Genomic DNA, 53,585 nt, shown 5'->3' with positions numbered 1-53,585 from the left:
CCCGCGGACTTCAACGCCTCTACGGCGTCAGCCCCCGACATCGGCTCGTCAGTGCTCACATCCATCGATACTGCTCCATTCACTAGGAGCCACAGCTACACAAACCATCTGACACGCCCGCCAACCGATCACCGGGCCGGTGTTGCCGCCGGTGCTGCACGCCACCGCGGTCGCTGCGGCCCAAGGGTTGATCAACGCCGAGCACGTCAAAGTCATCAATAAAGCCGTCGCCAAGTTGCCCGGGTTTGTGGACACGGTGACGCGGGAGCAGTTCGAAGTGAAACTCGTGCGCACCGCGGTCGGCAACGGCCCCAAAGAGGTCAAAGAGTCCGCCGAGTTGATGCTGTTCCTGATGGATCAGGACGGCCCCGAACCCGACGACATCGAACGCGGCCGCAAACGCGGCGTCACCAAACACCAGCAGCGTGACGACGGCATGGTCGACGTATCAGCAACATTCACGCCCGAGGCGTGGGCGGTGTGGGAGCCGATCTTCGCCAAGTACGCCGCCCCCGGCATGTGCAACCCCGACGACCCCGAACCCTGCACCTCCGGCGTGCCGACACAGGAACAGATCGGCAACGATCACCGCAGCCTGGCGCAACGCCAACACGACGCGATGGTCGTGGTGGGGCGGATCGCGTTGATGTGCGGTGAACTCGGCCAGTTGAATGGCCTGCCGGTGACGGTCATCATCAGAACCACCCTCCAAGACCTGGAGTCCCGGGCCGGGGTCGGAGTCACCGGAGGCGGCACGAAACTACCTATCAAGGACGTCGTCCGGATGGCCGGCCATGCGCATTGTCATCTGGCGGTGTTCGACAAAGCGACCGGATCCGCGTTGGACCTGTTCCGGGCCAGACGGGTGGCGTCGCCGGCGCAGCGGATCATGCTGATCGCCCGCGACGGTGGCTGCACCAAACCCGGCTGCACGATCGGTGCGTACGGCTCCCAGGCCCATCATGTGGTGACCGATTGGATCAAGGGTGGCAACACCAACGTCGACGAACTCGGCCTCGCGTGCGGGCCGGATAATCGCAGTGTCACCGACGGCGGCTGGACTACCACCATGAACGACCACCATGAGGTCGAATGGATCCCACCCCAACCCTTGGACACCGGGCAGAACCGGATCAACAACTACCACGTTCCCGAACGCCTCCTGCGGACCGAAGACACTGAGCCTGAGCAAGATTCACTGTCGGTGAAGGACGCCGACGCCGAGTCACGCCCCGACACTGACACCGCGGGTGAGGGCCTATCCGCCACCGACGACCCCGGCGAACCCGGCGGCCCCGCACCACCCGACAACCAAGTCGCCTGAATCGTCACACCTCGACCGGCAACCTGGTCAAGGCGTCCATGAATGTCGACGGCATCCGCTCAGCACGCCCCGTCACCCGAAGACCGGGGCAGCTCTGCGCGAGTTCGGAGAGCATGCGGCTCAGCTGCAATCGGGCAAGCCGCGTCCCAAGACAGAAGTGGGCGCCGTAGCCGAAGGTCAGATGCGGGTTGTGGTCGCGCCCGAGGTCGATCCGATGCGGGTCGTCGAAGACTGCCGGATCGCGGTTCACCGCGTTCATCCACACCACGACCTTGTCCCCGGCACGGATGAGCTGTCCAGCGAGTTCCGTGTCCCGGGTTGCGGTGCGACGCATGTGCATGACCGGCGACACGAAGCGGAGCAGCTCGTCGACGGCGGTCGCCGTCACGGGACGCGGGCCGCCCACGACCTCGGCCCACTGCCCATGCGCGTCCAGCGACCTGACCGCGCCCGACAGCGAGTAACGCGTCGTCTCCGTGCCCGCCATGATCAACATCAGGTAGAACCAGCAGAACTCGTCCTCGCTGAACTCGACGCCGTCCACGGTCGCACTGGCCAGCATCGACATCAGATCCCCGGTCGGGTGGGCGCGGCGTTGTGTCCGAACACCTTTGGCGTACTCGAACAGGTCTGCCAGCAGCGCGATGACGGCGGCACCGTCGTCGCCGGCGTCCGGGTCCTCCACGTCGCTGATCCTGGCCCACTGCAGGACGCGGGACCGTTCATCGTGCGGGATGGCGAGCAGGTTGGCCAGCACCCGCACCGTCAGCTCGACGGCGACGTCGGACACGAAGTCACCGCCGCCCGCATCGGCGAATTCACGCGCGATGGTCCGGGCGTTGTTCTCGACGAAGCTGTTCATCGCCGCGATCAGCTTCGGAGCGAAATGCGGGGACAACAGCTTTCGTTGCATCGCGTGCCGGGCGCCGTCCATGTTGATCAGCATCATCCGCAGGCCCGCAAGGGTCACCTCGTCGACGTTGGTCATCAGGACGCCGCCGAGTTCCGACGAATAGGTGCTTTCGTCTCGCAGCATCGCCTGGGCTTCGGCGTGTGAGGTGACGACCCAGAACCCCGGTGACGGTGGTGTCGGCAGCCCGGTGCGCAGTTCAGCAACGCGCGATCGGTGCTGATGTTCGTCCTGCCACGCTACGGGGGCAACCGCTCGCAGCGTGTCGAACGCCGCGTGTGGTGGGCCGTCCAGAAAGCTCGCCGGAGAGGACAAGTCAATACTGCAGATGTCGGCGACGGTCGGCGCTCCCGGCGGCGCCGCGTCGGGCTGCTCGATGGCCAGGGTCACGCCGAGGACCCGTAGTAGTGCGCCATGTCCTCACCGTCCCGATAGCTCTTCATCCAGGTGTAGTACCAGGGCGGCACGGCGACATCCCTCGTGTGATGGTTGGGTAGTTGCGAACGCATCAGCCCGCCGACGAGTTTGAGCAGACGCCAGGTCGGGATGCCCGCGTAGATACTGGGTACCCTCTGCCCACGCAAAAACGGTGCCCTCGAACGGAATTCGTCCTTCCAGATCGTCTTCGTCGCGGCATCGACCTCGACACCGATCTCGTCGTCGGGAACATGGGCCCGGAAGCCGTCGGCAATGAGGTCTGCCAATCCCACGATGTGGCTCATCGACGTCCGCAACGTGCGCAGCCGGTAGAGGCGATCACCGACCACGCCATCGAAAATCAGCTCCGCGGAGCTGCGATGCTCGATCTCCTCGATGTAGTGCCAGAGGAACAGTGACGCGACACGAGAGTCCCCGTGGAACAGTCGTTCCCGCTGCTCGATCATGAAGGTGAACAACGGTGGGAACGTGGCCTCCAAACTCGCGACATAGGCGAGGTGAAACTTCAGCGGCTGAGCTGCGTACAGCTCCTCGTACGCCTTGTTGACGTCGTTGAGGACCTGACGCAACCCGGGATGCCGGGCGATCATCGCGTTGACATGCTTGCGGTGGGCGGCGGTGTGCTGAGCCTCCTGTGCGATGAACACCTCGGCCTCCTCGCGCAGGGCCGGGTCGGTCATGGTCTCCAACGCCTCCCGAACCGCCAAGACGAGATAGCGCTCGAATCCGACGGCGATGAACGAGATCATGTTCGCCTGCACACCTGATGCGGGGTTGGCGGGATTCCACTGGAACGGGATGGACTTGTCGATATCGAACCGCATCTTGCGGAAGGTCACGTCGGTCATGCGCGCACGTACTCCTCGATCAGCCGGTGCACCGTCTCGGGTCGATCCAGATGCATGAAATGCCCTGCGGAATCCAGCACCTCGTGCCGGCTTCCGCGAGGCAGAACATGCGTTCCCAGCGCACCGATACAAGGGTCGATCGCCCCGTCGATGCGTCCGTGCATCGCCAGCATCGGAACCAGCGGAGCCCGGCCCATGGCATACGCGTCGAGGTCGCGGTGGTTGCGGGTGCGGCGCAACGGCCGGAACTGTGCCCGGTAGTACGACAGGGCCGCCGTGCGGTGTTCCGCGGCGGCAAGGCTTTTCCGCAGTCGCGCCAGGTCGACGTCGGCGTCATACCCCGGCGGGCACCAGTCCCGCCACAGCTTGGGCAGCACGCGGTCCAGGCTCCGCTCGGAGAGTCCCGGGATCTGCTGGAAGCCGACGTACCAACTCATCCGGATCTGCCTCGGCAGTGTCCGCAGCAGTGCCCGGCCACGGCCTGACCCGGGCTTCAGACCGGCGACCATCGGGACGCCCATCGATACCACCTTCTCGAACGGATTGTCCGGATGGGCGGCAATACCGTTGGCGGCCAATCCACCCCAGTCATGTCCGACGAGGACGGCGTCGCCGCCTCCACCGTCGAGGACGCGGTGCAGCTCGAGCGCGTCGTGCATCAACGCTCCGATTCCGTAATCGCCGTCGCGAGCGATCTCGGTCGGGGCGTAGCCACGCATGAACGGCGCGACCACCCGGAAACCCCGGCCTGCGAAGTACGGGCCGACGTGCCGCCACGTCCACGCGGTGTCGGGATAGCCGTGCAGGCACAGCATCAGTCGGCCCTGCTCCGGGCCCCACGTCAGGGTTTCGAAACGCAGATGCGGAAGGTCGACGGTGACCTGCTCGGGTTCGTTCATACCGCGGCGACCCGGCCGGCGTTGACGCGAGGAGCGTTGCGGGGTCGCCCATCGGCGCGTAGGAAGCTCCCGCTGCGGCGCTGCCCCACCGAGTCGGTGGGCTCGCCGTCGACGACGACGGTATGACCCGAGACCATGACCCTCTTCACGGTCTCGGCGTTGCGATTGACCATCCGCTTGAGTCCGCCGAACACCTCGATCGGGGCTTCGTGGTAGTCGTCGAGCGTCGCGTCGAGTCGCTCGGGGTCGACGATCACCACGTCCGCCCAGTCGCCGACCCGCAGATGCCCGGCGTCGAGGTGGTACCAGTCGGCCAGCTCACCGGTCAGCCGGTGGACCGCGCGCTCCATCGTCATGAACTTCTGGCCGGTGCGCTGCGCGTCACGAACGTGACGCAGCAGACGCAGCCCACAGTTGTAGAACGCCATGTTGCGCAGGTGCGCACCGGCGTCGGAAAAGCCCATCTGGATGCCGCCCTTGACCGCGAGCTGGCGCAGCATCTTCGGTCGATGATTGGAAATCGTCGTGCGCCAACGTAATTGCGAGCCATGTTCGAGCACCAGATCGAGGAAGGCGTCGACCGGGTGTAATCCGCCACGTTCCACACCGACGTCTCCGAAAGACTTGCCCAGCAGGGATTCGTCAGGGCACCCCACAATCTCGGCATCGAAGAAGTCCCGGTGCCAGGCTCGTGGTCCGAACCTGCTGTCGTAGTCCTTGCGAAAGGCTCTGCGGTACGCCTCGTCTTTGATCAGCTCGTTGCGCTCCAGCTCAGTCTTGAGGTGCAACGCCGCTGCGCCGGAACCGAACTCCTCGAAGATGACGAGGTCGATGCCGTCTGCGTACACCTCGAACGGGACAGGCAGATGCTGGAACCGGAAGTCCCCACCGAGTCGGTTGGCGATGGCCGCCAGCACCACGGTGAGCCACATGCCGCCCGGTGCGGACTTCATGTCGGCTGCGGCGAGCAAGCTGGTCTTCAGCCGGGGGCGGCCGAACCCGATCGACTGCAGGGCTTGAGACACGATGTTGTGCGGATGGGTGATGTCTGGTCCCGACTGCAGCGCGCGGTCCCGGCGACGCAACAGCGACTTGAGCCGGCGCAGCTCCCTGGCCTTGGCGTACGTCGACGGCAGTGTCCGCGATCGGCAGACGTCGCCGTCGATGCGATCGAAAAGCAGCTGCTGTGAGGATAATCCGATCAGCCCGGCGTCCAGCGCCTCGGTGAGCATCTCCTCCATGCGAGCTTGCTCCGCACGCGTCGGCCGGACATCCTTTCGGGTGGCGCGTTCCAGTCCCATCACAGCGACCCGCATGTCCGAGTGGCCGATGAACGCGGTGACATTGGGGCCCAGCGGAAGCGCCTCCAATGCTTCGATGTATTCGTCGGCAGAGCTCCACGTCTTGTGTTCGCCGACGATGCGGACGACATGCTCGTGCGGGATGGCTTCGACGCGCCCGAACAGGTCGGCCGCCTCAGAGGCGTTGACATGCACCGTGGACAGCGAGCAGGACCCCATGACGATCGACGTCACACCGTGGCGCAGCGACTCCGACAGTGCGGGAGCAGCCAGCACCTCAGCGTCGTAGTGCGTGTGGATGTCGATGATGCCCGGCATCACCCAGTGCCCGGTCGCGTCGATCACCTCTACCCCGTCGAGCTCCTCTGTGGTGATCGTCGTGATACGACCGTCGCGAATACCGATGTTGCGTAATGCCGACGGTCCGCTGGTGCCGTCGAACCAGCGGCCGTTGCGTATCACCGTGTCGAACATGGTCGAGCGCTCCCTCGTGGGTCGGTGGCGTTCGAGTTGACAGTTTATCCGAAGCGTCAAGCCTTGTGCTAGCTTCTAGCGGGTGGGATTCCTGAAACCCAACATGCCGCGCATCAACGTCGACGAGTGGCGCGGCCGCGGCCGCGCCGACCGCATCAGACCGATGGCGCAGCACATCGCGGAGAACGGCATGGGCAACCCCGACATCTTCCCCGTGCTCTACACCGTCAAGATCGGGCTTTACATCCTCGGCGGACTTCTGTTCGCGCTATCGACGGGCGGTATCGACGGCTGGGGGAACATCGGCACATGGTGGAGCGAGCCCATCGTGTTCCAGAAGGTCGTGCTCTGGTCACTGCTGTTCGAAGTGCTGGGACTGGGGTGCGGCTTCGGCCCGCTGACCGGCAAGATCGCCCCGCCGATGGGCTCCCCTCTCTACTGGCTACGGCCTGGAACCATTCGACTTGCACCGTGGCCCAACAGGATTCCTTTCACCAGCGGTGACAGCCGGTCGATCGCTGACGTCGTGCTGTACGCCGGACTACTCGGTACGACGGTGTATGCGCTACTGGCCGACGGCGCAGGACCGGTCGCCGCGCTCGACACCTCGATCGGCCTGATACCCGCGGCGAAGATCATCCCGATCGTCGTGATCCTCGCCGTCCTCGGACTCCGCGACAAGGTGATCTTCCTGGCCACGCGGGGCGAGGTCTACGGCAGCCTGACGGTGACGTTCCTGTTCGCCGGGCCGGACATGATCGTCGCCGCCAAACTCGTCATGCTCGCGATCTGGATCGGCGCCGCGACATCAAAGCTGAACCGGCACTTCCCCTTTGTCGTCGCTACCATGATGGCCAACAATCCTCTGATCCGGGCGAAATGGATGAAGCGGCGGTTCTTCCGACGCTTTCCCGACGACCTGCGCCCAAGCAGGGTCGCGGTGTTCCTGGCGCACTTCGGGACCGTGATAGAGATGGGCGTGCCGCTGGTGCTCTTCTTCTCCGACGGCGGTGTGGTCACCTATGTGGCCGCGGCGATCATGATCGTGTTCCACCTGGTCATCCTGACCTCGATTCCGCTCGGGGTGCCGCTGGAGTGGAATGTGTTCATGCTCTTCGGTATTGGCGCGCTGTTCGTCGACAAGGCCACCGTCGGGTGGGGGCAGGTGACCCAGCCGTGGCCGATCGTGGCGCTGCTCGCCGTCATCGTCGGCGGTATCGTCGTCGGCAACGTCGCTCCGCCGAAGGTGTCATTCCTGCCGGGTATGCGCTACTACGCGGGTAATTGGGACACCTCGCAGTGGTTTTTCACCGAGGAAGCCAGCCGCAAACTCGCCGAGCACCGGATCGGACTCGGGCTGGTCCAGCACAAGCAGATCGCCAAGTTCTCCTCGCCGGAGGGCACAGAGGTCTCGCTGTCGCTCGGGCACGCCTTCCGCGCGATGTACGCCCACGGCCGCGGGCTTCTGACGTTGTGGGACCACGTCATTCCGCCCGGACGCGACGCCGACTACACCGTCGTCGACGGTGAACCCGTGGCCGGTTATGCGGTGGGCTGGAGTTTCGGCGACGGCCACCTTCACAACGAGCAACTGATCGAGGCGTTGCAGCGGCGCTGCCAGTTCGAGCCCGAGGAGCTACGCGTGCTGATCCTCGACGGGCAGCCTATCCATCGTCAGCGCCACGAGTACCGGATCGTCGACGCCGCCGCTGGCGAGATCGAACGCGGCACTTTCGAGGTCGCGGACCTTGTCTGTCGGCAGCCCTGGGAACTCGACGTGCCGATCACCGTTCGTGCCGGGCGATCTCCGCGGTGACGACGGGGCCCAGCCAGCGGCGCACGTAATTGCGCAGCGCCTTGCCTTTCCGGGGCGGGCGTCCGGGGTCGAGCATGAACGACTGCAGCATCCGAAGCATGTACTCGACAAGGTCGTCGATGCCTTTGTCGTCCAGCCCCAACGACTTCCAGTCGACATCGAGGCCCGCAAGGATGCCGTGGCCGAACTGTTTCGCCATGTCCGAGGTCACCTCGTGCGACGTCCGCCCCAGATCGTTGGCGAGCATCAGCTGGACGGACTTGTCTTTCGGCAACCACTCCAGGGTGTAGGAGAAGCTCTCGACCAGTGCGTCGACCGGATCGGTGATGCCGGCCAGATGCTTGGCGAGTCGTTCGATGTAGCGCAGACCCGACCGTGTCGCGACCGCCTCGAGCAATGAGTCGCCGGGGAAGTAGTTGTAGACGGTCTGACGCGAGATCTCCAGGCTCCTGGCCACGTCGACGACACGCATCGCGGCGCCGCGCTCGTCGATCGCTGCACTGGCGGCATCGAGAATCCGCTCGATGGCCTCTTCGTCACTCGCAGGCGTGGCTCCGCCCCACCCGTGGGTGCGCATGGATAGGCATCTTAAACGGCAGTCGCGAGCGACCGGCCGCCCTCGCTACGGAGCGCCGAAGTAGAAGCCGAGCAGGAGCGCGAACAGCGCTATCAGCCATCCGGTCGTCGTGACCTTGAGCCAGGCCGGTGCCTGCCGCACCTCCATGAAGTGCCAGATCACGAGCTGCGTCTTGACCGCCGCGATCAGAAGGACGGTGACCGTGACCGTGGCGTTGAGGTGATGGGCCGCGCCCCCGTCGCGAGCGATCAGCCACGAAGCGACGGTGACCGCCGTCAGCAGCGCCCACACGTACGTCAGCGGGTTGCGTACATACGTCGTCACATCCATCACCTCATCAGGTAGAGCAACGCGAACAGAACGAGCCACAGGATGTCGACCATGTGCCAGTACGTTGCGCCAGTTTCCATAAAGGAGATTCGGGGTTTCCCGGGACCGCGCAGGTTGCGGATGACGAAGGACAGTATGACCAGGCCGAGAAGAACATGGCACAGGTGCAGGCCCGTCATCACGTAGTAGTACATGAAGAACAGGTTGGTTCCGGGCGTCACGCCGGCGAGGACCTTCGGGATGTACTCGACGAGCTTGAGCAGCGGGAAGACTGCCCCGCTGACCAGTGCGAGGCCGAATAACCGCGTTGCATCCGCGGTCTTGCCTCCGCGCGCCGCTGCGGTTCCCAGCGCGACGAACAGTGAACTCGACAGCAGCACAACGGTATTCAGAGTACCGATGGTCAGGTTCAGCTGCGCCTGGCTCTGCAGGAACGTGTCGTGGTCTTGGCCGCGGTAGTACATGTAGACGACGAAGTAGACGCCGAAGATGACCAGGTCCCCGATGACGAAGAACCACATGCTCGGGTCGCCGGGGAGGTGGCCACGGGCCACTGGTGCACGTGCGGCGTCGGTGCTGGATTCTTCCGCGACTTCGGTCATGCGCCAGCCTTCGCCACGTTGCTGGGCGTCGCCGGTTCCGTCTCCAGCCAGGCATTTTCGAGCTCGTCGTCAGGCTGATTCTTGATGGCCCGGAAAATGCATACATAGACGATGATCTGCCACGACACATACATCGCCATCGCCAGCCAGAACGTCATCACCCCGTTCCACGCGAACGGGCCGGACTTGGCGATCCATACAGGTGCGGCGATGAGCTCGGTGACGTACTGCCATACGGTGTAGTAGCCGAGCCATTTCGGCAGGATGTTGTTCTCGTCGAGCAGGATGGCCAGCCCGAACGCCATCCACATGATGCAGAAGCAACCCAGGGAGCCGATGAAGGCGAGATATCCGAAGTCGTAGAGCATTGCCAGGATCTCCGGATCGTATCCGGGCCGAAATGCCCCGAGCCCGAAGCAGAACATCGGAAACAGCTGGCCGACAATGCCTCCGGTGGTTGCGCCCATGATGAGGCAGTACCGGAAGACCGGGCTGACCGACATCCGCTTCATCTGCGTCAGGTAGCACGCATTGGTCACCGGTGCGAGACCGAACGTCAAAGTCAAGATGACACAGGCGATCAGCAGGTTGTGCGACTGCATGAACTCGACGATCTCCGATTGCGGGGCGCTCGGTGACCGTGGCGGCATCATCCAGCTCAGCGGAACGAAGACGAGTCCGAACAGGTTGAAGAAGACCGGCACGATCCAGAAGGCGAGCCACTGGTCGAGTTTCTTGTTCTTCCGCCGCGGCCGCACCGCGATATCGGTCATGCCAGCGTCTCGTGCTCGTCGCCCTGCCGTTTGACCACTCCCAGCAGAACCACGAACATCACGAGGATGTAGCACGCGAAAACACCAAGCCGCAGCGTGAAGGACAGCGGACCGTTCCAGGCCAGTGGGCCCGATGTCTGCAGGATCGAGAATGCGCTGGGGATCAACAACACTGCGGTCGCGATGTTGAAATGCGCCACCCAGCGCGGAAAGACCGGATCCGGCCGGCCATCCAGGTAGATGCTGACAGCTAGGCAGAGGTTCTGCACGATGATCGGGCCGACCGGCGCGATGAAGAAGAACCACGCCATGTCGTTGAGCAGGCTGATCAGTTGGGGGTCGCGCTCGGGCCTGAAGGCGGCCATAGCCCAGCAGTAGTCGGCGAGGATGAATGCCGTCAGCCCCACCCCGACGCAGATGACGTAGGCGTAGGTGAAGGCGCTGCTCGACGTCGCGGTGCGCGAGATCTGCACAGCGGTCACCGCGAAGAGCGGAACCAGCGAGCACGCAATGAGATTGCACAGGATCGTGACGCCGAGGATTCCGGTCGTGTTGTCGGCGAAGAACGCCGCGACCTGTTCCGGTGTCAGTGTCGGCGACAGCGGCGGACTGAACACCGGGAACAGCAGGTAGGCCAAGGCGAACAGTGCCGCCGCGGCCGGCACCGTCCACAGCAGGATCCGCTGGCCCCTGGTGTTCATCGCCACGGATCTCATCGCTACAGATGTCGCCATCGCAGGCCCCCTGCCTTGGTCTGTCCCCCGACGTTTCGATCGGCCGCCTTCCTATGTCTAGCATTCTCGCTGACAGATGACAACGAAATCGTGACGCACATGCAGCTCGTGTGCACGCTCGCCTGGCGATTGAGTGACAACGTTCAGCGAACGGACCGGAGTGGGGCACAATGGTCGACGTGTCGATCGGTACGACCCAACGCGATGCCCAGCGTCTACAAACACGCGGCCGGATTTTGGACGCGGCCGTCGTCGAGTTCCAGCGTGCCGGCACCGGTTCGGCGGACATCAACGCCATCGTGAAAGCGGCGGGCGTGGCCCGCAGCACCTTCTACTTCCACTTCCCGACGAAGGAGCATGTGCTTCTCGAGTTGATCGGGCGCGACGAGATGCGTCTCGCCGAAGAGCTGGGCCGGTTTCTCGACACTCGCCCCGACCTGCCCGCGGTCCTGTCGTCGACCGTCGCGCTGGTACTGGATCTGGAAAGCCGTTGGGGCCAGGCCCTGTTCCGCGATGTCATCGCTCTCTACTTCTCGCCCAACCGGCCCGAGCCAGAACAGTGGACCAACCATCCACTGTTCCTGCTACTGGCCGCAGAGATCGAACGGTCGCGCCTCCGCGGCGACCTCTATGACGATGTAGACGCCCACCACAGTGCGGCGTTCTTCCTCATCGGTGTCCATGCGCTGCTCACCACCGTCGGGCGAACCCAGGCCGAACGCGATGTGTCGCTCACGAAGTTCGTGACGAGCACCCTGCGCAGCCTCCAACCACCCGCATCTACACCCCCAGTCGGCCCGACAACTTCGTCAGACGCTCCAGGCTCGCACCGTCCAACCCGGTGAGACGGACGGACTTGCCTCTCGCCTCGTACTTCTGCCGGATGGCATCCAGCGTCGCCACCGATGACGCGTCCCAGATGTCGGCGTCCGACAGGTCGATCACGACGTCGTCGGGATCGTTCGCATAGTCGAACTGGTGGATCAGGTCGTTGCTCGATGCGAAGAAGAGTTCGCCCCGTACCCGATATGTGCAGGGCTCCGAAGCCGGGTCGCATTCCACGACCGTCATGTGTGCGACGCGCCGCGCGAAACCGACCATCGCGGCGAGCACGCCTAGGGCGACGCCGATGGCGAGGTTTCCGGTGGTGACGGTGGCCGCCACCGTCACCACCATGACTGCAGTCTCGCTGCGCGGCATCACTTTCAGCGTGCGGGGCGCGATGCTGTGCCAGTCCAGCGTCGCCACCGACACCACGATCATCACTGCCACCAGCGCGGCCATCGGGATCATTCCGACGACCGGTCCGAGGGCGAGGACCAGCACCAGGATGAAGGCCCCCGAGAGGAACGTCGACAACCTCGTACGGGCGCCGGCGACCTTGACGTTCATCATCGTCTGCCCGATGACGGCGCAGCCACCCATGCCACCGAACATCGCCGTGACGATGTTGGCTGTGCCCTGCCCCCACGCCTCGCGGGTCTTGTTCGACGGTGTCTCGGTGATGTCGTCGACCAGCTTTGCCGTCATCAACGATTCCAGCAGCCCGACCAGGGCAGCGCCCAGTGCGTAGGGCGCGATGATCTGCAACGTCTGCCAGCTGAGAGGCACATCCGGAATACCGGGCAGCGGAATCGAATCCGGCAGCGCGCCCTGATCGCCGACGTCGGGCACGTCCCAGCCGAACAACGCCACCGCGGCCGTCAACATCACGACGACCACCAGTGGCGCCGGCACCACCGTCGTCACCTTCGGCAGCAGCACCATCAGCGCGATGCCGACGGCCGTGAGCGGATACACCAGCCACGACACCCCGAGCAGGTGCGGCACCTGCGAGACGAACACGAGGATCGCCAGCGCGTTGACGAAGCCGATCATCACGCTGCGAGGGATGAACCGCATCAGCTTCGCCACGCCGAGAACAGCCAGCAGCACCTGAAAGAGGCCGGCCAGCACGATCGTCGCCACCAGATAACCCACCCCGTGCTCGTGGGCCACCGGCGCGACGACGAGTGCCACCGCCGCAGTCGCCGCCGAGATCATCGCAGGCCGCCCGCCTGCGATCGCGATCGTGATCGCCATCGTCACCGACGAGAACAGGCCGATGCGCGGATCCACGCCTGCGATCACCGAGAACGCGATCGCCTCGGGGATGAGGGCCAAAGCCACCACGAGGCCGGCCAGCACTTCGGTCCGCAGCAGCGCCGGGGATCGAAACGCCTGCAGCACAGTCGCTCTCGCGGGCGTGTGTTCCCGCGGCACGGGAATGGTGACGCTCACGGATCTTCTCTCCTGGTGATCTGCCGGTTCAGGCGCTCTGCGCGGGGCTCTGCCCGAGGAATTCGAGGATGCTTCGCCGAAGCTGTTGGTACTCTTCGTGGAACTGCGCCTCAGGCGAGCGCGGCTTGTCGATCGTGATGATGTCGGCCACGGTTGCCGGGCGGTGGCTGAGCAGCACGATACGGTCGGCCAGCAGCAGCGCCTCGTCGACGTCGTGGGTGACGAACAGGATCGTCATCTTCTGCTGCTCCCAGACCGACATCAGCAGCTTCTGCATGTCCATCCGGGTCTGCGCGTCAAGCGCTCCGAACGGCTCGTCCATCAGCATCACGTGCGGTTCGCACGCCAGTGTGCGCGCGAGCTGCACGCGCTGACGCATACCGCCCGACAGCTGCGCGGGCAGGTGGTCGTGGTAGGCGCCGAGTCCCACCTGTTCCAATCGCGCGCTGGCCGCCTTCTTGAGCTCCCTGCCACGCACGCCACGCAACCGGATCGGGTACTGGACGTTCTTCAGCGCACTGCGCCACGGAAAGAGCGCGTCCTCCTGGAACACCATGGCGCACTGAGCCGCATTGCCCGCAACGGGTTCTCCGTCGACAGTGGCGATGCCGCCCATCGGAGTCAGCAGTCCAGCGAGCGCCCGCAGGATCGTCGACTTCCCGCACCCGGACGGTCCCAGGAAGACGATGACCTCACCGGGGTCGACCTTCATCGTGATGTCCGCGGCGAGAACGCCGTTGAAGCCGAGCTTCAGCTTGTCGAGGGTGACGGCTCCTGTGCTCATCGGGCGGCCCTCGGCAGCCAGCGGTTGACGCGACGCCCGACGTACTCGACGAGCCACGCGGTGGCCAGCCCGAGTGCCCCGATCGAGAGCATGCCGACGACCACGCCGGCGTAGTCGAGCAACCCGTAGGACTGCCATGTGTAGTAGCCGATGCCGAACTGGCCGGAGATCATCTCCGCACTGACGACACAGATCCACGCCACCCCCATGGCCACCGACAGTCCGGCGAAGATACCGGGCAGTGCTCCGGGCAGGATCACCTGGAACAGCAACGAGATTCGTCCCGCGCCCATGGTCTTGGCGGCCTCCTCCCACACCTTGGGCAGCGAATCCATCGCGTGGATCGTGCTGACCACCACGGGGAAGAACGCGGCGAAGAACGTGATGAAGACGATGCCCTGCTCGCTGGACGGAAACAGCAGGATCGTCAGCGGCACCAGTGCGATCGCAGGGATGGGTCGGATGATCTCGATGAACGGACGCAACGTCATTCGCGCGATCTCGGAACGACCGACGAGGACGCCAAGCGCGATTCCGACGACAGCGGCCAATCCGAAGCCCATCAGGATGCGCTGCAGGCTGGCGAGCAGGTCGTCGTAATAGGAGCCCGAGCCGATGCGGGCCACAAAGGCGTCGAGGACGGCTGTGGGTGTGGGCATCCGGTTGAATCTCAGCCACGCGACCACGCCGTAGGTCGTGAGCAGGTGCCAGATGACCAGGAATCCGGCGATCGGGATCAACGGCAGCACGAATGCTGCCGTGCGGGTGCGCATCCGGGCGGGCAGGAGGTCGGCGATCGTCTGCCGCAGCGGTGTTCGCGGCGGCGCGGCCGGTGCCCGGGTGGGCACCGATCCGATGTCGTTGAGGGTGAGCGTCATCTCGTGTCTCCTTGGTTGGGGTCGGTTGGCGGACGGGCGGTTCGGTTCAGCCGGGCGATTGCGATTGTGAGACTGCAGCCTCGTAGGCGATGGGTGTCGATTGCGGATGTTCGGCGCGGTAAGCGTCGGCTCCGGCGTCGGTCGCGAACGGTTTGTACCGCCGCATCGCCGGGGCGTCGGGGTCTTGCAGCCAGACGGCGTGATCGGCGAACAGCCGGATTCCCGTCAGCGTGTCCGGGACGTAGGCGGCCCGTACCTCCTCTGTGGCCGCGATGCGGCGCAGCACGCACGTCGGGGTGGCGGCGACCTCGGTGTCGTCGGCGCCTTTTGCCCATACTTCGGATGCCTGCGCCGGATCGTCGACAGGCAGGTTGCAGATGTCGTCGTTGCCGGTCAGCGCGGTCGGGTTGGCGACGTCGTGGCGACGCCTTTCGTAGTCGGGTCCGTAGAGCGCACGCAGATAGCTGTCGTCGATGAACTGCTGGACATCGAAATCGGCGGTGACGGAACCCCGGTTGACCAGGAATGCCTTGACCTGGTCGAAGGCGGCAGCGAACTGCGGTTTGATCGTCATGTCGAACGACACCAGGCCGTTGGGCCCGTTGTAGAGGTAGACCACCTCGGGCTCGATGCCCGTGAGCGAGCTGACACGCTGCGCGGCCTTCAGCGGATCGGCGATGATCGCCTCCGTGGTGGTCTTCACGGCCTGCATGAAGGCCGCCATCACGTCCGGGTTTCCGTCAGCGAACTGTTTGCGCACGACCACGCCGTGGAAGGTCGGCACCTCGTTGTCGCCGCCGTCGTAGAGCAGCCTGCCCTGGTCACGGAAGATCACCAGCTGCGGCCATGGAACGAACTGCGCCAGCCCGTCGACCTGACCGCCTTCGATCGCGGCCGCGCCGACGGCGGGATCCTGGTTGACGATGTTCACATCGGACTTGTCGATGTCATTGCGTTGCAGCGCTGTCGAGAACATGCCGTCACCGGCGGAGCCGAGGCTGGTCGACACTCGCTGACCCGTCAGGTCCTCGATGGTCCGTGCACTCGAATTTTGCGGCACGACAACCTGATTGAGCGAACCGCGCAAACTGTAGCCGGTGGTCGCGACCATCTCCGTCTCCGCGTCGTCGTACTTGCGGGTCTTGGACCCGTTCGTCAGCAACGGGTAGTCACCCATCGAACCGATGTCGACATGAGTGGCCATCATCTGCGCGGTCAGAGGTGCACCTGACGAGAAGTCCTGCCACACAACGCGGTACTTCTGACCGGTCTCGGCGCCCAGCTTCTCCAGCGCGTCTTCGAAAGCACGGCTGTCACGCAGCAGCGTGCCGGCGTTGACGGTGTTGATGGTCTTCGACTGGTAGCCGACGTTGACGGTGACCGTCGGATCGGTCAGCAGCCCGCAGCCAGTCAGCGCCTGGGCACCCACTGTGGCGAGTGCCACGAGAACAGCGACGGCACGGCGGTGCCGGGTCGCGGAGGTCTGAGTTCGGTCGTTCACCTGTACCAGGGTTTATGCCTTCTGTTACCTCACCGTCACTGAAGGTTGCACCGCAGTTACGCCATCAACGCAGGTCATTTGAGGGTTGAATGCCAAGGTGGCCGCGGGGCCGGGCCCTCGATCCGCCAGTGGACCCGCATCCGGGACGATCGCCGCGATGAACGCTCGGTTACGCCACCCCCCTGCCACTGGCGCAGCGCCGGGTACGCGCGAACACTGGTGCAGTGAGTACCGAAGCTGTTGCAGGCGAACATGACTCGGAGATCATCGAGCCGGACTACCGGTTCACGCTGGCCAACGAGCGCACATTCTTGGCATGGCAGCGCACAGCTCTCGGGCTACTGGCCGCCGCCGTCGCAGTGGCACATTTCCTGCCGGAGCTGGGACTGCCTGGCCTGCGGCACGCGCTGGGCGCGGCTGTGGGCGTGCTCGCCGTTCTGACGGCCGGCGTTGGCCTGCATCGATGGCATCAGGTTGACCACGCCATGCGCCGCGACCGGCCGCTGCCCCGCACGTCCACCCCGTTGTACCTGACGCTCGGCCTGGTGCTGATCGGCCTGGCGACGCTGACGCTCGTGGTCGCAACGGGTGGGCGATGACCCGCGAGGCGCTGGCGCAGGACCGCGGCCTACAGCTCGAACGAACGGACCTGGCGTGGGCCAGGACATCACTGGCGGCCCTGGTTGCCGGCGGACTACTGATGTTCAAGGAACCGGACATGGCCGCATTGGCTGACGGTCGCGAGCGCCTGTTCCTCGGCCTCGCCGCCGCAGTCGTGACCACCGTGGTGTTTCTGATCGGGGTCCGGCGCAGGCGCATGCTCAGGGCCCGACCACTGACCGCCCGACGTGAGGTGATGGGGGCCGGGTCGGCGGTGCTGGCGTTGGCCGCTCTGGTGGTGGCCTATCTGGTAATGCCGCTGTTGTGAGCCTCAGATATCAAGAAAGCGAACGTCTTTGGCGTTGCGCGTGATGAAGCTGCGGCGTGCTTCCACGTCTTCGCCCATCAGAATCGAGAACAGTTCATCAGCGGCCGCCGCGTCGTCGAGCGTGACCTGACGCAGCACCCGTACCGACGGATCCATTGTGGTCTCCCACAACTCCTTGGCATCCATCTCACCCAGACCCTTGTACCGCTGAATACCGTCCTCGGCGTTGATGCGCTTACCCGCCGCACGGCCCGCCTCGAGCAGGCCGTCGCGTTCGCGGTCGGAATACGCAAACTCTGGTTCCGTACGCTGCCACTTCAGCTTGTACAGCGGCGGCTGCGCCAAGAAGATATGACCGTTTTCCACAAGCGGCTTCATGAACCGGAACAACAACGTCAACAACAGAGTCGAGATGTGCTGCCCGTCGACATCAGCGTCGGCCATCAACACGATCTTCTGATAGCGCAGCTTGGCGAGGTCGAACTCATCGTGAATGCCGGTGCCCAGCGCGGTGATGATCGCCTGCACTTCGGTGTTCTTCAGCACCCGGTCGATGCGCGCCTTCTCGACGTTGATGATCTTGCCGCGCAACGGCAGGATCGCCTGGAACATCGAATCCCGGCCGCTCTTGGCCGAACCACCGGCCGAATCACCCTCCACCACATACAGTTCGCACTTCTGCGGATCCGTCGAACGGCAATCAGCCAACTTGCCCGGCAGACCCCCGATATCGGTGGCGCTCTTCCGCCGCACGAGGTCCCTGGCCTTGCGAGCGGCAAGGCGCGCGTGGGCGGAGGAGGTGACCTTGGTGATCACTGTCTTGGCCTCGGCCGGATTGGCTTCGAACCAGTGCGTCAGGTTCTCGTGGCAGATCTTCTGCACACACGATCGGACCTCGGCGTTTCCGAGCCGGGTCTTGGTCTGGCCTTCGAACTGCGGCTCTGCGACCTTCACGGCGATCACAGCGGCGAGACCTTCGCGGATGTCGTCGCCGGTGAGGTTGGCTTCCTTGTCCTTGAGGAACTTCTTGTCCCGTGCGTACTTGTTCACCACCGATGTCAGCGCGGCCCGGAACCCCTCTTCGTGTGTGCCGCCCTCGTGGGTGTTGATCGTGTTCGCGAAGGTGTGCACCGACTCGGTGTAACCGGCGTTCCACTGCATCGCCACCTCAACCTCGACGCCGGTTCCGGCACCGGAGAAGCCGACGATCGACGGCTGGATCGGATCCTTCGTCCGATTGATGTGCTTGACGAAGTCCATCAAGCCGTCTGAGTAATGAAACGTGCGTTTCTCGGAGTCGGCCGACCGCAGGTCGGTGAGCGTCAACGTCAGCCCGCGGTTCAGGAACGCCATCTCTTGGAGACGGCGGGCGACCGTCTCGGCGCTGTAGGTCGTGGTCTCGAAGATGTCGGTGTCAGCCCAGAATCGAACCGTAGTACCGGTTTTCGAGGTCACCGGGCCGCGCGAGAGAGTGCCGGGCAGGGATCGGTCATATGACTGCGACCACACGAAACCGTCGCGGCAGATGTCGACCTCGAGCCGCGTGGACAGAGCGTTCACGACGGACACACCGACGCCGTGCAGTCCGCCCGACACGCTGTAGGAGTCGGAGTCGAACTTGCCGCCCGCGTGCAGCTGCGTCATGACGACATCGATGGTGGGGATCCCGGTGGCGTGTTCGGCCACCGGGATCCCTCGACCGTCATCGATCACCTCGACACCGCCGTCGGCCATCAGGGTCACGTCGACGCGGCTCGCGCAGCCCGCCATCGCCTCGTCGACGCCGTTGTCGACGACCTCCCAGATCATGTGGTGCAGACCGCGTTCGCCCGTCGACCCGATGTACATTCCGGGTCGTTTGCGAACGACGTCCAGCCCCTCCAGAATCGTGATGGATTCGGCCCCGTAGCTTTTCGGCGAGGTCATCGACAGGACCTACTGCGTGCGCGCGGGCACGAAGTCGATGGGCGCTCCGGACGGGATCAGTTCCTCGACCTTGACGCTCTCGTCGAACTCCTGGATGAACCGGTAGGCGTGCTGCATGACCCACCACCGGACCCAGGTCTGGTTGACCGCCTCACGTTCCTTCGGATCCTCCAGCAGGTTGGTGATGCGGGCGAAGCCCAGGGGGATCTCCGGGTCGTGAAAATGCTGCTGTCGCTTGAAGTTGATCTTGAACTGCGACCACTTGACGGCGTGCAGTTCCTCGTTGAGCCACACCATGCAGCCCTCGCGTTTGGATTCGTCGGCGCCGGCGAAGAACTCACGCTGGTCGATACCGTCGATGATGCGATCCTCCGGGATGTCGGCGCCCGCCCAGCGCAGCAGCGTCGGGAACATGTCGGTGACGTGCACCATCTCGTTGCTCTCACGTGGCGTCACCTTTCCGGGCCAGCGGATCAGGCACGGCGTCCGGATGCCACCCTCAGCCGAGCTGAAGTACGAGCCGTCGAAGAATCCCGCGGTACCCCGACCGGCAAGGTGGTCCTCGGCGCCGTTGTCACCGGCGAACACGACGATGGTGTTGTCCTCGATGCCCAGCTCGGTCAGCGCGTCGAGGATGCTGCCGAAGTCGTGGTCGAGCATCAGCAGCGAGTCACCCCAGTTGCCGTTGGTGCTCTTGCCTTTGAACTCTTCACGCACCTCCATTGGGAAGTGCATCAGCGAGTGGTTGTGATACAGGTAGAACGGCTTGCCCGCCTCGACGCTGCGCTTCATGAAATCCTTGGCCCGGCGGTCGTATTCGCCGTCCATCTGGCCCTTGAGCTTGACGGTCAGCTGCTGGTCGGTTGTCGTCACACCGTCTGCCTTGGTGCCGTCGTACATGTAGGAGTAACCGTCACGGTCGGCGTCGTACCACGGATCGTCGGGCCACAGGCACTCGTCGTAGGTGCGGGCCGGCCCGTACCACTCGTCGAATCCGTGGTCAGTGGGCCAGCGGCCGTCCTCCGCCCCGATGTGCCACTTGCCGAAGCATGCTGTCGCGTAGCCTGATTCAGACAGGATGTCACCCATCGTGCGCTCCCAGGCGACGATGCCGCCACCGTTGCCGCCAAGGGCAATGGTGTGGTTTCCGGAGCGGATCGGGTACCGCCCGGTCATCAACGCCGAGCGGGTCGGGGTGCACTGCGGCTCGACGACGAAGTGCGAGAGCTTCAGCGACTCCGCGGCGAAGGCATCTGCACGTGCGGTGTCGGCGCCACGCAGGATTCCGCCGCCATAGCAGCCGAGCTCACCCATTCCGAGGTTGTCGACGTGGAAATACACGATGTTGGGTTGTTCGGGCATGACGAATACACCTTTCAATTCGGTTGCGAAATAACCCTTACGGGCTTGTGAGGTGGTGGCGCCCCGTTTTAGGGAGTCGGGGCGTCACCGCGTGCGGCGGTGGTCACCAATGAACACCGGTCCCCGCGATAGCGGACGGTCTCGAGGTCGAACGGGGTGCCGTCCTCAAGATGTGTGAGTCTGTGGAGCAGCAACAATGGCGCTCCCGAACGGATCTTGAGCAGTTCGGCAGTGCGGGAGTCGGCCGCGACCGATTCCACAGTGATCTCCGCCCACCCCAGACGCACACCGAGCTCCTGTTCGATGAGCGCGAAGACGTCTCGCTGTGCCAGCTCGGCGTCGACGGGGATCGCACCGAACCGCAATGATGTGGTGTCAAGAGACAGTGGCAGCCCACCCACCGACCGGAGCCGCTCGATGAACAGGATCGGGTCGTTCTCCGACAGTTGGAGTTTGGCCGCGACGAACGGTGTCGCGGTCGACTCGCGAATCGACAGGACCTCGTTGTCCACCGGAAGCTGATGCCCGGCAAGTGATTCCGCCAGTCCTTCCAACCGGTCGAGATGTTGGCGCAGCTTGGCGCCGGTGACGAACGTTCCGGAGCCCTGGACGCGGGTGATCAGGCCTTCGCCACGGAGCAGTTCCAGTGCCTCGCGGATCGCGTTGCGGCTCACGCCGAGCTCGGCAGCGAGCTCCGACTCCGGCGGCAGCGCGGGCCGGGCCGCCGCCAGGCCGCCGAAGGCGCCTTCGAGGATCTGGCTGCGCAGTGTGTCCCGGACCCACCGCGCCGCGTCGGCGCGGGTACCCGCATACTCCCGCACCGAAGGACGGGGAAAGTCCTTCGGAGGGATCTTGGGTCGCCGTGGCATGCGTTCACTGTGCCATTTCAAAGCCATCCCGAGCCTGGGTGGCGGATTACCGAATGTTACGCCACCTCGATATCCCGGAAAGGACGAGGCCAGCGCGTTTACTGCGGCGGAACGCCGTTTGTTTCGCCACCCGCGACCCCGGTCAAGCGATGCAGCGGAACCCGATGTGCGTCGTGGCGCTGTCCTGGGACTGCGACGAACGGGCGGCCGGGCGATACCGGTGGCAGTACTCGGGCGCGCACAGGTGCGACCCTCCCTTGAGTGCCTGGTTCACGGTCGGATCTCCCGACGGCGACGACGGCGGGCAGCAGCCGCCCTCGGCGGGCTGGTCGACGCGATGATGACGGCTGTACTGCGTGGTCGTCCATTCCCACACGTTGCCGATCATGTCGACGAGTCCAAAACCGTTGGGCGGGAAGCTTCCTACCGGACTGGTGCCGGACCAGCCGAGCGCACCATCGTTGAGGTACGGGAACTTGCCCTGCCAGGTGTTGGCCATCAGCTGTCCGTCCGGGCGTACCTCGTCCCCCCACGCGTAGGCGGACTGCGAGCCCGCTCGAGCGGCGTACTCCCACTGGGCCTCGCTGGGCAGCCGACGACCGGCCCACGCGGCGTAGGCCGCGGCGTCGGGATAGGCGACCTGCACGACGGGGTGATCGAGACGGTCCTCGATGGAGCTCTCGGGTCCGAACGGGTGCCTCCAGCAGGCGCCCGGGCCCCAGGTCCACCACTGGCGCCAGTCGCGCAGGTTGACCGGCCCGTCCGTCGCGTGAAACACCAAGGCGCCCGGGATCAGCTCCGCTGCGGGCACACCGGGGAAGTTGGCCGGGTCCAGCGGCTGCTCGGCGACGGTGACGTACCCGGTTGCGTCGACGAACTCGGCGAACTGCGCGTTGGTCACCGGATGACGCTCGATCGAGAACGGCTCCACCGTCACCGTGTGGACGGGGGCTTCCTCGGGGTAGAAGTCGATCGATCCCATGCGGAACGAGTCATCCGGCAGTTCAACGAGTTCCGTGAGCATGCCGACAGGCTAGGCGCTTGAGACACAACTCGTCGATATCACCGGCGGGTGCGGTCGGCCTCGTCGAGCAGCGTAGCGGCCAACCGCGCGGTCGCAGGTGACATCCGCGCCGTCGGCGGTGATGCGATATACACCTGCCACACCACCGGGTCCTGTAATGCCACTGCGGTCAGGTCGCTGAATCGACGGGCTTCGGAGCGGGGCATGAACGCTGTGCCGAGGCCGTTGGCCACCAGGTCGGCGACGACAGGGAAGCCCGCCGGCACTTCGTAGAGGGTGTTGGCTTGGACACCTGCGGCATGGAACGCGCCGTCCATCAGGCCCCGCAGCCCGAACTCCGGCGGAAAGCCGACGAGCTCTTCGGTGGCGAGCTCGGCGATGTCGACGCGTTTGCGCTGCGCGACCGGATGGTCGGCGCGACAGACGAACATCATGGGCTCCTCGAACATCAGCCGCAGCTGCAGCTGGGGCGGGAACCGGTTGGGTACCGAGACCAAAGCCAGATCCAGCGAGCCCTCGATGAGCGCGGCAAGGTACGCGGAGGCGCCCGACTGGCTCAGCCGGAGCCGGAGTCGCACGAACGGGTGCGCACGATGGAAGTCGCCGAGGGCGCGGGCGACATCCACCGGCCCGAAAGAAATCAGCGAGCCGAATTCAACTGTGCCCGAAACTGTCCCGCGAAAGTCATCGACGGACTCGGTGGCAGTCCGGGCAGCACGCAAGACGTCCTGGGCGTGCGTGCGAAAGCGCTCTCCCGCGGCAGTGAGGCTGATCTGCTGACGCGTGCGGTCGAACAGTTCGACTCCGAGCTCGCGCTCGAGCTTGGCCACGGAGGTGGACAGTGCCGATTGCACCACGTGGACCCGCCGAGCCGCCTGGGTGAAGCTCAGCTCGTCGGCGACCGCCACGAAGTGATCCAACTGACGCAGTTCCACGGCATCAGGCTATCTCTATCGGAGATGACAGCTATCGAAAACAATCGTTGGACTTGATGGCTTGTTGCGGCTGTGATGGAGGCATGAGTTCAGAAGCCGGCACCCCCGCGATGGGACGCTCCCTGTGAATGGCGTGAGCAGAAGGCATTTCGGCATGCTCGCCGCGCTCTCTGCCGGCGCGGCGACGTTGGCGGCATGCGCGCCTGCCATCGAAGATCCAGTGGCGTCGACACCCCCACCTGGTGCGACGCACCAGTTGGGTGCCGTCAGACACATCGACGCCGGCGACCTCAGCGTCGGCTACACCGAAGCCGGCCCCAGCGACGGAACTCCGGTGATTCTGCTTCACGGCTGGCCCTACGACATCCACAGTTACGCGGACGCGTCCGCCATTCTCGCCGCCCGCGGTTTCCGGGTGATCGTCCCCTACGCTCGCGGTTTCGGCTCCACGCGATTTCTGTCCGACAGCACCGTGCGCAACGGCCAGCAAGCGGCGCTCGCGCACGACGTGACGGCCCTGATGGATGCCCTCGACATTCCCTCGGCGATCCTGGCCGGCTACGACTGGGGTGGCCGTACCGCCAACGTCGTGGCCGCGCTCTGGCCCCAGCGATGCACCGGCCTGATCGCCGTCAGCGGATACATCGTGGTCGACCTCGTCGCCAATCTCGAGCCGTTACCCCCGCAGGCCGAGCACGGCTGGTGGTACCAGTATTACTTCGCCACGCCGCGCGGCGAGGCCGGCTACCGGGAGAACACCCGGGAGTTCAACAAGCTGATCTGGCAACTCGCCTCCCCCGCATGGCGATTCAGCGACGCCACCTACAACCTGAGCGCGGCGGCGTTCGACAACCCCGACCACGTCGACATCGTTGTCCACAACTACCGCTGGCGCCAGAGCCTGGCGCCAGGTGAACCTCGCTTCGACGCCGACGAACGCCGTCTCGCCGCCAGGCCACCCATCACTGTCCCCACCATCACGATCGGCAGCGACTTCGACGCCGCCGCCAAGGACGGCGCGACCTACCGATCCCACTACACCGGATGGCACCAACACCGGGTCCTCGACGGGATCGGTCACAACGTTCCGCAAGAGGCACCCGAGGCATTCGCCTCGGCTGTCATCGATCTCAACACCCAGAAAGGTCCACACCGATGAATCCTTCCGACACTCTCGCCGGCCGCACCGCGCTGGTCACCGGCTCCACCTCCGGGCTCGGCGCAGGTATCGCGGCCGCGCTCGCCGAAGCCGGCGCGCACGTGATCGTCACCGGTCGAACCCGCGTCCGCGGCGAGCACGTCGTGCAGCAGATCGAATCCCGCGGCGGGCGTGCGGAATTCATACCTGTCGATCTTGCCGCCGGTGCCGGCGCCATCGCCGAACTCGTGGCTTCGGCCACCGACGCTGCTGGAGGCGCCATCGACATCCTGGTCAACAATGCCGCCACGTTGCTGCAGCCGGAGCCGACCTCCCGGTTGACCGAGAATCAACTGGCGTCGGTCCTCGCGGTCAATGTCACGGCGCCCATCCTGATGACCGGACTGGTCGGACCGGCGATGGCGCGCCGCGGCACCGGCTCCATCGTGAACATCGGGTCGACCTCCGGGTTGCGCGGGTCCAGCGGCTCGGCCCTGTACGGGATGACCAAGGCTGCGATGCATTCGCTGACGATGTCGTGGGCCGATGAGTACGGCCCGTCCGGGGTACGGGTCAACGCCGTGGCACCTGGCCCGATCGCCACGGAGCGCAACGAGGAGTTCGCCGACGGCATCGCGCCGATCCTTGCGCGCATCCCCGCCCACCGGATGAGTAGCGTGCAGGAAGTGGCGGCGGCGGTGGTGTTCCTGGCAGGTCCGGGCGCGAGCAACGTCCACGGCGTCGTCCTGCCGGTCGACGGCGGCTTCGCCGCAGTATGACGCCATCCCGCTGATCACCAGCGCTCACGAGAGGACCCTCATGTCGATCCTGTCCAAGCCCCGGGTGGCCGACACTCTTGCACGCATCTTCGCCGCCACCGTCAACCCGACGCCGAAAGAGGGGGTCCGCTTTCCGGAAATCGTCTGTCGCACTGAGGCTGCCACTGTTCCCAGCCGATTCGGCAACGTCGCAGCCACGGTGTACCACCCACCCGAGACGGATTCCCGGCCCGCTGTCTACGTGAACGTGCACGGCGGTGGATTCGTGGTCGGCCACCCGGAGCAGGACGACCCGTGGTGTCGATACCTGGCCACCCGCGCCGGCATCGCGGTCATCAATCCCGACTACGTTCTCGCGCCGAGTCACCGGTTTCCCGCAGCGCCGCAACAGATCTATGACGTCGTGTGCTGGGCGGCCGGTGTCGATCACGAATGGGACGGCAGCCGGTTGTGCGTCGGGGGACAGAGTGCCGGCGGCAACCTCAGCGCGGCAGCAGCCCTGATGGCACTGCGGCACGGCACACCCCGCATCGCCCTACAGGTACTGCATTACGCGCCGTTGGACCTCGTGACACCGACCAGGGACAAGACCTCCACAATCGGTGGCCGGGCGGTCTTGAAACCGTGGATGGGTGAAGTTTTCGACACTGCGTACATTCCCGACCCTGCGCAGCGACGGGACCCACTGGCCTCCCCGGCCTGGAGCCAGGCCTCCGACCTCGCCGGAATAGCACCCGCCCTGATCGTGACCGCCGAGAAGGACCGGCTTCGTGACGAAGCACGCAGGTACGCCGACGAACTCGACGCAGCCGGTGCCCTGCGGGAGTACTACGAAGTGCCCGGCGTCGATCACGGCTACAACATCATGACGCACGCGACCGAAGTGACACGCACGGCCTACGATCACATCGTCGGGCATGTCATCGGCGCCACCGCGAAGTGATCGACCGACCGAAAGTCATTCCCGGCCAGTCGAAAGCGCCGCCGCAGCCGCCTCGTCGATGATCGCCCGCATCGCGCGCTCGGCTTGATCCTCCTCGCCCATCCTGATCGCGCGCGCGACATCGTCGTGCAACGCGATCGCCGCAATCTCCGGCCGGTCGGGCATCAGGCCGTGATGCGTTCGGCCGGCGAGCACTTCGGCCACCACACCGTTGAGTGCGCGGAACATCTCGTTGCCGCTGGCCTCCAGGAGCGTTTGATGGAAGATCTTGTCCGCCAACAGATATGCGTCGAGATCGCCGGTTCTCCCATGTACGGCCATATCGGAGACTGCAGCCGCCATGATCCGGCACTGGTGCGGGTTCGCCCGACGCGCAGCCAGTGCCGCCGCCGCAGGCTCGAATCCCCTTCGCAATTCCGACAGCGACAGAAGCTGCGCCGCCCGGTCACCGTCGTCGAGCCTCCACCGGATGATACGAGGGTCGAAAACGTTCCACTTCTCCGCAGGCTGCACGGTGATCCCGACACGGCGACGGGACTCGACCATGCCCATGGATTCGAGCACGCGAATCGCCTCACGGGCGACGCTACGCGACACACCGTGCTCGGCGCTCACGCCGTCGAGCGTGATGACCCGGCCTGCCGGATACCGGCCGGAGACGATCGCTGACCCCAACGCAGCCAACAGGCCGCCGTGCAGGGCGCCGGTTGTCAGCGGATCGGGCATGGATAAATCATGCCAGACGTGCAGGTTGCCGGTTAGAGAATATCTATTACGTCTGGATTCTTGCAATCGTATGACTATTGCGGCATGCTGTGTGACGCCACACACAACAGGGTAGGTGCAGCACATGTCATCACCGATCGTCGTCATGGGGGTCTCCGGCTCCGGTAAATCGACCGTTGGCGCCGCTCTGGGCCAGCGTCTGCGGGTCCCCTTCGCCGATGCCGACGACTTCCATCCGCCGGCCAACATCGCGAAGATGACGGCCGGCCATCCGCTGAATGACGACGACCGATACCCGTGGCTGGAGGCCATCGGAGAGTGGTTGGCGCGTCATCGCGACGGCGGAGTGATGGGTTGCTCGGCCCTCAAACGCAGCTACCGCGACCACATGCGCCGGCATTGTCCCGAGGTCGAATTCCTCTATCTGGCAGGATCACCCGAGATCATCGGCAGGCGGCAGGCCAGCCGGCCCGGACACTTCATGCCCGCATCGCTGCTGGCATCCCAATTCGAGACGCTCGAACCCCTCGAGTCCGATGAGCGCGGCATCGCCATCGATGTCGATCGCAACATCGACGCCATCATCGAAACCTACGTCACATCAACGAAAACCGACGCAGGAGAACAGGAGAACCGATGAGTCCGGCATTCACCACGTACTCAGCCGACGACCCTTCAGCGAACAGGAGCCATCGTGGAGGCAATTGATCCGGCCCACGGAACCGCCACGCTGCTGCTGATCGCCGCGGGCGCCGTCGCCGTCCTGCTGTTCCTCATCATCAAGGTGAAACTGCACGCCTTCCTCGCCTTGGTTCTGGTGAGTGCGCTGACAGCTCTGGCCGCCGGCATTCCGGTGGCTGATGTCCCCAGTGCCCTGACGTACGGGTTCTCCAACACCCTCGGGTCCGTGGCCCTTCTCGTGGGTTTCGGGGTCATGATCGGCCGTCTGCTCGAATTGACCGGCGGGGCACAGGTTCTCGCCGATACTCTGATCAGCCGATTCGGCGAGAAGCGGGCACCTCTCGCGCTCGGTGTCGCAGCGCTGCTGTTCGGCTTCCCGATCTTCTTCGACGCGGGCCTGGTCGTCTTCCTCCCGATCATCATGACCGTCGCGCGGCGCTTCGGCGGATCAATCCTGCTGTACGCGTTCCCCGCTGCCGGAGCCTTCGCCGCGATGCACGCCCTGGTACCGCCCCACCCCGGCCCGGTCGCAGCCGCCGAGGCCCTCGGCGCGAACATCGGCCTCACCCTGCTGATCGGTGTGCCGGTAGCCATCGTGTCGTGGTACGTCGGTGCGTATCTGGTGTCCCAGGTGATCGGGCGCCGCGTGTACGTCGATATTCCGGCATCGATCTTCGGCGAGATGAACGGTGGACGTGACGTCGCCGACAGTGAAGGGGACGTCGGCGCGGATGGCAAGCTGCGCACCGCGACTCGGACGGCGCCGTCGTTCGGGACGGTGCTCGGCGTGCTGATGTTGCCCTTCGTCCTCATCTCGTTCAACACGGTGCTCGACACCCTGATGACGGCCGGTGTGATCGAAGACGGCGCAACGTGGGCAGAGTATCTCAAGCTGCTCGGGAACACCTCGATCGCGCTGCTGATCACGGTGATCGTCGCGACGTTGGTGCTGGGATTGCGCGACCGCTCGATGGCCGACGTCACCGACATCCTCGACAAGGCTCTCGGCCCGATCTGCGCCATCATTCTGATCACCGGTGCGGGCGGCATGTTTGGAGGTGTGCTGCGCCTCAGCGGTATCGGCGATGCGCTGAGCAGCTCGCTGTCGAATCTAGGTATCTCGCTGATCCTTCAGGCGTTCGTCATTTCCACGTTGCTTCGTGTCGCCCAGGGCTCGGCGACCGTCGCCTTGACCACCACGGCCGGTCTCCTCAGCGCCGCAGTCGCCTCTGCAGACCTGAGCAGCGTGCAGCTCACGGCATTGGTGTTCGCGATTGCGGCAGGCGCCACCGTGCTGTCGCACGTCAACGATTCGGGTTTCTGGTTGGTCAGCCGGTTCTTCGGAATGGACGTCAAAACGACGCTGAAGACGTGGACGGTGCTGGAGACGACACTGGGCCTCAGCGCCTTCGCACTGAGCCTCCTGCTGTGGGCGGTCGCCTGACGCGCTCAGTCGTAGATGACGTCGAGTCCCTTGCGCCTGAGCTCGGCGAGACCATCCCTCATCGATTGCAGCTGTTCGTCGGAATGTCCTACCCAGTCGGTGATTTCGCCGACGATCCGTACCGGCTCCCGAGTCCGGTACGAACGGGTGGGATTTCCCGGCATCTTCTTGTCGGTGACGTTCGGATCGTCTTCGACCGCTCCGAGCGGCTCCACGATGAAGACGTGGCCCCGGCCGTCGCCTACCGCCATCTCGGCTCCCCAGACCGCGGCGTCCAGGGTCTGCGTCACGTAGACGTGGTTCATCACCCGTCCTTTCTCGTAGTTGGACTGGCGCCCCGGCACCAGGAGGTCACCGACCGACAGATCGGCTTTGGTCCCGTGAAGATAGGCACCTGACGGATGGACTTCGAACGGCTTAGGTGATTGCGGCACAACGGGATTGTGGCCTGCGACCGGGGTCTTGCCGCAAGACCCCCTGCATGCCATAAAGTGAGAGTGGGACGCGAACTGTTCCCATTCCCCCGAAACGAGAAAGGCGCCCGACTTCGCGGGCGCCCTTCCTCGTGGTGACTGTATTCAGTTGGGGACGTTCAGTTGCGCACGGACGTATCGACGTGCGGCACCCTCACCTGCGGGTACAACCTGTTCAGCCACGGATTGTTGCTGTCGCTGCCGTATCCGTAGTTGAAGCCGTATCCGGGTTGAACACCAGGGCTGCCGAACACCGGGCCGATGTCGGCCTGCGCCGATCCGGCGAACCCGATCAGGGCCGCGGTCATGGCTCCCGCGACGGCTCCCAGCAATCCGATCTTCTTCACGGCTCTCGCCTCTTTCCTCTTACCGATCCTGTCGCGGGCAGAACTGCCGCAACACCACGTGAAACCGGAGGAGGGGTCGATTGATTCCATCGACGCTCAGATGACCTCTGTGATCTGCCCGGTGACGTCGGCGCGTACCTGCTTGCTGCTGCGCTCACCGTCGACGTTGATGAGCATCAACACGCTGTCGTCGAAGGGCAGGTTGCGTTGGATGACCAGGCTCGAGACCTCCCCGTCGGGAATTCCGCTGGCGGTGACGGCTTCGTCGACGGCAGACGCGATGACGCCGGCGGGAACCTCGTCGATGGAGAACAGATTCTGGCGCAGCGCCTCGGTGTCGTCGTCGTAGTCGACCGGACGCGACGGGCCGACGGTGCCCGCGGTGAAGCTCCACTGGTTCAGTTCGGTGGGGGCGGCGGGATCGACGGCCTGCAGCGTCAGGGTCCCGGGGACGACGACCACCTCGACGACCTGCAGGGGCTTTCCGCCTGCCTGTTCCGCGATTGCCGAGTAGGCGGCGTCGATGCCTTCCGCGGTGAACGGGTCACCCGACGCGGCATCGGCGCTTTTCTCCATGACCATTTCGGCGACGTCGGTGGCTTGGCTCCTGAGATCGGCGACCTGCGAGCAGCCGCTCAGCACCCCGGCGGCGATGGCTGCAGCAATCAGGGCGATGCCGAAGCGGGTGGTGTTCATCTGGTCTCTCCTGGTATCCGGTCCCGCTGTGGTGGGGACGCCAGGAAAGAGTGCTGCGGCCTACCCGCTACCGATCACAACTTCGTCGCGCCCCGCCAGCCGGTCGTCCCACACCTGCAGCACCTCGGGCGACGTCCGCGGCGTCATCAGGCTGACCCCGACATAGACGAGCAGGCTCGCGCCGAGGCCGTAGTAGATCGGCTCGTTGGCCAACACGTCTCCGACGACGAACATCGTGCCGAGCGTCACGACGGTGCCGACGCCCATCGACCACAGCGCACCGGCGCCCGTCGCGCGCTTCCACAGGAAGCCGCCCAGAATCGCGACCAGCAGACCGCCGACCAGGATGTCGTACGCGATGGTCAGCGCGGCGACGACGTCGTTGAGCAGTGCCGCGATCACGATGACGACGATGCCGAGAACGACGACGTACATCCGGTCGGAATGCACGTCGCGTTCCGCGTCGTCAGCCTCCTCGGCAGGCCGGCCAACCAGCCTGAGCAGCAACGGCTTCACGTCGGTGCGTGCCACCGTCGCCGTGGCGATCAGTGCACCCGATGCAGTCGACATCATCGCCGCCACCGCCGCCGCGAGTACCAGGCCGCTGATACCGACCGGCAGGATCGTCTCGGCGATCTGGGCATAGACGTCGTCACTGACCTCGACGTCGGGCAGGAACGTCGACGCGGCCATACCGATCACCGCACCGGCGACGCCGTACAGCACGCAGTAGAGCGCCGCCGTCGTGCCACCCCACTTCGCCACACCTGGTGAGCGCGCCGTGAACACACGCTGCCAAATGTCCTGTCCGATCAGCATTCCGAAGCTGTACACGACGAAAAACGTGATGATCGTGGGCATCCCGATGGCACCCAGGTCGAACACCGCGTCACCGGCCCGTTCGCGGATTCCCGCGAAACCGCCGGCCTTGCTCAATGTGAACGGCAACAGCAACGCGAAGATGCCGATGGTCTTGAGGATGAACTGCACCATGTCGGTCAGCGTGATCGACCACATGCCGCCGATCGACGAGTACAGCATGACGATCGCTCCGCCGATGACCACCGACACCGTGCGGCTGGTGCCGAAGAGGACGTTGAACACCGTGGCGTACGCGATCGTCGACGTCACCGACAGCATCAATGTGTAGGCCACCATGACGATTCCGGACGCCGAGGTGGCGTCGACCCCGTACCTCAGGCGCAGCATCTGCGCGACGGTGTAGACCTTGAGCCGCTGAATGCGCCCCGCGAAGAACAGGCTCAGCGCCAGCAGGCCGACAGCGATCGCCACCACCAGCCACATACCGGAAATGCCGTACTTGTAGCCGAGGCCGACGCCGCCGACGGTGGACGCGCCGCCGAGGACGACCGCGGCCATGGTGCCGGTGTAGAGCGTCGGGCCAAGGCGGCGTCCTGCGACGAGGAAGTCTGCCGAATCTTTCGTTCGCGTCTTGCCCCAGAACCCGAAGGCGAGCATGGCGAGCAGGTAGACGACGATGATGACGATGTCGAGTGGCTTGCCCATGACGGGCCTCCTGTGTCAGGTGGGTGCGAACATCTTCAGTTGCGCGGGAAGCACGACGACGGCGGGGCCGCGCGTCGCGAACGTGCCGGCGATTGCTTCACCGACGCCATCGAGCGTCACCCGTTGCGCGGGTACGCCGAAACTTGTTGCCAGAGCGACGAAATCGGGGCGTGCAAGTTCGGTGGCTGTCGCCTGACCGAAAGCGCCCGTCATGTACTCGCGCAGGATTCCGTAGCCGCCGTCGTCGACGATCAGCCAGGTGACGTCCGCGTCGTGCTGACGTGCGGTCGCCAACTCGGCGATCGAGTACATCGCGCCACCGTCCCCGGACACGGCCAGCGTGCGCTGCCCTGATCCGATCGCGGCGGCGACGGCCGCGGGAAACGCGAAGCCGAGCCCGCCGGACCCCTGCGCTGAATGGAATCGGCCGTCCCGCGGATCCCATGCCGACCACGCCCAGTACCCGGCAATCGTCATGTCCCAGAATGTCTGTGCCGCAGCGGGAACCGCGACCCGCAGATCACGCATCAACTGGAGTTCAGTCGCGACGCCCTCCCCGGCCAGTCGCGTCTCGACAGCCGTTCGCAGATTACGGGCCACCGCGGCGCCGTTTCCCGAGCGCTGGGTGACGTGCTTCGCCAACGCAGTCAACGTGAGGGCGGCGTCGGCGTGGATCGCCAGCGCGGGGTGGTTGGCCTCCAGCACCCGCCGCTCGGCATCGACATGGATCAGCCGGCCCTTCGGGGCGAACGAGAAGTAGTTGGACGTCACCTCGCCCATCGCGGTGCCGACGACGAGCAGCACGTCGGCGTCCTCCAGCAGTGTGGTGGTGTGGCGGTCCTCGATCCACGACGCTGCCGACAGCGGGTGGGAGAACGGGATCGCACCCTTCCCGCCGACCGTTGAAATCACGGGTGCGTCAAGCAGTTCCGCCAACGTCACCAATGCCTCCGGCCCACCGGACGACCGGCGCACGCCGCCGCCCGCAAGAATGACCGGGCGTCCGGCGGACTCCAGCAGAGCGGCGGCGGTTGCGACGAGCTCGTCACGGGGAGGCCGAGTGGCCACGGTGGTCACTACCGACTCGACGGGGGGAACCGTGGTCGGCTCCTCCAGCACGTCCTGCGGGATCTCCACCCACACCGGGCCTGCGGGCGCGGACCGCGCCAGTGACCACGCATCGGCGAGAAGCGAGGGGATCTCTGCCGAATTACGCGCCGTCGCGGTACTTTTCGTGACGTTGATGGCACTGCGCTGCTGATCGTCGAGTTGGTGCAGCATGCCGCGTCGCAAACCGAGCCCGGACCGCGGCACCTGGCTGGCAATCACCAGGAGCGGCACCCCGGTGGCGTAGGCCTCCTGCAGCGCCCCGAGCGCCGTCAACGCGCCCGGGCCGGTGGACAGGAAGAGCACCCCGACCTCGCCGGTGGCGCGGGCATAGCCATCGGCCCCGAACGCCGAGTTGTTCTCGACGCGCGAGCTGATGAACGTCAGGTTGCTGCGCCGGATCGCGTCGAACAACGCGAGCGCGTTCTGGCCGGGGATGCCGAAGACATGCGAAACCCCGAGTGCAGTCAGGGTTTCGACCACGACGTCACCCCCGTTCCTGGCCATCAGGAAGACTCCTCGCACCGCATCGCCAGCAGCGACACCAGGTCGTAGGCGACATGTGAGGCCGCCACTCCGGTGATCTCGGCGTGGTCGTAGGCGGGCGCCACCTCGACGACGTCGGCGCCGACCAGATTCAGACCCCTGAAGCCGCGCAGGATTTCCAGCAGCTCGCGACTCGTCATGCCGCCCGCTTCGGGCGTTCCGGTGCCGGGAGCGTGCGCTGGGTCGAGCACGTCGATGTCGATGGAGACGTAGACGGGCCGGTCACCGAGACGGTCCCGCAGTTTGTCGACCACCTCGCGCACACCCTGGTAGTAGACGTCGGAGGACGTGACGATGCCGAACCCGAAGCGGCGGTCGTCCTCGAGGTCCTTCTTGCCGTACAGCGGCCCGCGAGTGCCGACGTGCGACAGAGCCTCGGTATCGAGGATGCCCTCTTCGACCGCCCGGCGAAACGGCGTGCCGTGGGTGTACTCGGCGCCGAAATACGTGTCCCAGGTATCCAAGTGGGCATCGAAATGCACGAGTGCGACGGGGCCGTGCTGGGCGGCGGCCGCGCGCAGCAGCGGCAGCGCGATGGTGTGGTCGCCGCCGATGGTGACGAGTTTCGTGCCGCCCTTGGTCAGGTCGGCGGCGGCGCCCTCGATCGTCTCGATTGCCTCGTGAATGTTGAACGGGTTGACCGCGATATCACCGGCATCGACCACCTGGGCGATCTCGAACGGCGACACGTCGAGAGCCGGGTTGTACGGCCGGATCAGTCGAGAGGACTCCCGCACGTGCGATGGGCCGAACCGGGCGCCGGGCCGGTAGGACACCCCGGAATCGAACGGCACGCCGACGATCGCGACATCGGCCCGCGGCACCTGATCGAGCCGCGGAAGCCGGGCGAACGTCGCCGGTCCGGCGAACCGTGGGGTCTTCGACGCATCAACCGGGCCGAGTGTCATGCGGGCACTCCTTCTGCGTTCTCGGGATCGACGGAGGTGATCGGGATGCCAGCCGGCGGTTTGGCGGGAACGAGCCGCGGCCCGTCGGGGCCGTAAGCGTCCTCGGGTTCGGGGAATGCGAAGAGCAGTGCGGGGTACAGGATGGCGGCGAGACCGAGCCCCACCGGGATGGAAAGGTCGATACCGTTCGCGAGATCGCCCAGCGGACCCACGAATTGGCCCGGCAGGTTGACAAAGCACAGCGACAACGCCGCCGACAGCAGCCAGGCACCCAGCCCGCGCCAGTTCCAGCCGTGTGCGAACCAGTACCGGCCGCCGCGTTGCCTGCGGTTGAACACCTGCAGGGAGTCCGAGTCATACCAACCGCGACGCACCACCCAGCCGATCATCATCACGACCATCCACGGTGCGGTGCAGGTGACGATCAGCACCGCGAACGTCGAAATGCTCTGCACGACATTGAAGGCGAACCGTCCGACGAAGATGAAGATGATGGCCAGCGCGCCGATGAAGACCGTCGCCTGCACCCGGCTGAAACGCGGGAAGACGCTGGAGAAGTCGAGGCCCGTGCCGTAGAGGGCGGTGGTGCCGGTGGACATGCCGCCGATCAGCGCGATCAAGCACACCGGCACGAAATACCAGCCGGGCGAGACGTCGAGCAGACCGCCGATGTAGTTGCCCTCGTCGATGAACTGCGGTGCATTCGTCGCCACCACCGCGGCGGTCACCAAGCCGAACAGGAACGGCACCAGCGTGGCGAGCTGTGCGCAGAACGCCGCGGCCATCGACTTCCACGCCGGTGTCTCCCGCGGGATGTAGCGAGCCCAATCACCCAGGAAGGCACCGAAACTCACGGGATTCGACATGACGATGAGCGCAGCCCCCACGAAGGACGGCCAGTACAGCGCGTTGGTCGCGGCGTCGGCGTCGGGCCCGAAGATGCCCGGGTACCCCGGATCGAACGTGCCGCCGAACGCGACGATGCCCAACAGGAACAGCACGGTGGCCGCGACGACCGCAATCTTGTTGACCAGCAACATGAAACGGAAACCGTAGATGCACACGACGAGCACCAGCAGCGCGAAGATGCCGTAGGCGACGGCCACTGCCGCGTTACTGTCCGGTAGTCCTAGCGCGCGATTGGCGCCACCGACCAGCACATCGCCCGACGTCCACACCGAGATGGAGAAGAACGCCACAGCGGTCAGCAGCGATAGGAATGATCCGACGACGCGGCCGTGCACGCCGAGGTGTGCCGACGAGGACACCGCATTGTTGGTGCCGTTGCGGGGACCGAACAGCGCCATCGGTGCCAGGATCGCCGCGCCGACCACGACGCCGAGCAGCGTCGCGAGCAGAGCGTCACGGAACGACAGCCCGAAGATGATCGGGAAGCTCCCCAGCACGACGGTGGCGATGGTGTTGGCACCGCCGAACGTCAACCGGAACAGATCCAGCGGACCCGCGGTCCGTTCGCTGTCAGGGATCGGTTCGACGCCGTGGACCTCGACTTCGGTGACCTTCGGCGGCGGCGCGAATCCCGGCGTCCCAGCGTCCATGACGTCCTCCGGCGGTTCGGGGTTGTGGTGCGCATCACCGTAAAACCGCACGGTGCTGCGTGCAAGCAGTTCGTTCGTTACGACCACGTTTCCGATCACGATGTGCCGATCACTGCTGGACAATCCGTTATTAATTGCGCTTTGATGGCGCTGAGGCGACTGATACGCCGCGTCGGCGCGACCGAAAAATCTTCCCGCCAATTTCCGGAGGACCCTGTGGACGAGCTCGACGAGGCCATCGTGGAGCTGCTCGAAGTCGACGGTCGTCTCACCCATCGCGAGATCGCGCGCTCTGTCGGGCTCTCCCGATCGGCCGCCGCCGCGCGGGTTCAGCGGCTCCTGGCCACCGGCCAGGTGATCATCCGCGGAGCGGTCCACCCCGCCGTCCTCGGCCGTCCCGTCCTCGCGCACGTCGGTGTCGTCGTCCACGGCCCGGCCACGCCCGTCGCCGCCCACCTCGCGCGCCGCGACGACGTCCCGTTCTTGTCGTTGACCAGCGGCCAGCACGGCCTTGTCGCAGAGATCCGGTCCGCGTCGCCGCGCGACATGGACCGCGCCGTGTCCGAACTCCGTGCGTTGCCCGGTGTGTCCGGAGTGGACACGCTCTCCTACGTCGAGGTGGTGCGCGACGTCATCGGCCCTGTCGGAGATGTCAGCACCGACCTCGACGACACCGATTGGGCGCTGCTGCTCGTATTGCAGGGCGACGGCCGGACTTCCTACGTGGACCTGGCCGGGAAGGTCGGGTTGTCCCCGGCCGGGGCGCGGCGACGGGTCGTCCGTCTGATCGAGACCAGGGTGATCCGCATCGGCGCCGTGGTTCGGCACTCCGGTCAGGATCGGCAGAGCGCCATGGGTTTCGGCATTCGCCTCGGCGGAGACCACCACGACGTGGTCACCGCACTCACCGCCATGCCGTCGGTCATCTTTGTCGCACGCACACTCGGACGGTTCGACGTCCTGGTTACGGTGCGGGCGTTCTCGGCCGCCCAGCTTGTCGGCGTGCTCGACACGGTGCGCGCATTACCGGGCGTGCGGGCGTTGGAGAGCTGGGCGCACCTCGACGTCGTGAAGGAGAGCTACGCGTCGGGTCTCAACATCGTCACGACTGCTTGACCGACAGCACCCGCTTCCGGAGGCCCTCGGTGGCCGTGTCCATCAAGCCTTTCGCACCCTTTTTCACCAGGAATCCGGGCAGCGGGACCATCAGGTCGACGGTGAGGTCGAACGTCACGCGCGTGCTGTCGCCCTCGGGCGTCAAGGTGTAGCGCGCCTGCTGCGCCTTCTGCTGACTCGACTTCACCAGCGTCCAGCCGACCCCGTCGTCGTAGACGTCGAAGTCCAGAATCTGTTCGTCACTCACACCGACGATCTTGACGACCTGGCGCGATCGCTTCGGACAGCCCTGTTCGTCGCGTTCCAGAATTTCGATCTCTTGATGCGCGGAGGACCATTCGGTCAGCGACTCGAGGTCGTAAAGCACGGCGAGGATCTCGTCGGGTGTCGCCTCGATGACGATTTCGCGCTTCTCAGTGACGGCCATGCCGCATATGTTGCCGCCACCAGCGAGTTCAAAACTGCTAAGCCATGGCCTCGATCCGGCGCAGGGCAATCGCGAGCACCGGAAGGTACGCGGGCGCCCAGAGCGGAGCGCTCATCCAGAGCCGGCAACCCGATTCGAGGGGTTCGACGCCGTGCCGGGTGGCGGGCACACCGGCGACGTTCCACGCCCACATCCGACCTGGGTCCAGCTCGGTGATGGCGAACGGCAGCGGCACCCCGACGGGTGTCCACACGGTGCCCGCGGCACCCACTTCGAATCCCGCACCGGCGAGTTCGGCCTTGGCTACCGTCGGACCCCACCGCGGCCACGCGTCGAGATCGGTGAGGATGTGCCACACCGTGTCCGCGGGCGCGTCGAGTTTTCTGTCCACCGTCCACATGGCCGGGCGTATACCCGCCGGCGCGTCATCCCAATTTGGCGTGAATCGCGGGCAGGAGCCCGGCCAGGTGGTTCATCTCCTGTGCGCAGTGCACCATCAGGTCCCGCGGGTCCGGCAGCTGACGGCCGGCGATCGGGCGAACGACCGTGTTCGCCAACAGGTTTCCGTGTCGCACCCTGACATACGGTCCACCCATCCAGAATCTCGACCGCATCTCGGCGCCGGCTGGCGTCGCGCGGACGTGGTGGACGAACCAGCCGATGTCGACAGGTACGTCCGACGATCCCAGCCGGGCGCACACCGCGACATCGCCACCGAGCCTGTCCTGCAGCAGGCCCATCTGCTCTGGCGGGATGAAGCGGATCGCGGCCTTCGCGTAGGCGGAGCCGAGGTACTCCTCGATCAGCGAGGTGCGGCCGACGTAGCTGCCGTCGCCGCCATCATCCTCCCATCGCGCCGATGCGTGGGCGCGGGGATGCCACAGCTTGTACCGGCGGGTGTCGCTGCCGTGCCAGCCGAACCACCAGTCCCACATCTGTGGGGTGACGCCGGGCATGTCGGTGCGGACCGAAACCTGGAAACCGCCACTGCGCAGATATCCGTAACCGTTCTCTGTCTGGTGGTATCCACCATCGAGAAGCTCTGCTGCACAGTCGAATCCGAGCAAGACCTGATCGGCTTGTGGCCCGTGGTGCAGGGCATCGACGACATGGCCTGGCAGAACGGCCATCGCGGGGTGGAAGAACTCGCCGAACTCGGTGTCCGCGTCGTCGCCGCGATATCCGAGATAGGACCGCCCGGCCATCAGACCCGCCCCATCCAGCTGTGGAAGCGGCCGTCCGGGTCGTACTCGGCCCGGACCCTGTCCAGTTTGTCCATCGCTGCGGGACTCGCGAACGGCGCGGGCCGGTTTCCGAGGTTCTCGTCGGCGAGCTGGATGCCGCTCTGCAGGTGCTCCATCGATGCCATGTTGGATCGAGCCCAGTCGCCGTACTTGTCGTCGTCCGCGGGGTCTTCCCAGACCCCGTAGAGCGCAAGGTAGATCTCGTCTTCCAGGCTGTAGGCCATGTCCTGACGCTGCGGGGACGGACCCCAGTTGAGCCACAGGAAGTGCGACGGATGCGGCGGCATCGTCTCAAGGATCCGGGTGATGCCCGGCATCAGCTCGTCGGCTGACGCATGCGTCCAGATGTTGTCGGCCGTATAGCGGTGTGCGTCAGGGTAGTTGCTCATGATGCCCGTGTACCAGGTCTCCATATCGGCGGGCGCGTACGGCACGGCGGCGATGGCCTTATCGCGCACCGGGCAGGTCTCCAGCAACGCCAGCGCGTCGACAGCTTCTTGCTCAGAATCGGCGAACACTGGTGAGGCGAAGACAATTCCGGGTGTTTCGAGGCCCATGGCCGGAACCGACTGCGACGCCGCGATCTGCAGCTCAACCTTCCGGTCCACCTCGGCGCTGATCGACCTCGCCCACGGGTAGATCTCGTCGGCCAGTTCCATCGGGTAGACGTAGAGGCTGCTGCCGCAGACCGCCGGCTGCTTGTAGAGCTTGAGATGGAACGCTGTGACGACCGCGAAGAAGCCCGGCCCCGATCCCCTTGCCGCCCAATAGAGATCAGCGTGGTGGTCGGCGTCGATGTGGAGCTTCTCTCCGTCGGCGGTGACGACGTCGAGGCCGATGACGCTTTCGCAGGCCGGGCCGAGGACGCGACTGTTCCAGCCGTATCCGCCCTGCAGCAGGTATCCGCCGATGCAGACGCCCTTGCAGTGCCCGGCCGGGAAGAACAGGCCGTGCTCCTCCAGGATGGCGGCGAGGACGCTGCCGCCCATACCGGGGCCCACGACCGCGGTGCCGGCATCGAGGTCGATGTCGCAGTCGTTGATGTCGTGCATGTCGAGCAGGACGCCCCCGTCGCGCACGTGGTTGCCCGCCCAGCTGTGCCCGCCGGATCGGATTCCGATCTTCAGATCTTCCTTCGCCGCGTACCGAACCGTGGCCACGACGTCGTCGACGTCGGTGGCCTGCACGACCAGATCGGGGTAGCGCTGTGGCGTCCGCGCGTTCCATACGGTCTTGCTGCGAGCCGATTCGTAGCCGTCGTCGTTGCGAAAGTAGTAGCGCTTCGGCAGATCCATCTCACCCTCCGAGAGATTCGCATATCGGATCTTGTTGGTCCGTCTAGCGGATCAATATAGTGACGGGGTGGCGGCGACGGACGAGAACGGACAAATTGACGGCAGCGACGGCCGAGACGACGGGCTGCAGGTCCTGCGCCGCGCGGCTGCCGCGCTCGACGAGATCGCCACGGCGCCGGGTCGCCTGCGCCTGGTCGACCTGGGAGCCAATCTCGGGCTCGCCAAATCGACAGCCCGCCGACTGCTCGTTGCCCTGGTTGACACCGGTTTCGCGGCAGTGGACGACGGCGGACGCTACCGGCTCGGCGATCGCCTACTCGGCCTGACGAGCGCGGACGGATCCCATCTCGCCGCGCTGCTGCGGCCGACCATCGAGCGGGTTGCGGCGGCCACCGACGAGACGGTCGATCTGTCGGTGCTGCGCGGCAGGCAGATGTGGTTCATCGACCAGATCGAATCCGCCCACCGGCTACGCGCAGTGTCGGCCGTCGGCGAACGTTTCCCCCTCGACGTCACGGCCAACGGCAAGGCCGCACTCGAGCTCCTCGATGACGCTTCGGCGACGATCTCGAACATCACGTACGACCGCGATGAACACACCGCCGGAATCTCCGCCGCCGGCATTGCCGCGCGCCTTGCGACCGGCCACATCGTTGCGATTTCGGTGCCCGCGCCCACGGAGCGGTTTCGGGCCAACGAATCGTCGATCGTCGATGCGTTGCGGGACGCTGCGACAGACCCGGTGTGGACTGCCGGATGACGATCAAGCGGCGAGGCACGAGCCGCGTTGAGGAATCCGGCGAGGTGGCTCAGTTGACCAGGGCTGTCACACGACCAGGGCGACGGCGAAGCCGTCCCAACCCTTCGTCCCGACGGTCTGGATCGCGGCGCTGTCCAGCCGAGGGTTGGCGCCCATCATGTCGAACATCGCGCGCACGGCCTGTGCCTGCTCGTCGCCGGGGCTCGGGTCGAGCACCCGCCCGTTGCGGGCGATGTTGTCGACGACGATGACGGTGCCGGGCCTGCCGAGCTTGATCGCCCACTCGACGTAGGCGACGTTGTTCTCCTTGTCGGCGTCGATGAACACGAAGTCGAACGGCTCGCCATCGGCCAGTCCGGGCAGCGAGTCCAGGGCCGCGCCGACGCGAATCTCCACGCGCTCAGCCACTTCGGCGCGCTCGAGGTTCTGCCGGGCGACCTCCGCGTGCGCGGGTTCGTATTCCAGGGTGACCACTGCGCCGTCGGGTCCGACCGCGCGCGCCAGCGAGATCGTGCTGTATCCGGCGAGCGTGCCGATCTCCAGCACGCGGCGAGACCCGGACATCCGCACCAGCAGCGACAGCAGCGTGGCGTGCTGGGCGGAGACCTCGATCGCCGGCATACCCGCGGCGTCGGCGGCTTGCCTGGCGGCCCGCAGCGCGTCGTCCTCGCTGTGCAGCACGTCGGTGAACAAGTTGTCGAGCGAAACCCAGTCAGGCGATGTCACGGTGCCGACGTTACGCCCGCCTCACCGCACGCCCTCTTTCGTCATATCGGTGTTCCGATGGACGTCGTTTTCCCTGTGTGCCACGGGCCTACGCCGGAGACGCGAGTGATGACGACGGTGATGAGGAGTTGTCCGCCGTCGTCGCCCTCGAAGCTGGTCCCGCCGGTGTATTTGTAGAAGAGTCGATCCAGAAACTCTTGGCCGTGGTGCGGGTCGTCATCGATCGTTGCGACCCCCTCGATGAGAAGGTGCCGCAGTAAACCGTTGTCTGCCTTCTGATCATCTTGTATCGACAGCACACAGGCGGGGTCCTTGCGGAGGTTCTTGCCCTTCACGCGCCATGGCGGTGTCGCGAATTGGATCTGCCCGTCATCGGTGATGTCGATCCAGATGAAAGACACGTGCGGACGACCGTCGGGTCGCATCGTCACCAGATGAGCACCCGGCCGGGCCTCGATGAGTGCGCGAGCATCTGGGTGCAGGTCAAATGCCATGGCTTCTCCAACGCACGTCGGCAGTGCCCGATGAACCGTTACTTTCGAGTGGTGTCGCCACTGGCTTGATCCATGAAGATGGCGACGTGAGCTGGGGGCATGGACGCCAGCGTTCCTCCGGCAGGCGTCGCGCGCTGCGCGCCGGCGACCATGGAGAGGGCGGCTTCCGGGGTAACCGGTGGGACCGCGGCTTGGAGGTAGTGGCGCTTCTGCTCGTCCTCGGTTAGTCCGTCCGGGACCTCGGGTGCGTATGGCCAGAAATAGATGGGGGTATTGGGCTCGATGCGCCAGCTCTCAGCCAAAGAACCTGCATCGATCACGTGGTAGCCGGCTCTCTCGATGAATGCGGTGACGATCTGCTTTGCGTCGGCGTCGTCACCGGCGATCGGAAGGGTCGTGCGGGCCGGATCGCCCTCGGCTCGGGCATTGGAGTACATGTGATTCCAATCCAGGTTGTGCAGCGCCTTGACGACGCGAGAGTGTTTGAGGTGGCGCTGAATCAGCTCACTGGAGGTGAGCGTGGCGGCGTCGAGTTCGGCATTGCGCCAGAACTCGGGGTAGTAGTTGGTCTGGTCGATGACCACCTTCCCGGCGAGCAAGTCGACCGGCAGAGTCGCATGATTCGCTAGCGGCAGTGCGATGCTGACGAAGTCTGCCGCAGCGATCGCGTCCTGGACGTTTCCCGCCCGCGCCGACGGGCCGAGGTCGCGAATGAGCCCGGCGATCGATTCCGGTCCGCGCGAATTGCTGAGCACGACAGCGTAGCCGGCGTCGATGGCCAGGCGTGCGGTTGCACTGCCGACCAGGCCGGAGCCGATGATTCCGATTGTTTGTGTCATTGCAGATGTTTCCTTGTTGGTAGGTGGCTGATGTTCTGGAGATCCGGTCAGAGCTTGTAACCGCCGCTGGCCTCGATCACCTGGCCCGTAACCCACTGGCCCTGGTCGGAAGCCAAAAAGGCAACTACAGAGGCGATTTCGCAGGCCTCGCCGAAGCGGCGCAGTGCAGTGTCGGCCTCGATGGCCGCCACCATGTCTGCGTTCTCGCGAACAGCGGCGTTCATGTCGGTCGTAGTCCAGCCCGGCGCCACCGCGTTCACGGTGATGCGACGCGGAGCGAGTTCTATTGCGAGCGAATGGGTCAGATTGTTGATCGCAGCTTTGGCCATGGAATAGACGGGCACCGCCTGCATGGGTCGGGTGGCCGCAGCAGAGGACACATTGATGATGCGGCCACTCCAGGACAGACGCGAGAGCGCCGACTGGACGACGAAGAACGGTGCACGGGCGTGGACCGCGAACATCGTGTCCCAACTCTGTGGCGTGGTATCGACGAGGCCGCCCCAGCCTGAATTCCCAGCGTTGTTGATCAGTAGATCGAGGTTGCTCGTGTTGGCGCGCCCCACCAGTTCGGTGTCGAGTCGTTCGAAGAGGTCTGGGATGGAGGCCGCGTCGGCGAGGTCCACCTGGAGTGCAACGGCCTGGCCACCGTACTGCTCGATCGCCGCGATCGTTTCGTCTGCACCACCTTTGCTTTCGTTGTAGGTGAGAGCAACCGTGGCGCCGTCACGAGCGAGGCGCTCGGCGATGGAGCGTCCGATACCCCGCGAACCTCCGGTCACCAAGGCGGTCTTTCCAGCGAGGGGCGCTCGCAGGATTTCTCCTTCGGGTCGATGTCGTGACGTACTCATTGCTTCTCGATGAGCGTCAGCGCCGGCACGCCCACAGCAGGCGCGAGACGGTTCTGCACTGCAACGATCGCCGGTAGAGGCCGCCACTGGACGGTCATGGAGTCGACCTTGCCTTCGTCGTTCAGGTGTACGACGTCGACGCCCTCGACCTCGGCGTCACCAACGCGCAGTTGTAGAAGTACAGCGAAGGACCTGTCGTTTCCGAGGATCTCGGTCGCCTGGAAGTCGTCGACGGCGTCAAGCAGATGAGCGATGACCGCTGCAGCTTTCTCGCGGCCATGGAACGGATCGGCGAAGATAGGGCTTCTGAGAACGATGTCGTCAGCGAGATATGTTGCTGCGCTACGCGCATCATGATGGTGTAAGGCGTCGAGCAGTGCAGTCAGCACGGCCGGGACAGCGTCGGTGGTCATTGAGTTTCCTTTCACAGTTGCAGTGGCGCTAGGTCGTGATGTCGGGCTCGGGTGCGACGAGAACGGCCGGTGCCAGTCGAGTCAGGTCGCCGTCGAAGGTGCTGTCTGCGATGAGATGCATGAGGATGCCCAGCTGTTCGATGCTGCGAGCGGACGTCGACGGGCCGGTGTCGACGGCCTCGAAGCCGGCGTCCTTCGCCAGTTCGGTCACGGTCGCCTTCGCTACGGGGTCGTCGCCAGCGAGGAAGACCGGGGGACGCGATTGCGTTTCGCGCCAACGGTTCTGATTGAGCAGATCGGACGCCATGGTGTTGAACGCCTTGACTACGGATGCAGCCGGACAGCGACGTTGGAGCTCCTCGGTGGTCGACGATTGCGCCATGAACGCCTTATCGTGGCTGTGTTCGAAGCCGCCGCCGACCTGAAGGGGATTCATGGTGTCGATCACCACTTTTCCGGCCAGCGACCCGATCTCGGCGAGTATTGCGTCAAGCCGTGGCCAATAGACCGAGAACAGGATGACTTCGCCGAATGCCGCTGCCTCACTGGGTGTTCCACGCCGAACACTGGGGTACGCCTCGGCAAAGGCGTCGAGCTTCGCTTGGCTCCCATCTTTGGCAAGTAATAGTTCGTGCCCGGCGTCCAGCCACGCCCGGGACAACGTCCGCCCAATATTTCCTGCGTTGACTACTCCGATGCGCATCGCGGCTTCCTGTCGGTAGATGGCGCTGTGTTCTGTGGCGGTACCCCGTGTCGGGCATTCACCGTACTTACAGTCTGATCAATCAACCGCAGGGATGATTAATTCCCGATGTCGCGGAACGCGCGTATATGGAGGCGCGTGGCCATCACCGAACGACGCGGCACCCAGGCGTCGGCACGGGTCTCAGGGATTCGGGATAATCGCAGTTCATCGAATCCATGGAGGATCCAGTGGCGCCGGATACTACGAAAAAGCATCCCTATCGGTCCGATCTGCGGACTCAGCAGGCAGCCGCCACTCGCGAACTGGTTCTCGATGCCGCAACCGCGCTGTTCGTTGAACGCGGCTACACAGCCACGTCAATCGACCTCATTGCCGAGTCCGCCGGCGTCGGCCGATCGACTGTCTTCGCTGCTGCCGGCGGCAAGCCGTGGCTGCTCAAAACGGCCTATGACCGGGCAATAGTCGGCGACGACGAACAGGTCCCCCTTGTCGAGCGCCCGCAGGTCCAGAGGCTCTTCGCGATGACCGATCCTGCAGCGATCGTCGAAGGCTATGTGGATGTACTCAGCGAAGCCGTTCAGCGGGTATCGCGCATCTATGAGGTGGTGCGTGCAGCGGCGGGGGTGGACACCGAGGTGCATCAGCTGTGGACCGCAATCTCCGATCAACGCCTTGAAGGCGCGACGATCATCGCCACCCTGTTGAAGAAGAAGGGCGGCCTGAAGAAAGGACTGACAACGGCCGGAGCCCGAGATCTCATTTGGATCTACAACGACTCTGGCCTGCACTATGCGCTGGTCGAAGTTCGTGGTTGGAGTCAACGGCGCTACCGCGCGTGGCTGCTGGAGACTTTCCGCCATCAGTTGCTGGGTGAGGGCTAGCGGTTCGCCGATGGGCTTCGGGACGACCCGCGCCTCACCGCACGCCCTCTTTCGCATAGACCACCCGCAACACGTGCGCGACCTCCGGGCCCATCACTGCCTCGGCGAGCTCACAGAATGTCGCCACGAACTGCGGGCCGTGCGGCGGAGCCCCGTCATCGAAGTGATGCGCGATCTCGTGCAGGACCACCAATTCCCGCAGCGCCCAGGCACTCCGGTCCTCGGGCACCGCCATCGTCGCCGCGTCCCCATCTCTTTCGTAATGCGCCGCTGTGGCACCCCGGCGTACCCTCACCCGCAGCGGGCGCACCTGCCAGCGCTCGCTGACGGCCGGATGCGCCAGGACCTCGTCGACGTAGGTCTGCACGGACTCCACGGAGCCGAACCGGGCCTCCGGCGGAAGTGTCAGCTGGGTTCCGAAGAAGTCCACCACCGGGTTGCCGCGCTCAGCAGCGCGATCGAACATCGTCCGCACGAATCCCTCTGCGGCATAGACTTTTGCGCGCTGTCCGTCCCGCGTCATCGCTCCAGTGCTGACCTCGCACCGGACAGCTCGGCCCCTCCGCCGAGCCGCGCCCGCTTGCCCGCGCGGTCACCGGCACGCCGCGCCTCCGACGAGTAGCCCGCGGTGGCGCTCGTCGCGCGCCACGTCCCGCGGGCCTTGGACGTCTGGCGGTAGTAGTCCTTCAGCTCAAGGTCCTTGTTGCGCAACGCGATCGCGGTTCCCGGGATACTGGCAGGTCCGCTCTTGGCCTCCTGCTGCGCCTGCTCGCGCGCCTCGGTCAGCCGCTGCCCCACCCGCGCCCCGAACGCCAGCTGGAAATTGATACGCGCCGTGATCGTGGGGGTCGGCTTGTGCGCCCCGGTCGCCAGGTAATCGTTCGACGCCCGCACCATCTGCATGACCAGGCTGGTGTACAGCGTGTGGCTGGAGTCGATGTCTTCGGCGAAGCCGTAGGCGTAGACGAAGGTCGAGTTCGACGCGATGTCGCATTTGACGTCGTTGGCTGCGGCGATGACCACGAACAGCTGAACGTAGGTACGGAGTCCCCGCGCACCGCGCTCGCCGATGGTGATGGTGCGCTGCACCGGTGTCTGTGCTTTCGTCCGTTTGTCGCCGTGGCTGCGGGCGACCGCCAGGTCGATCGACGTGGCGGTGGCCAGGCGCTGGGCGGCGGCCATGAACGCTTCGGCCTCGTGCGGATTGTCGGTGCCTTCGGCCTGGCGCAGCAGAGCGGCGATCCGGCCCAGCATCTTGTCGTCGGTACTCATGGCAGCGAGGCTAGGGATTGTCTACGACTTTTCACTGACGCCCAGTATCCGTCATCCCCACATCGGTTTTCATCCTCAGCGCACCGGATCACTTGTTGACGAAACCGTCCAGTGCGGTCACCAGCTGACCGGACAGCGGATCCTGCTTCGCGTAGTTGGCGATGTTGTCGGTCGGGTCGTCGCGCAGCACGTGGTTGACCCCCTTGAGCTCCACGAGCGTCAGATCCGTGTGCGCCAACGCGTCGACGAGCGGCGCCACCGTGTCGCAGCGCGCCTGACTGTCGGAGTCCGAGCAGGTGAGCAGTACCGGGGTGCCTGCGGGAATCGCGGCGGCAAGGGCGAGCGGATCGACCTTGTCGGCCTCGATGACGGCTTTGATGTTGCCGGCATTGACGATCGAGTTCAGCCCGTCGGGCAGTTTGTCGGAGACCGTGCCCTTCGTGCGGATCTCCTCCACCGCGGCCTTCCACGTCGCGATCGTCTCCGGCGACCCGTCGGCCGTCACCCGGTTGGTGATGATGTCCAGGTATCGGCCAGGCAGGGGCTGAAAGAGGCCCAGCGAATGCACCTTCGGTGCGCCCGCCGTGGTGTCGCCGGCGAGCGCCATCGCGTGGATGGTGCCCTCCCCCAGCGCGTACACGGAGATCTCTTCGGGATCGGTCGCCGGGCGTTCGGCGAGGAACTTCACGGCCGCCTTGGCGCCTGCGGTGTAGACGGAGCTGACGACGTCGGCCGGCTTGTCCTCGAATGGCCCGAGCCCGGTGCGGCCCGTCCCGACCTTGTCGTAGCGCAGGCTCGCAATGCCACGTTCGGACAACAGTTGGGCAAGCATGCGCATGTTCCCGATCGGCCCCGCGACGACGTTGTCGCCGTTGCGGTCGGTGCCGCCGCTCTCGGAGATCAGCAGCGCGGCCGGGGCCGGCTGACCCTCTTCGCGGTAGTGGTAGGTGCCGTACATCGTCAGGCCGTCGGCCTCGAACGTGACGTCCTCGTCGGTCCAGCCCGACGACTCTGCCGAGTCCGGGTCCGACGAGCAGCCCGCGACCAACAGCAGTAGCGAAAGAACAACGGCGGTCAAGGTTTTCACAGGTGCGACTCGATCCATGCGGTGACGTCGTCGAGCACGAGTTCCTTCTCCGGCTCGTTGAACACCTCGTGATAGAGGCCCGGATACACCTTCAGGTGCACGTCTTGAGAGCCGACGCACTCGACCAGTACCTTGCTGCCCTCCACAGGGATCAGCTTGTCCTGGTCGCCGTGGACGACGAGCAGCGGCGCCGTGATCGCGGCCGCCCGCTGCGGCATCGTCTCGCCGACACCGATCAGGGCGCGCCCGATCCCCGCTGGCAGCTTGCCGTGATAGACGAGCGGGTCGTTCTCGTAGGCCGCGACCACCTGGGGGTCCCGTGACACCGCGTCGGCGGGCAGGTCTTCGGCGGGCAGGCCGGGCGCGATCTTGCCCGCCACCTTGGCCAGCAGCAGCTTCAGCGGCGGCACGGAATCCTGGGCGGCGACCGCGGGCCCGGACAGCACCATCGCGTCATAGTCGTCGGGGTGCTCGACCCCGTAGGCGAACACGATGCCACCGCCCATGCTGTGGCCGAGCACGATCAGCTTCAGGCCGGGGTGGTCTGCGCGCGCGATGCCGACGAGGGTGCCGAAATCTCCGGTGTACTCGCTGATGTCTTTGAGGTAGACGCGCTTGCCGCCGGACCGGCCGTGCCCGCGATGGTCCAGCGCGTAGGTGACGACGCCGGCCTCGGCGAACCGCGCCACCACATGGTCGTAGCGACGGGCGTGCTCGGCGTAGCCGTGGGCCAGCACCACGACCCCTTTGGCTGGTGTCTCCGGCGTCCACACGTCGTAGACGATCCGGACGCCGCCGATGCCGTCGAAACTGCGTTCGGTGTGGGTCACGGGCATGTCAGGGAGACTATCGGGCGGCCCCTGAGGGGGTGCTGTTCGCAGGGCCGTACTTGTCACACCCGGTGCGTAAGCTGCATTTCGTGACCGTCTTGGCTCTCGATGAAAGCGGTGCTGAGGACGCCTTTCTCGCCGACGCCCAGAAGTACCGGCGGGAACTGCTGGCGCACTGTTACCGGATGACGGGTTCGCTGCATGATGCGGAGGACCTGGTCCAGGAAACGTATCTACGGGCCTGGAAGTCGTACAAGAACTTTCAGGGCAAATCTTCGGTGCGGACGTGGCTGTACCGGATCGCTACCAACACGTGCCTCACGTCGCTGGAGGGACGGAAGCGCCGGCCCCTTCCGGCGGGCCTCGGCGGGCCGGCGGCCGACCCCAACGAGGACATCACGCCCCGGCACGAGATCACCTGGCTGGAGCCGCTCCCGGACTCTCCCCATGAAGACCCGTCCGACCCGTCGGTGATCGCCGAATCCCGCGAATCGGTGCGGTTGGCGTTCATCGCGGCGTTGCAGCACCTGTCGCCGCGGCAGCGGGCGGTGCTGGTGATGCGCGAGGTCCTGCAGTGGAAGGCGGCCGAGGTCGCCGACGCCATCGGCGCCTCGACCGCGGCGGTCAACAGCCTGCTGCAGCGCGCGCGGGCACAGCTCGACGAAATCCAACCCACCCGCGACGACGAACCGGCACCACCGGAGTCACCCGAGGCAGCCGACCTGCTCGCCAAGTACATCGCGGCGTTCGAGACCTACGACATGGACCAGTTGGTCGACCTGTTCACCGCCGATGCCGTGTGGGAGATGCCGCCGTTCGACACGTGGTATCAGGGCCCGGCCGACATCATCACGCTGTCGAAGGTGCACTGCCCCGCCGAAGGCCCGGGCGACATGCGGTTCCTGACGACGGTCGCCAACGGTCAACCCGTGGCCGCGCTGTACATGCGCAACCCGGAGACCGGCGTGCACGAATCGTTTCAGCTGCAGGTCCTCGACACCCGGCCGACGGGCATCGCGCATGTGGTGGCATTCATGGAGCGGTCGCTGTTCGCGAAGTTCGGACTACCTGACGCGCTCTGAAAGCTATCCCGCTTGGGCGGCGCGCAACCGCCCGAGCACCTTCTCGATCGCCTCACCGAACGCCCGTTGCTCGGCCTTGCTCAATCCGTCGAACACCGCGCTGCGCACCAGATCCACGTGGCCCGGCGCAGCCGTCTGCACGGCAGCCAGTCCGGCGTCGGTAAGCGCAACGGTGGCGCCGCGACGGTCGTCGTCGTCACCTTCGCGCTCCACCAAGCCTCGTCCCCGCATCCGGCGTAACTGATGGGACAGGCGGCTCTGCTCCCACCCGATCAGCTCTCCGAGTTCGTTGATGCGCATGGGTCCGCGTTCCGACAACGCGACAAGCACGTCGTAATCGGACAGCGACAACTCACAATCCTGTTGGAGCTGACGATGCATCGCGGTGTGCAGCCTGCTGGTCAGCGCCAGGTAGTCGCGCCAGATCCGCTGCTGCTCGTCGGTGAGCCATTCCATGTACCCAGCCTAGCGGTGGAATACATGACACATCATCCATGTTGTCGGTGACACGGCAGCCACCTAGGCTGACAGGGACTCCAGAGGAGTGATCGCCATGACCACCGCCGAAAGCATCGTCGACGTCCGACGGGCCGACGACCGCGCCAAGACCAAGATCGCGTGGCTGGACTCCAAACATTCGTTCGCGTTCGGTAGCCACTACGAACCCGACAACACCCACCACGGCCTGCTGCTTGTCAACAACGACGACATCGTCAAACCCGGCACTGGATTCGATACCCACCCGCACCGCGACATGGAGATCGTGACCTGGGTGCTGCGCGGATCCCTCGTCCATCAGGATTCGACCGGCCACTCGGGCGTCATCTACCCCGGGCTGGCTCAGCGGATGTCGGCCGGACGCGGAATCCTGCACTCCGAGAAGAACGACTCCTGGACGCTAACCGGTCAGCAATCCCACAGCGAACCAGTGCATTTCGTCCAGATGTGGGTGCTTCCCGACGAGTCCGGCATCACGCCCGGCTATCAGCAACTCGAGATCGACGACGCGTTGCTGCGCGGCAACCTCGTGACCATCGCGTCCGGCATGCCCGAGCATCGCGATGCTGCGGCCATCACGATCCAGAACCGCTACGCCGCACTGCACGGCGCTCGACTCGAAGCGGGGCAGAGCATCACGCTTCCCGAGGCGCCCTACCTCCATCTGTTCGTGCCGCGGGGCGAAGTCGTCCTCGAAGACGCCGGCACATTGCACGAAGGCGATGCGGTGCGATTCACCGCATCCGGTGGCCAGCGCGTGACCGCCACCGAAGCCGCCGAGATCCTCGTCTGGGAGATGCATGCGGGACTCGCTGCGGCATAACCGAATTCCTGTCCTTACTCTGGCTGTGGTACTGCTCGCCGGGTGCACCGGCGAGCGGTCCGAGCAGCCGTCGGCCTCGTCGGCACCCGCGGCGACCACGTCTGAGTCCGCACCGTCGGCCGGCGGCGGTACCGGCACCGGCCCTGTGACCGTCGCGGTTGCCGACGAGCTCGCGGACGCACCCTTCGACCAGCCCCGTGAAGCCGTGATCCCCGAGGGTTGGACGATGTCGGTCTGGGCGCGCACGTCCAAGCCGCGGCTGGCCGCCTGGGCGCCGGACGGCAGCCTGCTGGTGTCGGTTCCCAGCGGCGGACGGGTGCTGCGCTTCACCCCCCGAGGCGACGAGCCGCCGCAGGAGTCGGTCCTGCTCGACGGCCTCGACGAACCGCACGGCCTGGCGTTCCAGGGTCCGACACTCCATGTTGCGCAGAGCAATCAGGTCGACGCGTACGACTACGCCGACGGCGCCGCAACCAACCCGCGGGTCGTCGCCGGCGGTCTCCCCGACGATCGCAGCCCCGATCTCCGGGGCGCGTACTCGCACGTGCTGAAGAGCGTCGCCGTCGGCCCCGACGGCGCGGTCTACTTCTCTATCGGTTCCACGGGAAACATTTCCGAACAGGACCGCACTGCTACACCGCCACGCGCGACGATCATGCGGGTGCCGCCCGGCGGTGGGCCCGCCGCTCCGTTCGCGACCGGCGTGCGCAACGGCACCGGGCTCGCCGTTGCGCCCGACGGCGCTCTCTGGACGGCGAACAACGGCCGCGACAACGTGCCGTTCCCCGAGCCCGGGCCGCAGTACGGGCAGGTCATCCCGGAGTACGTGGGCGACAACCCGCCCGAACAGATCGCTAGAGTCACCCCCGGCCGTGAGCTGGGGTGGCCCTACTGCAACAACCAGGGCGGCCCAGCGAATCTGCCTTTCATCAGGGACGTCCAGACCAATCCCGACGGCGCACTGATGGACTGCGCGGCACTACCCCCCGTCGAACAGAGCATGGGGGCGCACTCGGCACCGCTGGGCCTGAGTTTTACCGAGGGCCAGCTACCTCAGCCGTACGCCAGCGGAGCACTTGTCGGCGTGCATGGATCGTGGAACCGGCAGCCGCCCAGAGAACCCGAGGTGTCGTTCTATCCGTGGCGGGACGGCGGGCTCGGTGACCAGCAGACACTGGTCGGCGGCTTCCAGGCCCAGAACGGCTCGCGCTGGGGCAGGCCGGTGGCTGCCGTCGCCGGTCCGGACGGCGCGGTCTACGTCACCGACGACGCGGCCGACGCGATCTACCGGCTGGCGCCGCCCGGCTGACTCTTCGCGGTGGGCAGCTTGTTGAGCACGGCGGTCATCTGCTTCTCGACATCGCCGGCGAGTTTCTCGAACACCAGCTTCATAACCGGATTGAGAAGCTTTGCTGTGCCTTGCATTTCAAGATCCGCGACATAGGTGATCACCGATCCCGCGCCCTGCGCGTCCACGGTGATGGTGTCGATCGTCCGCGACGACTGGTTCTCGCCGACGAAGACCACCTTGCGATCGGTGAGTTCCTCGAGCTCGTAGGTCAACTCGGTCGTGAAGCCGAAAATCTTCGACGTGTTATGCCAGTAGGCGCCCTCGGCAACCGGACCGCTGTCGATGCGTTCACACCTCTGCGTGCCCGGATCCCACTGCTCGGCGTTGCGGAAGTCCTTGAGGTAGCCGACGACCAGATCGGGTGGCGGGCTGACGGCGAAGGTCCTGGACACGGTAGGCATGTCTGAGGTCTACCCCGTCTGCAGCAACCTCACCCGCGATTTGCCGATGACCGTCCGGTGACGCTTCCGAAGGAAAGCAGGTGGCCCCTCAGCAAAGGCCAC

57 protein-coding genes and 1 pseudogene are annotated in these 53,585 nt (G+C 65.5%); 16 read left to right on the top strand and 42 right to left on the bottom strand.

The window, feature by feature from the left end; translation table 11 throughout:
* Positions 1-118: 118 nt before the first annotated feature.
* A pseudogene (locus tag P9A17_RS23025) lies at positions 119-1,324 on the top strand (DUF222 domain-containing protein); the annotation flags it as partial.
* Positions 1,325-1,328: 4 nt separating this feature from the next.
* Here P9A17_RS23025 and P9A17_RS23020 read toward each other — a convergent pair.
* Genes P9A17_RS23020 through P9A17_RS23005 form a run of 4 tightly spaced genes read right to left on the bottom strand, consistent with a single transcriptional unit; the run spans position 1,329 to position 6,194 of the window.
* Positions 1,329-2,624, bottom strand: coding sequence for a cytochrome P450 (locus tag P9A17_RS23020; protein WP_278041047.1), 1,296 nt, complete (start codon positions 2,622-2,624; stop codon positions 1,329-1,331).
* Entirely contained in the window at positions 2,621-3,520 is a 900-nt protein-coding gene (locus P9A17_RS23015) for a metal-dependent hydrolase (protein WP_278041046.1), read from the bottom strand. Before P9A17_RS23015 ends, P9A17_RS23020 begins: the two co-directional genes overlap by 4 nt.
* Positions 3,517-4,419 (bottom strand): alpha/beta fold hydrolase, encoded by a 903-nt coding sequence (locus P9A17_RS23010; RefSeq protein ID WP_278041045.1) that lies wholly within the window; start codon positions 4,417-4,419, stop codon positions 3,517-3,519. The genes P9A17_RS23015 and P9A17_RS23010 overlap by 4 nt, the downstream gene beginning before the upstream one ends.
* Positions 4,416-6,194 (bottom strand): amidohydrolase family protein, encoded by a 1,779-nt coding sequence (locus P9A17_RS23005; protein ID WP_278041044.1) that lies wholly within the window; start codon positions 6,192-6,194, stop codon positions 4,416-4,418. Before P9A17_RS23005 ends, P9A17_RS23010 begins: the two co-directional genes overlap by 4 nt.
* Before the next feature lie 82 nt (positions 6,195-6,276).
* Here P9A17_RS23005 and P9A17_RS23000 point away from each other — a divergent pair, with 82 nt between their 5' ends.
* Positions 6,277-8,010 (top strand): DUF3556 domain-containing protein, encoded by a 1,734-nt coding sequence (locus P9A17_RS23000; RefSeq protein ID WP_278041043.1) that lies wholly within the window; start codon positions 6,277-6,279, stop codon positions 8,008-8,010.
* Here the strand turns inward: P9A17_RS23000 and P9A17_RS22995 are convergent.
* The 5 genes from P9A17_RS22995 to P9A17_RS22975 are packed head-to-tail and all read right to left on the bottom strand — an operon-like array spanning position 7,979 to position 11,026.
* A complete protein-coding gene (locus P9A17_RS22995; RefSeq protein WP_278041042.1) occupies positions 7,979-8,587 on the bottom strand; it encodes a TetR/AcrR family transcriptional regulator in 609 nt (202 codons plus the stop codon). The two genes, P9A17_RS23000 and P9A17_RS22995, sit on opposite strands and share 32 nt — an antisense overlap.
* A 45-nt stretch (positions 8,588-8,632) precedes the next feature.
* Positions 8,633-8,911: a cytochrome C oxidase subunit IV family protein gene (locus P9A17_RS22990; RefSeq protein WP_278041041.1), complete on the bottom strand. Its 279-nt coding sequence runs from the start codon at positions 8,909-8,911 to the stop codon at positions 8,633-8,635.
* 5 nt (positions 8,912-8,916) lie between these two features.
* Complete coding sequence (locus P9A17_RS22985; protein WP_278041040.1) at positions 8,917-9,519, bottom strand: cytochrome c oxidase subunit 3; 603 nt, start codon at positions 9,517-9,519, stop codon at positions 8,917-8,919.
* Positions 9,516-10,292, bottom strand: coding sequence for a hypothetical protein (locus P9A17_RS22980; protein ID WP_278041039.1), 777 nt, complete (start codon positions 10,290-10,292; stop codon positions 9,516-9,518). Before P9A17_RS22980 ends, P9A17_RS22985 begins: the two co-directional genes overlap by 4 nt.
* Complete coding sequence (locus P9A17_RS22975; protein WP_278041038.1) at positions 10,289-11,026, bottom strand: hypothetical protein; 738 nt, start codon at positions 11,024-11,026, stop codon at positions 10,289-10,291. Before P9A17_RS22975 ends, P9A17_RS22980 begins: the two co-directional genes overlap by 4 nt.
* A 179-nt stretch (positions 11,027-11,205) precedes the next feature.
* On the opposite strand from P9A17_RS22975, the gene P9A17_RS22970 reads away from it, so the two are divergent.
* Positions 11,206-11,871, top strand: coding sequence for a TetR/AcrR family transcriptional regulator (locus P9A17_RS22970; protein ID WP_278041037.1), 666 nt, complete (start codon positions 11,206-11,208; stop codon positions 11,869-11,871).
* Here the strand turns inward: P9A17_RS22970 and P9A17_RS22965 are convergent.
* The 4 genes from P9A17_RS22965 to P9A17_RS22950 all read right to left on the bottom strand — a co-directional run bounded on the left by P9A17_RS22965 (position 11,807) and on the right by P9A17_RS22950 (position 16,469).
* The gene (locus P9A17_RS22965) at positions 11,807-13,255 is read right to left on the bottom strand and encodes a SulP family inorganic anion transporter (RefSeq protein WP_278041067.1); all 1,449 of its coding nucleotides are present in this window, start codon (positions 13,253-13,255) and stop codon (positions 11,807-11,809) included. The genes P9A17_RS22970 and P9A17_RS22965 overlap by 65 nt on opposite strands.
* Positions 13,256-13,334: 79 nt before the next feature.
* The gene (locus tag P9A17_RS22960) at positions 13,335-14,090 is read right to left on the bottom strand and encodes an ABC transporter ATP-binding protein (RefSeq protein ID WP_278041036.1); all 756 of its coding nucleotides are present in this window, start codon (positions 14,088-14,090) and stop codon (positions 13,335-13,337) included.
* On the bottom strand, positions 14,087-14,968 hold the full coding sequence (locus tag P9A17_RS22955) for an ABC transporter permease (protein WP_278041035.1): 882 nt from the start codon (positions 14,966-14,968) through the stop codon (positions 14,087-14,089). Before P9A17_RS22955 ends, P9A17_RS22960 begins: the two co-directional genes overlap by 4 nt.
* A 46-nt stretch (positions 14,969-15,014) precedes the next feature.
* Entirely contained in the window at positions 15,015-16,469 is a 1,455-nt protein-coding gene (locus P9A17_RS22950) for an ABC transporter substrate-binding protein (protein ID WP_278041034.1), read from the bottom strand.
* A gap of 224 nt (positions 16,470-16,693) precedes the next feature.
* Here P9A17_RS22950 and P9A17_RS22945 point away from each other — a divergent pair, with 224 nt between their 5' ends.
* Both P9A17_RS22945 and P9A17_RS22940 read left to right on the top strand, forming a co-directional pair.
* Positions 16,694-17,068 (top strand): DUF202 domain-containing protein, encoded by a 375-nt coding sequence (locus P9A17_RS22945; RefSeq protein ID WP_278041033.1) that lies wholly within the window; start codon positions 16,694-16,696, stop codon positions 17,066-17,068.
* A complete protein-coding gene (locus tag P9A17_RS22940) occupies positions 17,065-17,397 on the top strand; it encodes a DUF202 domain-containing protein (protein ID WP_278041032.1) in 333 nt (110 codons plus the stop codon). Before P9A17_RS22945 ends, P9A17_RS22940 begins: the two co-directional genes overlap by 4 nt.
* 3 nt (positions 17,398-17,400) lie before the next feature.
* Here P9A17_RS22940 and gyrB read toward each other — a convergent pair whose 3' ends face one another.
* The 5 genes from gyrB to P9A17_RS22915 all read right to left on the bottom strand — a co-directional run bounded on the left by gyrB (position 17,401) and on the right by P9A17_RS22915 (position 23,513).
* The gene (gyrB, locus tag P9A17_RS22935) at positions 17,401-19,323 is read right to left on the bottom strand and encodes a DNA topoisomerase (ATP-hydrolyzing) subunit B (protein WP_278041031.1); all 1,923 of its coding nucleotides are present in this window, start codon (positions 19,321-19,323) and stop codon (positions 17,401-17,403) included.
* A gap of 9 nt (positions 19,324-19,332) precedes the next feature.
* Positions 19,333-20,685 (bottom strand): arylsulfatase, encoded by a 1,353-nt coding sequence (locus tag P9A17_RS22930; RefSeq protein ID WP_278041029.1) that lies wholly within the window; start codon positions 20,683-20,685, stop codon positions 19,333-19,335.
* Positions 20,686-20,753: 68 nt separating this feature from the next.
* Positions 20,754-21,554, bottom strand: coding sequence for a GntR family transcriptional regulator (locus tag P9A17_RS22925; RefSeq protein ID WP_278041028.1), 801 nt, complete (start codon positions 21,552-21,554; stop codon positions 20,754-20,756).
* Positions 21,555-21,696: 142 nt separating this feature from the next.
* On the bottom strand, positions 21,697-22,578 hold the full coding sequence (locus P9A17_RS22920; RefSeq protein WP_278041027.1) for a formylglycine-generating enzyme family protein: 882 nt from the start codon (positions 22,576-22,578) through the stop codon (positions 21,697-21,699).
* 38 nt (positions 22,579-22,616) lie between these two features.
* Entirely contained in the window at positions 22,617-23,513 is an 897-nt protein-coding gene (locus P9A17_RS22915) for a LysR substrate-binding domain-containing protein (RefSeq protein ID WP_278041026.1), read from the bottom strand.
* Positions 23,514-23,667: 154 nt separating this feature from the next.
* On the opposite strand from P9A17_RS22915, the gene P9A17_RS22910 reads away from it, so the two are divergent.
* The 3 genes from P9A17_RS22910 to P9A17_RS22900 are packed head-to-tail and all read left to right on the top strand — an operon-like array spanning position 23,668 to position 26,373.
* A complete protein-coding gene (locus tag P9A17_RS22910; protein WP_278041066.1) occupies positions 23,668-24,672 on the top strand; it encodes an alpha/beta hydrolase in 1,005 nt (334 codons plus the stop codon).
* Positions 24,669-25,430 (top strand): SDR family oxidoreductase, encoded by a 762-nt coding sequence (locus tag P9A17_RS22905; RefSeq protein ID WP_278041025.1) that lies wholly within the window; start codon positions 24,669-24,671, stop codon positions 25,428-25,430. The genes P9A17_RS22910 and P9A17_RS22905 overlap by 4 nt, the downstream gene beginning before the upstream one ends.
* Before the next feature lie 40 nt (positions 25,431-25,470).
* Positions 25,471-26,373 carry an alpha/beta hydrolase gene (locus P9A17_RS22900; RefSeq protein WP_278041024.1) on the top strand — a complete coding sequence of 301 codons (903 nt, stop codon included), beginning with the start codon at positions 25,471-25,473 and terminating at the stop codon, positions 26,371-26,373.
* A 15-nt stretch (positions 26,374-26,388) separates the two neighbouring features.
* Here P9A17_RS22900 and P9A17_RS22895 read toward each other — a convergent pair whose 3' ends face one another.
* Entirely contained in the window at positions 26,389-27,099 is a 711-nt protein-coding gene (locus tag P9A17_RS22895; RefSeq protein ID WP_278041065.1) for an FCD domain-containing protein, read from the bottom strand.
* Positions 27,100-27,223: 124 nt separating this feature from the next.
* On the opposite strand from P9A17_RS22895, the gene P9A17_RS22890 reads away from it, so the two are divergent.
* Entirely contained in the window at positions 27,224-27,739 is a 516-nt protein-coding gene (locus P9A17_RS22890; RefSeq protein WP_278041023.1) for a gluconokinase, read from the top strand.
* A gap of 54 nt (positions 27,740-27,793) precedes the next feature.
* Positions 27,794-29,224 carry a GntP family permease gene (locus tag P9A17_RS22885; protein WP_278041022.1) on the top strand — a complete coding sequence of 477 codons (1,431 nt, stop codon included), beginning with the start codon at positions 27,794-27,796 and terminating at the stop codon, positions 29,222-29,224.
* A gap of 5 nt (positions 29,225-29,229) precedes the next feature.
* Here the strand turns inward: P9A17_RS22885 and arr are convergent, their stop codons facing one another.
* From arr to P9A17_RS22850, 7 genes are all read right to left on the bottom strand, one after another.
* On the bottom strand, positions 29,230-29,658 hold the full coding sequence (gene arr / locus P9A17_RS22880; protein ID WP_278041021.1) for an NAD(+)--rifampin ADP-ribosyltransferase: 429 nt from the start codon (positions 29,656-29,658) through the stop codon (positions 29,230-29,232).
* 158 nt (positions 29,659-29,816) lie between these two features.
* Positions 29,817-30,044, bottom strand: coding sequence for a hypothetical protein (locus P9A17_RS22875; RefSeq protein ID WP_278041020.1), 228 nt, complete (start codon positions 30,042-30,044; stop codon positions 29,817-29,819).
* A gap of 96 nt (positions 30,045-30,140) precedes the next feature.
* A complete protein-coding gene (locus tag P9A17_RS22870) occupies positions 30,141-30,740 on the bottom strand; it encodes a hypothetical protein (protein ID WP_278041019.1) in 600 nt (199 codons plus the stop codon).
* 60 nt (positions 30,741-30,800) lie between these two features.
* Entirely contained in the window at positions 30,801-32,267 is a 1,467-nt protein-coding gene (locus tag P9A17_RS22865) for a sodium:solute symporter (RefSeq protein ID WP_278041018.1), read from the bottom strand.
* Positions 32,268-32,282: 15 nt separating this feature from the next.
* The gene (locus tag P9A17_RS22860; protein WP_278041017.1) at positions 32,283-33,881 is read right to left on the bottom strand and encodes a thiamine pyrophosphate-binding protein; all 1,599 of its coding nucleotides are present in this window, start codon (positions 33,879-33,881) and stop codon (positions 32,283-32,285) included.
* Entirely contained in the window at positions 33,881-34,828 is a 948-nt protein-coding gene (gene speB, locus P9A17_RS22855) for an agmatinase (RefSeq protein ID WP_278041016.1), read from the bottom strand. The genes P9A17_RS22860 and speB overlap by 1 nt, the downstream gene beginning before the upstream one ends.
* On the bottom strand, positions 34,825-36,474 hold the full coding sequence (locus P9A17_RS22850; RefSeq protein WP_278041015.1) for a cytosine permease: 1,650 nt from the start codon (positions 36,472-36,474) through the stop codon (positions 34,825-34,827). The genes speB and P9A17_RS22850 overlap by 4 nt, the downstream gene beginning before the upstream one ends.
* Before the next feature lie 129 nt (positions 36,475-36,603).
* Here P9A17_RS22850 and P9A17_RS22845 point away from each other — a divergent pair, with 129 nt between their 5' ends.
* A complete protein-coding gene (locus P9A17_RS22845) occupies positions 36,604-37,503 on the top strand; it encodes an Lrp/AsnC family transcriptional regulator (RefSeq protein WP_278041014.1) in 900 nt (299 codons plus the stop codon).
* On the opposite strand, the gene P9A17_RS22840 is transcribed toward P9A17_RS22845, so the two are convergent.
* Genes P9A17_RS22840 through P9A17_RS22825 form a run of 4 tightly spaced genes read right to left on the bottom strand, consistent with a single transcriptional unit; the run spans position 37,490 to position 40,469 of the window.
* Positions 37,490-37,930: an SRPBCC family protein gene (locus P9A17_RS22840; RefSeq protein WP_278041013.1), complete on the bottom strand. Its 441-nt coding sequence runs from the start codon at positions 37,928-37,930 to the stop codon at positions 37,490-37,492. The two genes, P9A17_RS22845 and P9A17_RS22840, sit on opposite strands and share 14 nt — an antisense overlap.
* 37 nt (positions 37,931-37,967) lie before the next feature.
* A complete protein-coding gene (locus tag P9A17_RS22835) occupies positions 37,968-38,330 on the bottom strand; it encodes an SRPBCC family protein (protein ID WP_278041012.1) in 363 nt (120 codons plus the stop codon).
* Positions 38,331-38,355: 25 nt separating this feature from the next.
* Positions 38,356-39,135 (bottom strand): hypothetical protein, encoded by a 780-nt coding sequence (locus P9A17_RS22830; RefSeq protein ID WP_278041011.1) that lies wholly within the window; start codon positions 39,133-39,135, stop codon positions 38,356-38,358.
* A complete protein-coding gene (locus P9A17_RS22825; protein ID WP_278041010.1) occupies positions 39,135-40,469 on the bottom strand; it encodes an FAD-binding oxidoreductase in 1,335 nt (444 codons plus the stop codon). Before P9A17_RS22825 ends, P9A17_RS22830 begins: the two co-directional genes overlap by 1 nt.
* 67 nt (positions 40,470-40,536) lie before the next feature.
* On the opposite strand from P9A17_RS22825, the gene P9A17_RS22820 reads away from it, so the two are divergent.
* A complete protein-coding gene (locus P9A17_RS22820; protein ID WP_278041009.1) occupies positions 40,537-41,229 on the top strand; it encodes an IclR family transcriptional regulator C-terminal domain-containing protein in 693 nt (230 codons plus the stop codon).
* A gap of 66 nt (positions 41,230-41,295) precedes the next feature.
* Here the strand turns inward: P9A17_RS22820 and P9A17_RS22815 are convergent, their stop codons facing one another.
* From P9A17_RS22815 to P9A17_RS22790, 6 genes are all read right to left on the bottom strand, one after another.
* Positions 41,296-41,955, bottom strand: coding sequence for an O-methyltransferase (locus tag P9A17_RS22815; protein ID WP_278041008.1), 660 nt, complete (start codon positions 41,953-41,955; stop codon positions 41,296-41,298).
* 41 nt (positions 41,956-41,996) lie between these two features.
* Positions 41,997-42,449, bottom strand: coding sequence for a PPOX class F420-dependent oxidoreductase (locus P9A17_RS22810; protein ID WP_278041007.1), 453 nt, complete (start codon positions 42,447-42,449; stop codon positions 41,997-41,999).
* Between the two features lie 38 nt (positions 42,450-42,487).
* A complete protein-coding gene (locus tag P9A17_RS22805; protein ID WP_278041006.1) occupies positions 42,488-43,384 on the bottom strand; it encodes an NAD(P)-binding domain-containing protein in 897 nt (298 codons plus the stop codon).
* The gene (locus tag P9A17_RS22800) at positions 43,336-44,070 is read right to left on the bottom strand and encodes an SDR family oxidoreductase (protein WP_278041005.1); all 735 of its coding nucleotides are present in this window, start codon (positions 44,068-44,070) and stop codon (positions 43,336-43,338) included. Before P9A17_RS22800 ends, P9A17_RS22805 begins: the two co-directional genes overlap by 49 nt.
* Positions 44,071-44,135: 65 nt before the next feature.
* Positions 44,136-44,552, bottom strand: coding sequence for a nuclear transport factor 2 family protein (locus P9A17_RS22795; RefSeq protein ID WP_278041004.1), 417 nt, complete (start codon positions 44,550-44,552; stop codon positions 44,136-44,138).
* 28 nt (positions 44,553-44,580) lie between these two features.
* The gene (locus P9A17_RS22790; RefSeq protein WP_278041003.1) at positions 44,581-45,255 is read right to left on the bottom strand and encodes an NAD(P)-binding domain-containing protein; all 675 of its coding nucleotides are present in this window, start codon (positions 45,253-45,255) and stop codon (positions 44,581-44,583) included.
* Between the two features lie 230 nt (positions 45,256-45,485).
* Between P9A17_RS22790 and P9A17_RS22785 the strand changes: the two genes are divergently transcribed.
* The gene (locus P9A17_RS22785; RefSeq protein ID WP_278041002.1) at positions 45,486-46,139 is read left to right on the top strand and encodes a helix-turn-helix domain-containing protein; all 654 of its coding nucleotides are present in this window, start codon (positions 45,486-45,488) and stop codon (positions 46,137-46,139) included.
* Between the two features lie 34 nt (positions 46,140-46,173).
* Here P9A17_RS22785 and P9A17_RS22780 read toward each other — a convergent pair whose 3' ends face one another.
* The 4 genes from P9A17_RS22780 to P9A17_RS22765 all read right to left on the bottom strand — a co-directional run bounded on the left by P9A17_RS22780 (position 46,174) and on the right by P9A17_RS22765 (position 49,334).
* Positions 46,174-46,662 carry a TIGR04338 family metallohydrolase gene (locus P9A17_RS22780; protein ID WP_278041001.1) on the bottom strand — a complete coding sequence of 163 codons (489 nt, stop codon included), beginning with the start codon at positions 46,660-46,662 and terminating at the stop codon, positions 46,174-46,176.
* Positions 46,659-47,411, bottom strand: coding sequence for a DUF2786 domain-containing protein (locus P9A17_RS22775; RefSeq protein ID WP_278041000.1), 753 nt, complete (start codon positions 47,409-47,411; stop codon positions 46,659-46,661). The genes P9A17_RS22780 and P9A17_RS22775 overlap by 4 nt, the downstream gene beginning before the upstream one ends.
* Before the next feature lie 88 nt (positions 47,412-47,499).
* Positions 47,500-48,498 (bottom strand): hypothetical protein, encoded by a 999-nt coding sequence (locus P9A17_RS22770; RefSeq protein WP_278040999.1) that lies wholly within the window; start codon positions 48,496-48,498, stop codon positions 47,500-47,502.
* A complete protein-coding gene (locus P9A17_RS22765; protein ID WP_278040998.1) occupies positions 48,495-49,334 on the bottom strand; it encodes an alpha/beta hydrolase in 840 nt (279 codons plus the stop codon). Before P9A17_RS22765 ends, P9A17_RS22770 begins: the two co-directional genes overlap by 4 nt.
* Before the next feature lie 53 nt (positions 49,335-49,387).
* On the opposite strand from P9A17_RS22765, the gene P9A17_RS22760 reads away from it, so the two are divergent.
* Positions 49,388-50,410: a sigma-70 family RNA polymerase sigma factor gene (locus P9A17_RS22760; protein ID WP_278041064.1), complete on the top strand. Its 1,023-nt coding sequence runs from the start codon at positions 49,388-49,390 to the stop codon at positions 50,408-50,410.
* Positions 50,411-50,413: 3 nt separating this feature from the next.
* Here P9A17_RS22760 and P9A17_RS22755 read toward each other — a convergent pair whose 3' ends face one another.
* Complete coding sequence (locus P9A17_RS22755; protein WP_278040997.1) at positions 50,414-50,866, bottom strand: MarR family winged helix-turn-helix transcriptional regulator; 453 nt, start codon at positions 50,864-50,866, stop codon at positions 50,414-50,416.
* 97 nt (positions 50,867-50,963) lie between these two features.
* On the opposite strand from P9A17_RS22755, the gene P9A17_RS22750 reads away from it, so the two are divergent.
* Together P9A17_RS22750 and P9A17_RS22745 are read left to right on the top strand one after the other, a co-directional pair.
* Positions 50,964-51,731 carry a pirin-like bicupin family protein gene (locus P9A17_RS22750; RefSeq protein ID WP_278040996.1) on the top strand — a complete coding sequence of 256 codons (768 nt, stop codon included), beginning with the start codon at positions 50,964-50,966 and terminating at the stop codon, positions 51,729-51,731.
* Complete coding sequence (locus P9A17_RS22745) at positions 51,709-53,040, top strand: PQQ-dependent sugar dehydrogenase (RefSeq protein ID WP_278040995.1); 1,332 nt, start codon at positions 51,709-51,711, stop codon at positions 53,038-53,040. The genes P9A17_RS22750 and P9A17_RS22745 overlap by 23 nt, the downstream gene beginning before the upstream one ends.
* Here the strand turns inward: P9A17_RS22745 and P9A17_RS22740 are convergent.
* Positions 53,016-53,483 (bottom strand): SRPBCC family protein, encoded by a 468-nt coding sequence (locus P9A17_RS22740; RefSeq protein ID WP_278040994.1) that lies wholly within the window; start codon positions 53,481-53,483, stop codon positions 53,016-53,018. The two genes, P9A17_RS22745 and P9A17_RS22740, sit on opposite strands and share 25 nt — an antisense overlap.
* Positions 53,484-53,585 lie beyond the last annotated feature (102 nt).

It is taken from the genome of Mycobacterium sp. 236(2023) (assembly GCF_029623955.1).
In the GTDB taxonomy this organism is placed as follows: domain Bacteria; phylum Actinomycetota; class Actinomycetes; order Mycobacteriales; family Mycobacteriaceae; genus Mycobacterium.
This window is presented reverse-complemented; position numbering and strand designations above follow the sequence as displayed.

Coding starts and splice junctions, on each gene's coding strand:
- P9A17_RS23015 (WP_278041046.1), bottom strand. CDS start 3,520: ATGACCGACGTGACCTTCCGCAAGATGCGGTTCGATATCGACAAGTCC.
- P9A17_RS23010 (WP_278041045.1), bottom strand. CDS start 4,419: ATGAACGAACCCGAGCAGGTCACCGTCGACCTTCCGCATCTGCGTTTC.
- P9A17_RS23005 (WP_278041044.1), bottom strand. CDS start 6,194: ATGTTCGACACGGTGATACGCAACGGCCGCTGGTTCGACGGCACCAGC.
- P9A17_RS22995 (WP_278041042.1), bottom strand. CDS start 8,587: ATGCGCACCCACGGGTGGGGCGGAGCCACGCCTGCGAGTGACGAAGAG.
- P9A17_RS22985 (WP_278041040.1), bottom strand. CDS start 9,519: ATGACCGAAGTCGCGGAAGAATCCAGCACCGACGCCGCACGTGCACCA.
- P9A17_RS22980 (WP_278041039.1), bottom strand. CDS start 10,292: ATGACCGATATCGCGGTGCGGCCGCGGCGGAAGAACAAGAAACTCGAC.
- P9A17_RS22975 (WP_278041038.1), bottom strand. CDS start 11,026: ATGGCGACATCTGTAGCGATGAGATCCGTGGCGATGAACACCAGGGGC.
- P9A17_RS22960 (WP_278041036.1), bottom strand. CDS start 14,090: ATGAGCACAGGAGCCGTCACCCTCGACAAGCTGAAGCTCGGCTTCAAC.
- P9A17_RS22955 (WP_278041035.1), bottom strand. CDS start 14,968: ATGACGCTCACCCTCAACGACATCGGATCGGTGCCCACCCGGGCACCG.
- P9A17_RS22940 (WP_278041032.1), top strand. CDS start 17,065: ATGACCCGCGAGGCGCTGGCGCAGGACCGCGGCCTACAGCTCGAACGA.
- gyrB (WP_278041031.1), bottom strand. CDS start 19,323: ATGACCTCGCCGAAAAGCTACGGGGCCGAATCCATCACGATTCTGGAG.
- P9A17_RS22930 (WP_278041029.1), bottom strand. CDS start 20,685: ATGCCCGAACAACCCAACATCGTGTATTTCCACGTCGACAACCTCGGA.
- P9A17_RS22925 (WP_278041028.1), bottom strand. CDS start 21,554: ATGCCACGGCGACCCAAGATCCCTCCGAAGGACTTTCCCCGTCCTTCG.
- P9A17_RS22920 (WP_278041027.1), bottom strand. CDS start 22,578: ATGCTCACGGAACTCGTTGAACTGCCGGATGACTCGTTCCGCATGGGA.
- P9A17_RS22910 (WP_278041066.1), top strand. CDS start 23,668: ATGCTCGCCGCGCTCTCTGCCGGCGCGGCGACGTTGGCGGCATGCGCG.
- P9A17_RS22905 (WP_278041025.1), top strand. CDS start 24,669: ATGAATCCTTCCGACACTCTCGCCGGCCGCACCGCGCTGGTCACCGGC.
- P9A17_RS22900 (WP_278041024.1), top strand. CDS start 25,471: ATGTCGATCCTGTCCAAGCCCCGGGTGGCCGACACTCTTGCACGCATC.
- P9A17_RS22895 (WP_278041065.1), bottom strand. CDS start 27,099: ATGCCCGATCCGCTGACAACCGGCGCCCTGCACGGCGGCCTGTTGGCT.
- P9A17_RS22890 (WP_278041023.1), top strand. CDS start 27,224: ATGTCATCACCGATCGTCGTCATGGGGGTCTCCGGCTCCGGTAAATCG.
- P9A17_RS22870 (WP_278041019.1), bottom strand. CDS start 30,740: ATGAACACCACCCGCTTCGGCATCGCCCTGATTGCTGCAGCCATCGCC.
- P9A17_RS22865 (WP_278041018.1), bottom strand. CDS start 32,267: ATGGGCAAGCCACTCGACATCGTCATCATCGTCGTCTACCTGCTCGCC.
- P9A17_RS22860 (WP_278041017.1), bottom strand. CDS start 33,881: ATGGCCAGGAACGGGGGTGACGTCGTGGTCGAAACCCTGACTGCACTC.
- speB (WP_278041016.1), bottom strand. CDS start 34,828: ATGACACTCGGCCCGGTTGATGCGTCGAAGACCCCACGGTTCGCCGGA.
- P9A17_RS22840 (WP_278041013.1), bottom strand. CDS start 37,930: ATGGCCGTCACTGAGAAGCGCGAAATCGTCATCGAGGCGACACCCGAC.
- P9A17_RS22835 (WP_278041012.1), bottom strand. CDS start 38,330: ATGTGGACGGTGGACAGAAAACTCGACGCGCCCGCGGACACGGTGTGG.
- P9A17_RS22830 (WP_278041011.1), bottom strand. CDS start 39,135: ATGGCCGGGCGGTCCTATCTCGGATATCGCGGCGACGACGCGGACACC.
- P9A17_RS22825 (WP_278041010.1), bottom strand. CDS start 40,469: ATGGATCTGCCGAAGCGCTACTACTTTCGCAACGACGACGGCTACGAA.
- P9A17_RS22810 (WP_278041007.1), bottom strand. CDS start 42,449: ATGGCATTTGACCTGCACCCAGATGCTCGCGCACTCATCGAGGCCCGG.
- P9A17_RS22795 (WP_278041004.1), bottom strand. CDS start 44,552: ATGACCACCGACGCTGTCCCGGCCGTGCTGACTGCACTGCTCGACGCC.
- P9A17_RS22790 (WP_278041003.1), bottom strand. CDS start 45,255: ATGCGCATCGGAGTAGTCAACGCAGGAAATATTGGGCGGACGTTGTCC.
- P9A17_RS22780 (WP_278041001.1), bottom strand. CDS start 46,662: ATGACGCGGGACGGACAGCGCGCAAAAGTCTATGCCGCAGAGGGATTC.
- P9A17_RS22775 (WP_278041000.1), bottom strand. CDS start 47,411: ATGAGTACCGACGACAAGATGCTGGGCCGGATCGCCGCTCTGCTGCGC.
- P9A17_RS22765 (WP_278040998.1), bottom strand. CDS start 49,334: ATGCCCGTGACCCACACCGAACGCAGTTTCGACGGCATCGGCGGCGTC.
- P9A17_RS22755 (WP_278040997.1), bottom strand. CDS start 50,866: ATGGAATGGCTCACCGACGAGCAGCAGCGGATCTGGCGCGACTACCTG.
- P9A17_RS22750 (WP_278040996.1), top strand. CDS start 50,964: ATGACCACCGCCGAAAGCATCGTCGACGTCCGACGGGCCGACGACCGC.
- P9A17_RS22745 (WP_278040995.1), top strand. CDS start 51,709: ATGCGGGACTCGCTGCGGCATAACCGAATTCCTGTCCTTACTCTGGCT.
- P9A17_RS22740 (WP_278040994.1), bottom strand. CDS start 53,483: ATGCCTACCGTGTCCAGGACCTTCGCCGTCAGCCCGCCACCCGATCTG.